The organism is Niveispirillum sp. SYP-B3756 (assembly GCF_009495745.1).
Classification (GTDB): Bacteria; Pseudomonadota; Alphaproteobacteria; order Azospirillales; family Azospirillaceae; genus Niveispirillum.
Genome location: NZ_WIDQ01000011.1, coordinates 1 through 57671, shown reverse-complemented (window position 1 = coordinate 57671; position 57671 = coordinate 1). Strand labels below are relative to the sequence as shown.

The window sequence follows — 57671 nt, the reverse complement described above, 5'->3', positions numbered from 1 at the left end:
GGCTGTCATCACCGGGATTGCTGACACTGGACAGTTTGGTGATGGAATGCACCTCGCAAGACCGTTCCCAGCGGCTGTCCGGCGTCAGCTTATATTCCACCTGGGTCTGGTCCAGCCGCACCGGCTCGCTGGTTTTCGGGAACAGGTTGATGATGGGGGTGCAATTGGTGCGCACCTGGATGCGGTCCAGCCGCTCGGCCCGGTCGGGCACCCGGTCCAGCAGGAACAGCAGTTCTGCCTCCTGCCCCGCCGGCCAGCCCGACAGGCCCGCCACATCGATGAACTGGAATTTCTGCGGAAAGCAGAAATATTCCCGAATCAGCCGATAGGCTTGATGGCTATGGCCGGGGAACGGCAACACGTCCTCATCCTCCGCGAACCCTACCGGCCGTATCGCATCGGCCGGCAGCAGGGTGATCGCGGCCCCCTCGCCCGGCGCCTTCAGCACCACGCTGTGGCAATTATTCAGCAGCAATTCATAGAGGATGCCGGCCAGCATCGGATCGGCATCCAGATAGAAGCGCAGCCTGTCCGGCCGTATATCAGCAAAGGTCAGCGTACCCAAGGCCCGCAGCCGCAGCCGCAGTACCCCCGCCGTCGCCCCCAACCGGGCCAGGGTGGGGAACCGTTCGGGCATCTGCAAATCCATCCCCGCCACCTCCACCGGCCAGAGCCGGAGCGGATAGCAGCTGCGGAAATGGCAGGTCAGGCCCTCCTGCGTGCTCTGCGCAAACAGGGCGATATTGTCGGGCAGCTGGAAGCCCAGGGCAGCACGGGCTTGCCCGGCATCCACCTCAAACCGGGCAATCGCCATGCTGGGCACTGGCGCCACCAGCTGGGGATATGTCGCCTCTAGCAGGGCCGCCGGGATCAGGGGAAAATCGGCATCCAGCGTGCGCTGGATGCGCGCGGTCAGAAAGGCGAAACTCTCCAGCAAGCGTTCGGTATGCGGATCGCGGCTTTCATGGCCGTTGAAATCCAGCCGGCCCGCCACCTTGGGATAGGCGGCCGCAAATTCCGCCCCTTCATTGCGCAGATAGAGCAGTTCGCGCTCATAGGCCTCAAACAGGGCATCGGCCTCCTCACGCGGCATCGCTTCCTCCCATGCCGTCACGGATGATGACGGGAAAATCCACCGGTTCGATGCGGCCGTCGAGCCGGATCTGTCCGCTGATTTCCACCAGCAGCGACTGGCGATCATGGCTTTCCGGCAGCACGCTGAACCAGCCGCCCAGCCGGCGCAGCTGCTGGTTGGGGGGCAACCGTGCCGCCCGTTCCGACCATTCGCGCATGAAGGCGGCACGGCGTGCGCCATCCAGCCGGTGCAACCGGACTTTAGGCGCGATCAGCCGTGGCTCAAACGCGGCAATTGCCACCGCCAGTTCCCCCACCAGCTCGGCTTCCCGTTCATTGTCAAAGGGCTGGAAGGCGGATAGGTCGGGCACACCATAATCCAGCACCGTGCGGGCACGGCCCCCCATGGCCGCGCGGGCACGCGGCAGGCGGGTGTTCAGCAGGGACGATATCTCCGCCGCGATGGACAGGATCAGCCCATCACGGTCCAGCGACGGCGCGCTGCCATCGCCATCGGTGACACCATCCACCAGCCGTTCGAACAGGGGTACCGGCGCGCCGGGAAGAAGTCTGGGTCCACTCATGCGGGGCCTTCAGGAAGGGGCCGGCAGCGGGCGGACATCGCCCGCCGCCGGCCTGCTTCGCGTTACGACACTTCCTGCTTGATCAGGTCATGCTTGACCGGCTGGGCCCCTTCACCCGTGCCGTCATCTTCCTTCTGCGGGATGTATTTATATTCGACGATGGCATAGCTGAGCGTGATGGTTTCAGTGGGGATATCACCCGTGCCGCCGCCGATGGAGATGTTGGAGACAATGATCCTCTCCATGGTGATTTCCAGATATTTCACCGGCTTGTTATCACCATTGGCGCGGTAGGCGCAGAACACACCCTTGGCGATGTGTTTGCCGCTCCAGCACATTTTCAAGAGATCGTCGCTGGAAGCGTCGATATATTTGGTGAAGCTGAAATCGGAATGGTTGGCCTGCTCCACCGTGCCGCCGCCGGCACTGCTGCGGGTCGGCGGGGTGGGCTGGTTGAAGGAATGGCTCCAGGACAGAACCTGGATTTCTTCCTTGTGCGTGCTGTCGGTCGTCTCACCCTTGATATCCGGGGTGGTGAGCTTCAGGAACATATTGCCGGCCATGGCAATTCTCCGTCTGGAAAGATCGTTCTGCGATCAGGAAAGCGAAGGCCCGGCCACCGGGATCGGCGGCCGGGGGATTGCCAGGATCAGGCCGCCGGGGCCGCCGGCAGTTCCGCCACCAGGCGGATGGAAGCGGTCAGTTCCTCCAGCTGGAAATGCGGGCGCAGGAACACGGTGGCGCGATAGCAGCCGGGCTTGCCCGGCACGTCGTAAACATCGACACGGGCTTCACGCAGCGGGTATTTCGCCTTCAGCTCATGCCCGGCATCATCCTTGCCCAGCACATAATCCATGATCCAGGTATTGAGGAAGCCCTGTACCTCCTCCTTGGTCATGAAGCTGCCGATCTTGTCGCGCATGATCACCTTGATATAGTGGGCAAAGCGCGAGGCGTTCAGCACATAGGGCAGCATCGCCGAGATGCGGCTGTTGGCATTGGCACTGTCGGTATTGTACTGGCGCGGCTTGTTGGCGGTCTGCCCGCCAAAGAAGGCCGCGTAATCCGTGCCCTTGCAATGGACCAGGGAGATGAAGCCCAGGTCATTCAGCTCCTTCTCCCGCCGGTCGGTGATGGCGATCTCCGTCGGGCATTTCAGCGCAACATCGCCTTCATCGGTGCGGAACGTGTGGGTCGGCAGGCCATCAACCTTGCCACCGCCTTCCACGCCGCGGATGGCCGCCGTCCAGCCATATTTGGCATAGGCATCGGTAATGCGCTGGGCCAGGGCGTAGGCGGCATTGCCCCACAGATATTTCTTGTGGTCGCGGCCGTCCGTATCCTCCACAAAATCAACCCCTTCCACCGGCACCGTATTGGGGCCATAGGGCAGGCGCAGCAGCATGTGCGGCAGCACCAGGGAGACATAGCGGCTGTCTTCGCTGTTGCGGAAGGACCGCCACTTCACCAGTTCCAGGCTCTCGAAAATCTTCGACAGGTCGCGCGGCACCCCCAGCTCGGTAAAGCTGTCCATATCGAACAGGCGCGGGCTGGCCCCGGCGATGAACGGCGCATGGGCCGCCGCCGCCACGTTGGAGATCAGCTCCAGCAGCTTGGTATCGGCCGGATGGCGGCCGAATTCATAATCACCCACCAGCATGGAATAGGGCTGGCCGCCAAACGTGCCATATTCTTCTTCATAGATCTTCTTGAACAGGGCGGACTGGTCGAACTCCACCGCCTTTTCCAGATCCTTCAGCAGGTCGGCCTTGCTGATATTCAGCAGGCGCAGCTTCAGCTTGGTACCGGTTTCGGTGTTGAACACCAGATAGCCCAGCCCGCGCCAGGCGGCTTCCAGCTTCTGGAATTCCTCATGATGCAGGATTTCGTTCAGCTGATCGGAGAGAAGATCGTCGATCTGGGCGATCTTGTCATTAATCATGGCAACGACATCATTGCCGACGCTGCCACCCTCGGCCAGCACGGAATTAACGAATTCCGCCACCAGATCGCGGGCAAAGCCGCGCTGGCTTTCATCGCGGGCCAGCTTGCCTTCCACGATGATCTTGTCGAGCAGGGTTACCGACGCGGTCTCGGCAACAGCCGCGTTTTCCTCAGTCTCAGCCATTTTTAAGCCTCACGGAGAATGGGTCGGGTGCCGGATCGGGCACCTTATGGCGTTTTTTTGGGGGGGACTGGGGAAGCCTTAACCGGCACTGCCCAGCTGCTTCTTCAAGGTGGATTGGTCCTCAGTGTTGCGGACCACTTGGTTCAGCAGGCTGTCCAGCTCATCATTACCATCCAGCTTGGTCAGCAGGTCGCGCAGACGCTTGCGGGCATCCAGCAGCGCCTTCAGTGCCGGCACCTGCCCCATCACCTCCACCGGGGAGAAATCATCCAGATGGGAGAAGGTCAGCTCCACCGCCAGCTGTTCGTCGCTGTCCTTCACCAGCTTGTTCGGCACGCGCAGCGCCAGACGCGGCGTCGCAGCCGACAGCACTTCGTTGAAGTTATCACGGTCGATTTCGACGAATTTACGATCCTTTACCGGCGGCAGCGGCGTGGCCGGCTTGCCCGACAGATCGGCCATAACGCCGACAATGAAGGGCAATTCCTTCTTCTCGATCGCACCGCCATTTTCAACATCGTAGGTAATCTGGACGCGCGGCGGGCGAACCCGGCTGAGCTTCTGCTGTGTACTATCGGCCATTTATTTGCTCCTTCCGTTGAGGGGCCGGGTTGACACCGCGCCCGCGACTTTCAGGGAGATGACTGAACCATAACAACCAAAAATTACATTATCATATGGCGTACGCAATCGTATGCCATTTCCGCCCGGCTTTACCCTTCTTCGGGTAGGCCGAGAAGCTCAAAAATGGCGGCGACATCGCGGCGGCCCCGGCTGAGTTCCAGAAGCAGAGCCGGCAGGGGCAGGTCGCGCCATTGCACGATGCGGTGCAGCAGATAGGGGGTGGGGCTGTGCGGCTCTGTCTTGGCCAGAAAATCCGCAATCTCCGATAATTGGCGATAGGCATCGCGCCGATTGGCAATGCCCCTGGCCGGTGACAAGGCGGCGGTGGCAGCCGCCGGCTCCGCCCGTTCCTCCCCATCCTCCATGGTCAGCGCCTCCGTGGGTATCGGATCGGGTTCCAGCACCTCCAGCATGGCCGGTTCCTCCCCCCGTTCACGCAGGGTGACCAGCACCCATTGCGCCATTTCATGCAGCCGTTGTGACAGGTCATGCAGGGAGGGCGCCTGATCGCCCAAGGCCCCATTCAAGGCGGTTTTCAGCTGATCCAATGCTGCCAGCGCCGCCATCAGCCCCTGATAAAGCTCCCGGTAAAAGCTGGCGGGCGTGGCGCGTGCTGTAGCGTTGAACAGCTGGAGCGTCACCGGCAGTTGTCCGCCACGCGGCGGCGGCCGGCTCTCCCGCCCTGCCAGGGTCTGCAGGCGCTGGCTGTTGAGGAAATCGCCGAAAGTCAGCCCCATCTCCCGGTCGGCCGGCGGATTGGTCACCTGCAGGGTCAGCAGCAGCACGACCAGCCGTTCATTCAGCCACTCAAAAATCAGGGCGCGGCGGGAAAGGTCGCCATCCTCATCCGGTCGGGGATGGCAATCTAGGCCAAAACCATTCAGCAGATGGGCCGGCAGCAGCAGGCCGGCGATCAGCCCCGGCACCCCATGGCGGGCCAGCAGCCCCTCACACAGCCAGGCCGCCACCTGCAGATCCTTGGAACGGTCGGCCAGCACGGCACTGGCAAGGCGGATCACCTCCGCCCAGTCGGCCCGCTTGCGGTCGGCCTTCCAAACACCCTGCGGCAGATCAATCTCCTCCCGCCGGGCTTCCTTGATCAGGTCATATTCACCGCCATAGCGGATATCCTCCCCGCTGGGGTCGCCACCGGGAATGGGGGCCAGCAGCGCATCCATATCCAGCAGGCTGTTGGCATCGCGGATGCTGACCATCACATATCCCCCCCTTGAATGCCGGCCGGCGTCGGCGCCTTGGCCGGAAAGGTTGGCAGCACCTGCCGGCGGCGCACCGCCGGTTTGCCAGGTTCCGCTGCCGGCGCATCGGAACTGAGTGCCACGCGGACGAATATCCGCGCCTCCCCCGTCGGCTGGCCGGGTCGCGGCCCGCCCGGCAGATCACGCACCACCATGGGTGCCGTCGGCACATCGAAGCGCAACGTATGCGGCTGGCGGTCGCCGCCCTGGCCAAAATCCTGGAAACTGGCCCGGTGGCTTTGCAGCAGACGCAGCAGCGCCCACCGCCCCTCATAGGCAAAGGTCGCCGTCAGCCCATCGACATAGGGCTGGTCGCCCGCCGGTTGCGGCAGCACCGATCCATCGCGGGCCCAGCGCAGGCGCAGGCTGACCGGATCGCCGGGACGCCAGCCGATGCTGCCGGCCTCGTCACCGGCTTGCAGCTCCTGCACGCCGATGCGCAGGGCCCATTCAATGATCTGGTTGGCCTCCACCTCCCGCGGGCGGTTGACGCGGAATTCCGCCGCCACCTTGTAGGTGCCCGCCCCCTCCAGCGTCGGCACCAGGGGGGCCAGGAAGGCTTGCACCTGATCCATCTGGGCCAGAAACTCCACCACCGGCGCCAATTGCCGGTCGCGCTGCGCCCGGTTGGCCATCGCCTTGCGCAGACGCTCCCCATTGGCGGCGTAATCGCGCAGGAAGCGCACAACATCGTCCGGATCGGCTTCCGGCAGATCATCATCCAGCCGCTCACTGCCGGTGACAAAGGGGTAATGGCCAGCCAGGGTGCGGTTGAACATCTCCGCCAGCCCGGCATAATCGGTGTTCACCGACTGCCCCTGCAAGGTGCGGCAGCGGTCCAGCAGCGCCGCGCGGATCGCGGAAGCCCGCTGCTGGAAGAAGTCACCCGGACCGCTGCTGCCACCGCTGGCCAGTTTCTCTTCACATTCGTCCAGCCGCAGCCTGGGCAAATCCACGCGCAGCAGGCTTTCCAGGTTTGTCAGGCTGTTGCCCGGCGCCTTGGCGGCATAACGCTGCAGCCCCTGGCCGACGGATTGCCAATAGAACAGGGTCGCCCCGTCCTGCCAGCCGCTGCCCAGCTCATTCCGGCTGATCATATCCACCAGCGGGGCCGCCAGATTGTTCCAGAGATGCTCCAGCCGGCCGCGCATATTGTCCAGATATTGGGCCATGGCCACATCGTCGGCGGCATAAAAACCAGCCTCCGCCGCGCTGCCATGCCCATCCCAGTTGGCGAACCCGTCCACCGGCTCGTAAAAGCTCTCCATGGTGGTCAGTTCGTCCAGTTCCGTCAGCAGGCCACCGGCATGGGCGCGCATGACCCGGCGCAGCTCGTCATGCAGATCATCCAGCCGGTTTTGTGACAGGACGGACAGGATGGCGATCAGCTGTTCAGAGACCTGGCGCAGATCGGTCACCTCCGCCGTCAGGGCGGATTCCCCGAAATCCTGGAACCGGTCGCTGCTGCGGTCGATCTTCTGGGCAGTCACCAGATGGTTGCGCAGACTGTCTTCCAGACGCTGCCGCCCCATCCGGTCCACCGCACTCTGGAAATCGGCGGGAATGCGCGGCAGGTCGACGGCGCGAAACTCCTCATAGCTGCGATAGGTCTTCAGCACCTCCGCCAGGGCCAGCGGATCCCAGCTCATCACCTGTCCCGACCCGGCCGCCGGCGGCATGGACAGCGATACACGCGGATGTTCCCGCATGAAGGGCCGGTTCAGGGCAGGCTGGAAATGATCCGACAGGGCATGGAGATGATCATTGAGGCGGAAGCCGGCCCCAGTGCCGGAGCGCACCAGGATGCGTTCGCCATCCCCATCGGAAAATTCCAGCAACTGTCTTACCAGGGCCTTATGGGCATCCCGGATGCTGGCGGCAAACTGGCTGCGCCCCTCCGCCCCCACGGAAGCCGTGGCCATCATGGCCATCAGATCGGCAATGGCGGGAGTTGTGGTGATATCGTCGCTGGCCAGCCAGAGCAGGCCCGGATCGTCCAGCATCCGCCGCACATCCACCAGGCTTGCGGCCAGATCCTGCATCCGTTGGCCGATATCCTGGCCTTTGCGCGGCTGCCTGATATCGGCCACCGCCTCGGCCAACCGGCGCACGCGCCCAACAATGTCACCTTCCGAACCGATGCGGCGGGTCACCCCCTCCGCCAACACGCCCAGGGTGGATTTCACCTGCCGGGCATGGTCGGGCGACAGCGGCGGGATACGCACCTGATGCAGGCCGCGCAGGTAAAGGCCGGCATTATGCGCGAAATTGCCATCCAGCCGGGTGCCGAACAGGCTGTTGGACAGGTCGGCCAGCTTTTCCAGCGACCCTTTGTTGGCGGTGGCATATTCCGCCGCCAGCCGGTCCAGCCCCTCTACCTTGCGCAGATAGGCCGCCATCGCTTCCACATCCGGCGCGCCCGCCAGATGGTGGTTATTATTCTCCGACAGGGAGGCGATGGGCGGCACATCACGCAGCAGGGTGTAGCGCCGCTCCAGCTCCGCCCGCAGCGCCTTCAGCACCAGATGGTCCAGCCCCTGGCCGAAGCTGCGGGAGACGGCGGCATCGGTGCGGCCATCCCAGGAAGATGGGATGAAGGGGAAGATCAGCCAGGAACGGCCGATGGCCTCAAAATCGGTCAACAGGCGGTGTGCGGCATCGCTGCGGAAGCCATTATCACCCCCATGTGCCTGACGGGCCAGTTCCTGGCGGATCAGGGCCAAAGGCGGCTCCACCTCTGCCACGGTGCGTTGCAGCCACTGGTCGGCGATGAACAGCCCCACCGCCAGAACCAGGGTTGTGCCGACCAAGGCCGACTGGGCGATCAGGCTGGTGCGGGTCCGGGCGACCAAACCGGTACGGGCCGGCTGGGCCAAGCCTTTCTCCGCAAATACCTTTTCAGCCAGCAGATCGGTGACGAACAGCAGGCGGGGGGCAGCACTGGCGATGGCAGCATGGCCACCACCCGTCGTGACCAGACCGGGCGTACCCGGCCGCAGCGCCGTCAAGGCGGTAGAAAGCGGGCTGGCCCCTGCCGCCGGCACCGCCAACAGGTCACCCGCTTCCAAAGGCTCAGACGCCCCGGTGAACCAGATGCCCCGCAGGAAATGGGTTTCCTGGAAAGCTGCCGCCCGCAGAGCCCGGGACAGAAAGGTCTTCAGCGGGGCGGCCAGAACCGGGAACTCTCCGGGGAACCGGAACATGCCATCGGGATCGGCGGGATTGTCCAGGCCGGCCGCCGCTTCGACATAATGGTTCCACAGGGCGGCCGAGACATCGACGATGGCCTGATCAACATCGGCGGCATCGAACATATGGTCGGTGGCACGCGGGGTGGCCCAGCCCAGCATGGTGCCGCTGCCGCCCGCCGGTGCCGCCTGCCAAAAGGCGGCGAAACCCGGAATATGGTCGCACTGGGTGACCACAACATAGACCGGCAGGCGCAGCCCCACCCGGCGCTGCAGATCCCATAGCTGGGCCTGGAAGGCGTCACCCTTGATGGCCAGCATTTCCGTGCCCAGAGCCTGCGCCCCCATCAGGTCGGTGGCGGAAATGGCCAGGATCACCCCGTCCAGCCCGCGCTGCGGCCGGTACCATTGCAGGGCGCGCATCAGCCGGCGCCATTGATCATTGACCGCCGGCCGGCCATCGGGGCTGAGGGCTGCGCGGCCGGCCGCATCAATCAGGATGCCATTTTCATAGCAATGCAGCGTGGCATCTTCCCCGGCCGGGGTATCGCTTTCCGGCAACAGTCGGGGCAAGGTGGCAGCACGAGCCAACGTCGTCTTCCCCGCCCCCCGGTCCCCCAGCAGCAGTACCCAGGGCAAGGTGTAGGGGGAGCGCACCCCCGCCTGATCCGCCAGACGCTTCAAGCTGGTGCGGAAGGCCAGCATGGTGGGCTGGGCCGATCCGCCATTGACCAGCGTCCCGTCAACCGCCCCCGGCTCCAGCAAAGGCTGCAGCTGGGCCAGCCGCCGGGCCTCGCGCAGGTTGCGTTGCAGGACCAGCAGCATCAGTGCCAGCACCAGCAAGGCCACCAGCAACAGGCCCGCCGCCACCCAGCCCGCATGTGCGATCAACCAGTCCGCCATCAGTGCGCCCCCGCTGTCGGGCTGGGGGAGACTGCCTGAGCGGGGGGGGCATTGACCGGTTGGGCCACGGGCTCCGGCACCGTCAGCGCATCCAGCCGGGCCGTCCGTTCCATCCACAGGCCATGCGCCAGCAACGTATAAAGTGCCAGCAGCACCGCGAAGCCGACAATATAGGGGCGCAGATGCGGCAGCTTCACCGCTACATCCCGCGCCACCGTGGCCGTATAGGCGGTGGCGCAGAGCCGGGGCAATGTGGCGGGTTCCTGCCGGCGCCCCTCCCCCCGCATATCTTCCAGCCTTTCAGACAGCACCGCCCGATAATGGCGCAGCTGCTGGTTATCTTGCGGGCGCCAATACCGCCCCCGGAAACCCAGCGACAGAACGCAGAGATAAAGCGCCAGCATCTCCTGATCAGGCATCGGGTCGGCCAGCAGGCGATCCAGATTCTGGAACACCCGTTCGCCCGCCACGCGGCTGCCGAACAGGGACAGTTCCAGCAGATTATCCATCCAATATTCCCGCCCCTGCCACTCTTTCTCCTGCAGCAGGATCTCATCGGCCAGGGCGGCCATCAGATATTGCGCCTCGCGGTAATGCATAGCGGCAAAACCGCCGCCACCGCGCTGGGCGGCCGCGGCCTGCCCATCCAGCACCCGATGCAGGCGGCGATTGATGCGCACCGCCAGATCGGCCGGCGGCGGCCCCGGCTGGCCTTCCCCGGCCAGCCGGTCACTCAGCGCCAGAGCGTCGCGCACACCAGACAATTCAGCATGGAAGATGCGGAACTGGTCCAACAGGGTGGGGCCGCCCGTCGGGGGTGGCCGCCTCTCCTCGGTCCGGTTCAGCATCATGCGGTTCATCGTGTCCCCGCCCCGTTGGGGATGAACAGCAGAATATCAGCCGGCCGCCGCAGCCCGGCGCGATCCAGCGGATTGACGATGAAAAGGGGCTCACCAGCGGCGACAAAATCATCGCAGGCGACGGCATAAAGCATGACATCGCGGCTGGCAGCGAAGGCGCTCGCCTCCTCCGCCGACAAGCCTCGACGGCTGGCCCCGCGCAGGCGATAGACGCCCAGCTCATCCAGCCGTTTTTCCGTGGCGATCAGTGCCGCCTCCATCCAGTCGGCGGCATCGTCAGCCTTCTGGCCCGGCTTCAGCCGCAGACCGACGATCAACTCGCCGGTCAGCCAACTTTCCTCAATCCGGTGACGGAAACCATGCTGCACCGGCTCGAACGTCATGGCGGCAAAGGCCTGGGCGACATGGTCCAGCACCAGATCGACCGCCGCCAGCAGCCGGCCGATGCAGCCGCGCGGGTCCAGATGGTCATAAGGTTCGGTCAGCGGCGGCACCAGGCTGGAACGCAAGATGGAGACATGGCCCATGACATTCAGCAGGGCCTTGTACAGCTCAAACGGGTGCAGGGCCGGCAGGCCCAACAACCCCTCCAGCAGGGGCAGACCCGCCACCAGACAGAGAACGGTCTGGCGGGCCTCTGCCCGATCCAGCTCCCCGCCCTGGGCTTCCGCCACATAGCTGGCCTTTTCCCGCAGCTTGCCGACCAGCGCCCGCCCCTCCCGGAACAGGGCGCTGGTCGGCAACAGCACGGCGCTGGGCGCCTCATAATCCGTCAGCTGGAAGGTCTGATTCTTAAACTCAATCTCCAGCAGGGGCAGCGACACCATGCCAGGGGGTAGGTCATCCTCCAGCCGCAGGCGTAGGGCCGGGCGCAGCCGCGGAATCGGTTCGGCATGGCCACCGGTATTTTCATCCACTGCGCTCTCCCCAGGGCGGGAGCGCCAGCGGGCCAGATCATCATCGGGCCGGGCCGAACCGGGCTGGTATTTCGGCAGCACCAGATGCACCCGCTGCGGGCTGGACAGCCGGTCCTTCAAGGGCGGCAAGTCCATTTCCAGCCGATCATCGCCACCATCATGCCGGATCAGCAGCCCATCGGGCAGCACTGCCTCCACCACCAGCAGGCGCAGACGCCCCGCCGATAAGGCCCCGCGATCCAGCTCCATCCTTACCACCCCATGGGCAAAAGGGGCGATTCGGGACAGATGGAACTGGAGCAAGGCATCCTGACGCAGCCAGGATTGCTGGAAATGGTGGGGCTGCAGCAGCATCCCCTCATGCCACTGCACCGGATCGGGAACAGGCGGAGCCACGATGATCTTGCCGTTCTCGCCAGCCATCTTCCTATTGTCCCGGCTCTATGGTGAAGGCATTGCGCCCCAGGCGTACATTGACGCTTTTCAAACGATCCACCCGGGCGCGATGGGTGCCGGGCGTGGGGTAATGGGCGAAGACCAGCGCCGCCACCCCCTCATCCGCCGAGGCCAGCGGGTAGGCCAGCGACCGGCGCGGCACCAGCTCAAAAGAGCGGACGCGCAGGCCGGTGGGATAGGCCAACAACAATTGTCCCTTGTCCTTGAACCACTGGCTGGCGGAAAGGTTGGCAACCCCTTGCAGGGCATCCGCATCCATGACAAAAACCAGATCAACCGCGACCGGTGAGTCCATATTGGCTTCCGGTGCGGCACTGACCTCAATCCGACGCGTCTCTATATGTGGTAGATCAGAACCACAGCCTGACAATAAACATGGAACCGCCAAAAATAGCGGGCGCAAAAATCCATGTCTTTTGTCAGTAAACAGATTCACACGCCCCCCAGCAATGACATTATCATTTATGCGTTAACCATTTTGCCACCATATAGACTACTACGTCCACATCCCTTTGCGCCACAGATTATGACTATGACCAAAAGTATGGGTTCACTGCGCAAGGGGGAAAAGCCAATAAGGCAAAGATGTTACAAACACTCAGGCACGGTCCTGCGGCTTGCGCACGCCTTTTATGGCGTCGGCAATCCGCTTTCCCAATGACTTTGCCTCCGCCTTCACAACATCAATCAATCGACTTTCAAGGCCGGCAATGGCGATGGCCTGGGCGCGTTGTTCAGCGGCAATGCTGTCCAGCCGCTCCAGCAGTTCCGCCGTCACCGGCGCGGGTGGGGCTGCTGGGATGGCAGGCGGGGGAATGTCAGGGTGGGGCTGGTTGGCCGCGGCCAGCCTGACAGTCAGGCTGGCATGGGTCATGCTGACCGGGACAGGGGGTGGCACCCCCTCCGTCTCCAGCCAATCCAGCACCTGCTGATAGCTGATGCTCAGGGCATCGGAAATCCGGCGGTAGCTCCAGCCTTGTTTGCGCAAGCGGAAGGCCAGCATCTGCTTGCTGGACAGGCTCATCCGTCGCGTATCGGGCACCGGGCCCGTCGCCTCGGGCAGACCGGCGACAATCGTGATATTGCCGTTCCGATGCTCCGCCATGACAAGCGTCTCCCCTGATCGAGACACTGACAATAGCAGACAATCACAGGTCGTTAGAACCGCATTTGCCAAATTCTGTGCGGAAGAGGCAGGGAGTGGAGAAAACCCCCTCGCGGATGAAGATAAAGAAAAAAGGGCGCCCCCAAACGTGGGGAGCGCCCTTTCTCCGTACAAACCCGGCGAACCGGGGCCAAACGCGATTAGCGCTTGGAGAACTGGAAGCTGCGGCGGGCCTTGGCCTTACCGTACTTCTTACGCTCGACAACGCGCGAATCGCGGGTCAGCAGACCAGCAGCCTTCAGCGGCGGACGCAGGCCCGGCTCGAAATAGGTCAGGGCCTTGGAGATGCCATGACGCAGCGCACCGGCCTGGCCCGACAGACCACCACCGGAGACGGTGGCAACGATGTCAAACTGCTCGACGCGGTTGGTGATCTGGAATGGCTGGTTGATCATCATGCGCAGCACGGGGCGGGCGAAATAAACCGCCAGCTCACGACCATTTACGGTGATCTTGCCGGTGCCCGGCTTCACCCACACGCGGGCAACGGCGTTCTTGCGCTTGCCGGTGGCATAGGCGCGACCGAACGCGTCCAGCTTCGGCTCGGCCGGAGCGGCCGGGGCAGCAACGTCGGAGGCGGCGGCAGCGCCGGCCTTCAGATCAGCGAGGCTGTTGATGGTGGCCATAATATTAGGCGCTCCGCTTGTTCTTGGCGTTCAGGCCAGCGATGTCCAGGACGACCGGCGACTGTGCCTCGTGCGGGTGGGCCGCACCGGCATAGACGCGCAGGTTGGTCATCTGGCGACGACCCAGCGGGCCGCGCGGGATCATGCGCTCAACAGCCTTCAGGATGACGCGCTCGGGGAAGCGGCCGTCCAGAATCTGGCCAGCGGAACGGCCCTTGATGCCGCCCGGGAAGCCAGTGTGCCAGTAGAACATGGCATCGTTGCGCTTGTTGCCGGTCAGGACGACCTTCTCGGCATTGATCACGATGACATTGTCACCGCAATCCAGGAACGGGGTATAGGTGGGCTTGGTCTTGCCGCGCAGGATCATGGCGATCTGGCTGGCGAGACGACCCAGGACTACGCCTTCCGCATCGATGAGAATCCACTTCTTCTCGATCTCGGACGGCTTCAGGTTAAAGGTCTTCATCAGAGCACTCGGGCTTATACGGATGAAGGCGCCACCCACCGGGGTGGCACCGAAGCGGAGGGTTGTTTACGGGCAATAGCCCCATGACGCAAGCAAAAAATGCTGTTCTGACAAGGCACTGTGAAGAGGTATTATAATACCTCATCCACAAACCCCTTGATTCAATAGATATTTTTCTTCGTCTTTACGCAGCGTCAGTTTGCTGGACCCATGTTGCCAATGCATGAATGCCCCGTGACACCACCCCCCCAGCTGCGGGAACCCGAAGGCACCGGCGCCGTTATGCAGGTGGGCGCGGTATTGAACAGAACTGGAGATCACCATGCGTAACCAGATGGCGCTTGGCGCTGCGGCGGTCATCACCGCTTCGCTGCTGCTGTCCGCCTGCGGCAATAATATGGAACAGCGCGCCGCCAGCGGGGCGCTGATTGGCGCTGGTGCGGGCGCCCTGCTGGGTGGCAGCGTCGGCAGCACTGTCGCCGGCGGCGTGGTCGGCGCCGGCGCTGGGGCCGTGGTGAATGAAATGAAGAAGAAGCCCTGATTGCGGGCGGGCGGCGCGTCTGGTGATCAGCTGATCAGCGGGCACGGGGGATATGAAATTCCCAATTCCCGGTGGTGAAGTCCAGCACCAGACGCATCTGCTGCAGCAGATCCAACCCGATTGAAACCTCATGCGGGGAGGAAAGTGTCGGATCACTGACAAGGGGGATGCGTGCCTGCATCCCGTTGTGGAAGGTCAAGATCCCCGTGGACTGATTCTGGAACTGATCTTGGCTGACAATGCGCCGCATCAGCGCCGGGCATAGCCGTGTGTTAGGGGAAGCCGTGCTGAGGACAGCCAGAACGTCAAAATCAGGCGCATTTCCCACCCGCAAACGAAGCTTCAACAGGGGCCCGAGCTTGCTCAGAGCTGCCGGATCTTCCTGAACCTGATTGCGAGTCCAACCTGCCATCGGCAGCAGGCAATCCCTGTCATCCATTGTGCCCTATCCCCTGAATTGGAATGGGCGGCATGGTGTGCAAGCAACCACCTTGGGTCAAGCCCAAGTTGCAGGCAAAATTACAGCAAGGCATAAAACACGAAAGGCGCTTTCCTGATTGGAAAGCGCCTTTTCGCATATCTTCACGGGCTTCTGGCATCCGTGAAGCGAGAGAATGGTCGGAGCGACAGGATTCGAACCTGCGACCCCTAGACCCCCAGTCTAGTGCGCTACCAGGCTGCGCCACGCTCCGACCTCTCGATCGAACACCGTCGGTTGGACCAGCCGGCGTTCGGGCGCGGACTATATCCATCGAGTTTCCAGGATGCAACGTTTCTATCACTGAAAAACGCATATTTTTTTAAGCCATTGATATTAAATCATTTATCTCGATTTTATCCGGTCAAACCACCCCCGGCGGCGCTTTTCGCCCATCAACGACGGCGAAATTCACCTCGCCTCGGGTAAAAATAGTTGCCCACCCCTCCCCTGCCGGAACCAGCCAATGACCGACGCGATCCTCATTTACGTCACCACCCCGGACCGGGAGACAGCGCGCCGGATCGGGCGTGCGCTGGTGGAGGAAGGTCTGGTCGCCTGCGTCAATATCCTCGGGGGCATGGAAAGCCTTTATCGCTGGCAGGGGGCTGTGGAGCAGGCGGAGGAATGCGTGCTGCTGATCAAGGCCCCAGCCGGGCGCACCGTCCAGGTCAGTGACCGCGTCCGCGCCCTGCACCCCTATGAACTGCCCTGTATCCTGGAACTGCCGATCAGCGGCGGCAGCCCCCCTTATATAGAGTGGCTGGTGCGGGCCGGTTACTGACCATCTGCCGGTCGCCAATGACGCAGGTACGGGATCAGGGCTTGACCCTGACTGCAAGCTGCCCCTATACCGGGCTCGCAATTGGGGAGTAGTCCGCCGCCCTGGCCCCCGCCGGGCGGTGTCCGCGTCAACAGACTCAGGTTCGGCACGATCATTCAGCCCGAACCTGTGGCGCGGACGATGGTTCCTTGGCCGGAACCGTTCGACGAGACCGATGGCGCATCCGCCCCTGACGTGGCCTGGGGGTGGCAATGCGCCTCGGCTTCACCCCAGGCCCCCGGATATTGATCGTGATCGCCTCCACCACCGTCGCGCTGGCCTTCAGCCTCGCCATGGATGCCTTTGCCGCCGCCCTTGGCAAGGGTGCCGCCCTGCGTCGCCCAAGTTGGGGGGCCGCCCTGACCGTGGGCGCCGTCTTCGGCGGCTTTCAGATGGTAATGCCGCTGATCGGCTTTGCCCTGGGGCTGGCCTTCGCCGACATCATTGAAGCAGTAGACCACTGGATCGCCTTCGGCCTGCTGCTGCTGATCGGCGGCCGCATGGTCTGGGAGGCGTTGAAGGCGGATGAGGGCGAGGAGACCGGCATGAAGCTGACCTTCTCCGCCCTGTTCGTCGCCGGTTTCGCCACCTCCGTCGATGCGCTGGCCGTCGGTGTGCCGTTGGCCCTGTTCGACAGCCCCGTCTTTGTCAGCGCCCTGGTGATTGGTGCTGTTACCTTCGGCCTGTCAACGGCCGGCGTGTTCCTGGGCCGCGCCGTCGGCCCCCTGTTCGGCCGCTGGGCGGTGGGAATCGGCGGGGTCGGGCTTGTCGCCCTGGGTGCCAAGATACTGATTGAACATACAATGGGGTAAGGGGGTGGGCGGGGCGCCAGACACGCCCCGCCATATTTTATTTTACCCGACCTGGGCCAAAGCCTGTTCCAGATCCGCGATAATGTCCTTCACACTCTCCAGTCCGATGGACAGGCGGATGACATCCGGCCCGGCCCCGGCGGCCACCTGCCCTTCCGGCGTCAATTGCCGGTGGGTGGTGCTGGACGGGTGGATGATCAGCGATTTGGCATCGCCGATATTGGCCAGATGGCTGAACAGCTTGACCGATTCCACCAGCTTCACCCCGGCCTCATAGCCGCCCTTCAGCCCGAAGGTGAAGATCGCCCCCGCCCCGTTGGGCAGATAGCGGTCCGCCAGCGCCTTATAGGGGCTGTCCGGCAGGCCGGCATAGTTCACCCAGGCCACCGCCGGATGGGCGGCCAGATATTCCGCCACCTTCAACGCATTGGCGCAGTGCCGTTCCATACGCAGGGCCAGCGTTTCCGTACCCAGAATGCCCAGGAAGGCGTTCAAGGGCGCCATGGACGGCCCCAGATCGCGCAGCCCGATCGCGTGGCCATAGACGGTGAAGGCCGCCGGCCCGAAGGTTTCCGCGAACCGCAGGCCGTGATAGCCGGGTTCCGGCTCCGTCAGTGCCGGGAAACGCCCACCCTGCGACCAGTCGAACTTGCCGCTATCAATCACCACACCACCGACCGAGGTGCCATTGCCGGTCAGGAATTTGGTGGTGGAATGCACCACCAGCGTGGCGCCATGTTCGATGGGCCGGCAGAGATAGGGGGTCGCCAGGGTGTTATCGACGATCAGCGGGATGCCCGCTTCATCCGCCACCTTGGCGATGGCGGCAATGTCGCTGACAATGCCGCCGGGATTGGCCAGGCTTTCGATGAAAATGGCCTTGGTGCGGGGGGTGATGGCGCGGCGGTAATCATCCGGGCTGTCACCACTGACGAAGCTGCATTTCCAGCCAAAGGCACGCGGGAAGCTGTTGGCGAACTGGTTCAGCGTGCCGCCATAGAGCTTGCGCGAGGCAACAAAATCATCGCCCGGCGTCAGCAGCGGGAACAAGGCCAGCATCTGCGCCGAATGGCCGGATGCGGTGCAGGTTGCCCCTGCCCCGCCTTCCAGATCGGCCAACCGGCCCTCCAGCACGGAAACCGTCGGGTTGGTCAGGCGGGAATAGATGAAACCGGCCTTTTGCAGATTGAACAGGGCGGCCGCGTCTTCCACATCGTCGAAGACGAAGGAACTGGTCTGATAGATCGGGGTGGCGCGGGCGCCGGTCGCCTCATCCGGGGCGGCCCCGGCATGGATGGCCCGCGTCTCGAAGCCCAGGGCGGGCGAAGATTGATCGCTCATAGGATGTTTCCTGTTGGTGTTCCCCGTGGATGGGTCCGGTTTTACCGGCTTCCCGCTTTGTCACTGGGAAAGATAGCTGCGCCAGGGCGCGGCGCACAGATGGAATCGATCAGGCCAAAGGTCGCGGCTGATCTGTTTGTCTCCCCCGCCTATCATTCTGGAAAAACAGGGAGGAAACGGAATGCACAAGCCACAGCCCGCCATCAGCCGGGAGGAATTCATCGCCCTGCTGGACGAGCATATGCCGCAGGTGCGCCAGGGCGGATTCGCCGTGCGCAGCCTGGGTTACGGCTGCTGCACCATGGATGTGGCCGCCGGGCCCGAGACCAGCCGCGCCGGTGGCACCATATCCGGCCCTACCATGTTCGCCCTGGCCGATGTGGCGCTGTATGGTGCGGTGCTGAGCCGGATCGGTGCGGTGCCGCTGGCCGTCACCAGCAATATGACGATCAATTTCCTGCGCAAACCGCCGCTGCGCGCCCTGCTGGGGGAGGCGCGGCTGTTGAAACTGGGGCGCAAGCTGGCCTATGGCGAGGTGCTGATCCATTCCGACGGCGATAGCGAGCCGGTGGCCCACGCCACCGGCACCTATGCCATTCCAGGATAAAGGACGGGCGAGGGTGGAAATTCCGCCAATCAACGGTTACACATCATAACAAACCCTTATCGCTGGATTCCCAAGGATAAAGCCCCATGCAGAAGCGCAGCATCGGCCCCTTCCAGATTGGCGAAATCGCCCTGGGCTGCATGAACCTGAACCATGCCTATGGCCCGCCCGTCAGCGATGCGGAGGCAGAACGGGTGCTGCTGGGCGCGCTCGATCTGGGCGTGGATCATTTCGACACGGCAGCACTTTATGGCGGCGGCCTGAATGAGGAGCTGGTGGGCCGCGTCCTCAGCCCCCATCGCCAGCGTTTCATGCTGGCCAGCAAATGCGGCATGACGGCGATCAACGGCAAGCGCGTGATCGACGGCCGGCCGGCCACCCTGCGCCAGACCTGCGACCAGGCGCTGCGCAGCCTGCGCACCGATGTGATCGACCTTTATTATCTGCATCGTTGGGACCGTGCGGTGCCGGTGGAAGAAAGCGTCGGTGCCATGGCCGACCTGATCCGTGAAGGCAAGATCCGGGGTATCGGCCTGTCGGAAGTGTCAGCCGCTACCCTGCGCCGCGCCCATGCCGAACACCCGATCATTGCGGTACAGACGGAATATTCGCTCTGGACCCGCAATGCGGAGGTGGCAGTGCTGGATGCCTGCCGCGAATTGGGCACCGCCTTTGTCGCCTTCTCCCCGCTGGGACGTGGCTTCCTGGCCGGCGGCGTGCCCGACCCCACGGCGCTGCGCCAGCAGGATATCCGCCGTACCATGCCCCGCTTTGTCGAGCCGAACTTCAGCGCCAATCAGGCCCTGCTGACCGATTTCGCCGCGCTGGCGCGCGACGCCGGGGCCAGCATGGCGCAATTGGCGCTGGCCTGGTTGCTGCACAAGGCCCCGCATATCATCGCCCTACCCGGCACCACCAGCCTGGACCATCTGGCGGACGATCTCGGCGCGTCGGGCCTGGACGTCTCGGCGGAGGTGCTTGCCCGCGCTGACGCCCTGTTCGCGCCGGCCAATATCCACGGCCCCCGCTATAATGATGCAGCACAAGCCGATGTGGATACGGAAGAACTGCCGGCCTGAATGGACAGGCGGGGGGCTGCGGGGCTAAGTTATTGATAGTGACAGGATAGCAGAAAGCCCCCCAATGCCCGCCATCATCAACCCCATGGATATGAGTGGCCGTCACCTGCTGGTGACGGGGGCGTCGGCGGGGATCGGGCGGGCGACGGCCATCATGCTGTCGCGCCTTGGCGCGCGGCTGACCCTGAATGGCCGGGATGAAGCCCGACTGGGGGAGGCGCTGGCGGCCCTGGCCGGCGACGGCCACCGGGCCGTCGCCTTCGATCTGTCGGACATCGACGCCATCCCCGGCTGGATGAAGGAACAGGCGAAACAGGCGGGGCCGTTCGATGGCATCGCCCATTGTGCCGGCATCCAGACCCTGCGCCCCATCCGCATCTTCCAGGCGGATTTCTTTGAAGAAGTGATGCGCACCAACCTGGGTGCCGCCCTGGCCCTGGCCAAGGGGCTGCGGCAGAAGGGGGTGAAGGCGGACAAGGCTAGCCTTGTCTATATCTCCTCCACCGCCGCCACGGCGGCATCACCGGCCAATGTCGTCTATGCCGCCGCCAAGGGGGGCATCATCGCAGCCACCAAGGGGCTGTCGGCGGAACTGCTGCCCGATGCCATCCGGGTCAATTGCGTGGTGCCCAGCATCGTGATGACGGAACTGATCGAACGCGGCTTTGAAAAGCTGAATGCGGAACAGATCCAGTATCTGGAAAAGTTACAGCCATTGGGCTTCGGCCAGCCGGACGATGTAGCGCATGCCATCAGTTTTCTGCTGTCTGACGCCGCCCGCTGGATCACCGGCACATCCATGGTGGTGGATGGGGGCCGCACGGCATGAGTGCCACGCCCGCCGCCCTTTCCTTCCGCCTGCCGGTTCAAGATGATGCGGCGACGTTGCTGGCCTGGCGGCGTCTGCCGGAGGTGACATCCAACAGCTTCACCGACATTGATGATGATCTGGACAAGCAGCGTGCCTGGATCGAGCGCTGCAATACCCGCAATGATTATCACCACCGCATCATCCAGGTGGATGGGGTGGATGTCGGCTATGCCAGCATCACCATCACCCAACCGCTTTGGGGGGTGGGCAGCATCGGCACCTACATGGGTGACCGGCGCGGACGTACCGGCATCGGCGCGCTGAATTTCGCGCCGGTGCTGAACCATTGTTTCTACACGCTGGGCCTGCGCAAGCTGGTAAACCAGATTTTTGCCGATAATGACCGGGTGCGCAAAGGCCAAACCATGCTCGGCTATCGCCATGTCGGCGTGCTGCACGCCCACGCGATGAAGAATGGCGTGCCGCGTGATGTGCATCTGTTCGAGATGCTGGCCGAAGACTGGGCCGCCATCCGTCACCGTTTCAGCTTGCTGGCGGATATGGATGGACGGGTCTGGTAACGGGGGGTGATCACTTGTCTTCCCCAATAACCCCACCCTTCGCATGTGCGGAATCGCTCCCCCATGTGTTCATCCGATAGGGATGAATGACGGAGAAGAATGATGCGGTCCAATCTGATGGGAACGCTGGCAACCTTGGCGGCACTGCTGCTGGGCTTTGGCTTGCTGCAATTGGGCAATAACCTGCAAGGCACATTGCTGGCGGTGCGCGGGGGGCTGGAGGCATTCAGCCCCACCCAAGTTGGCCTGATCGGGTCTGGCTTTTCCATCGGGTTGGTGCTGGGGTCGTTGACGGCGGGCACGTTGATCCAGTCGGTCGGCCATATCCGCACCTTCGCCGCCTTGGCGGCGCTGGCTTCGGCCTCGGCCCTGTTGCATGTGATGCTGGTCCACCCCGTTGCCTGGATCGGGTTCCGCATGGTGACGGGCCTGTGTTTTGCCGGGTTGCTGATGTCGGTGGAAAGTTGGCTGAACACAACCGCCACCCCAGCCGTGCGCGGGCAAATATTGGGCATCTATTCCATGACCGGGCTGATCGCCGCCGTCGGTGGCCAGATGCTGCTGCCGCTGGCCGATCCGGGCGGCTTCATGCTGTTTGCCTGCGTCTCCTTGATCATCTCTGTCGCGCTGGTGCCGGTGGCTCTGTCGAAATCACAGGCCCCGGCAGAAGTGGGGGTGCAGACGCGTGCCAATCTGTGGCGTCTTTATCACCAATCGCCCTTTGGGCTGGTCGCTGCGTTCCTTTGCGGCATCACCACCGGGGCCTTTTATGCGCTGGGGCCGCTTTATGCCCAGCAGGCAGGGTTTGATGACCAGGGTATCGCGCTGTTCATGGCCTGCGCCATCCTGGGGGCCTTTGCCACCACCTGGCCGCTGGGCTTTCTTTCTGACCGGATGGACCGGCGGCGGCTGGTCATCATCGTGGCGCTGACATCGGCCCTGTTGCTGGCGGCCATGATGCTGTTCCTACCCCAGGGCGTAGCACCGGGCTGGGTATTCTTCCTGGTTTTTGCCTTTGGCGGGGTGGTGCTGCCCACCTATGGCATTGTCGTGGCCCATGTGAATGACAGCGTGCATCCCACGGAATTCATTGCCGCTTCCGGTGGGTTATTGATCGTCCAGGGGTCCGGCATGGCGCTGGGACCGGTGCTGGGTGGCACCATGATGGAGGCAATCGGGCGCAATGGCCTGCCCTGGCTGGTGGTGGTGGCACAGGGGCTGGTGGCCGTCTGGGGTGCCTATCGCATCAGCCGCCGCGCCGCACCGCTGGAGAAGGAACAGTTCGTCAATATGACCATGTCCCCGGTCGGCACCACCCTGATTGAAGCGACGCAGGAAGCCAAGCCGTCTTAGCCCAAAGCTGCCAGCGCCAGCGGCCCAGTACGATCCAGCCCCTTATAGCGGGCCACATCATCCGGCACCGAGCGCAGGATAGCGGCGAAATGGGCCTGCTGTTCCGGTGTCAGCACCGCCAGGGCCCGCTGGTGGGTGCGGATGGTGAACAGCACGGCACCACTACGGGGCAGCTTCCGCAGCGTCTGTTTTTCCACCCGCAGAAACAGGCGCTGGGCGGCATTTTCTCCCGTCACCGGCCCGTCGGCTGGTGGCGGGCGGGGGCCGCCGGGCTGGAACAGGTCCGCATCATCCGACAGGCCCCAATTGGCCCGCCAGACGATGCGGCCAGGGTTCAGGTTATCAAAAAACCGGTCCACCGGCACGGCCAGCGTGGCATCATAACCCGGCACCGGGCGGTGAATGCCGGGCAGCGGCTTGCCCAGCTTGTGCGGCAACAGCCAGTGCGATGGAAAGCACACCACCCCACCCGTCAGCCGCCAGCCCCCGGCGGATGGCGTCAGCAGACAGAGATCATCGGGCAGCAGATGGCCCAGCAGATGCAGCGGATGGTCAAAATCCGCCGGCTGCATCACGGCCCCGCCGATGGCGGAAAACAGCCCTGCCCCCTGGCGCTGGAACCATGACGAATGCTGGGTCGCCAGTTGCTGGAACAGCAGTTCCAGCAACTCCTCTGCGGCTGCCTTCGCCTCTGGCATCAGGGCCAGCACATCCCATTTGCGTTGTCGCAACAAGCCGGCCCGGCGGGCCAGTTGCCCCAGCCAGCCAGCATCCGGCGACAGCCAGTCCGCCGGCGCCAGCGTACGCAAGCCCATCACCATGCGATAGGCGGGGCCGTCGAACGGCCAGGGAAAGGGTTCGGCGGGCAGTTGCACGGGGGGCAGCCCTCACCCCACCTCCATCACCGGATAATCAGCGGGCAGTTCGGCCAGGGTGGGGGCCGGGATGGGGCCGATATCGGCCAGCACCGTGCCCCAGGACCAGCCCACCCCAAACCCCGCCATCAACAGCTTTTTCCGCCCCGCCGCCAGTTCCCCGCCCAGCCGGGAACAGATGGCCAGCGGGATGGAGGCGCTGCTGGTATTGCCGAATTTCTCCATATCAATGATGTATTTCTCCGCCGCACAACCAACCTTCTTGCGGATATGTTCCAGCATCATCTTGTTGGCCTGATGCGGCACCAGGAAATCCAGATCATCGGTGGTGATGCCGCCATCGGCCAATGCGTCCTTCAGCAAACCGGGCACGGCACGCAGGGTGAAGGCGAACACCTCCGCCCCGTTCAGTTGCAGGCGGGCATCACGGTAAAGCCGCTGCATCTCCGCCTCTGACTTGGGCGGATCGCTGGGGATCAGGCAGTCACGCTTGCCGCCAGCCTTCACGAAAATATGCTTGGCCCCCGCCCCATCGGTGCCCAGCGCCACCCGGATCGGGCTTGCCCCTTCATCCAGTTCCAGCGCCGTGGCCGATCCGGCATCACCAAACAGCGGCAGGGTGGCCTTGTCCTCCGGGTGCAGATAGCGGGTGGAATTGTCGCCGCACAGCACCAGCGCCCGCTTCACCTGCCCGCCCAGCAGCCGCCCCGCCATCCAGAGGCCATAGACAAAGCCGGAACAGCCCAGCGTCACATCAAAACAGGCGGCACCCGACGACAGGCCCAGATGGTGCTGCAGCACCGCCGCCGTGACCGGCAGCACATAATCCCCGTCCTGGCTGACAAAGATCAGCACATCCACGCTGGCGGGATCCCAGCCCAGTTGGGCCAACAGCCCCTCCGCTGCCGCGCGGCACATGTCGGATGCGCACCAGGGCCGGGGCAGCACACGCCTTTCATAGACGCCGATGCTGGCGTGCAGTTTGCGCGCCTCCTCCGCCGTGAAGATGCCGGGCTCCTCGACATAGGAATGGCGTTCACGCGGCACCACGGCGCGGATGCCGACGATGCGCACCCCATTGATGACCGATTTCATCGCCCGTCCCCCTTCCCGCTGCCACCTTCCCAGGTGGCATAGATCACACTGTCGAACCAGGCCGCGCCATGGTGGCGCAGGCGGTAACGATAACCCGGCTGGATATCATCCACCAAAGCCGGCAGATCGGCCAGATCGCCGGCGCGGTGATAGGCGGACAAGGCCAGTTTCGGGCGATGGCGGCGGATGGTCGCCGCCGCCCCCTGCAAGGCCGCCGCTTCCGCCCCTTCCACATCCAGCTTGATGAGGCTGACCGGGCCGATATCCAGATCATCCAGCGCCCGCACCGGCACCAGCATGTCACCATCGTCGGCCAGCGCGCTGCCGGACTGGCCGGCCCCGTTAAAGCGCAGTTCCCCGCTCTGCCGCCACAGGCCGATCCGGTGCAATATCACGTCGGCCCGCCCGCCCCAGGCGGCGGCCAGCTTGTCGGCATTGGCGGGATCGGGTTCAAACGCATGGACGGAACGCCAGCGCCCACCGGTATGGCGGGCCAGATCGGCGATACTGTCGCCCGTATGCGCTCCCCCATCCACCATCACCTCATCCGGCCTTATATCCAGGGCATCGCTGCCAAAATATATCCCGCCCGGATCGCGCAAGCCTGCCAGCCAGCGATCATCCCAGGACAGGCGATAGAGCGCCAGCCCGGCCAGGGTGGCCCGGCTGGCCGCATCCTGGAACCAGCCCTTGACGGCGATGCGGTCCAGGGCCGTCACCAGCCGATCCGGATCGGCATGGTCGATCAGGGCCACATCGCCGGCAATATGGTGCAGGTCCAGCCGCCGCATCGCCTGGAACAGGCCCAACACCGGCAGCCCCAGCCGGTGGGCCAGCCCAGTGAAATGCGTCATGCCGCCTTCCCCGGCGGCACAGGTGACGGCGATCAGCCCCGGTGTCGCAGCAGCCAGGGCCGCCAGGGCGGCATCACCGGCCATGACATGGCCGCCCATGGTCTGGCCGATGCGGGCATTATCCACCAGCAGCCGCACATCCAGCCGCGCCAGGGCCGCCGCCACAAACGGTTGGGCCAGCACCGATCCAGCCCCCAACAGGGCCACTGGGCGACCCGTCAGGTCCAGGGCAGCGGCCGCCGGCTCCTCCAGCGCCCGCCAATCGCGGCCGGCCCGATAGGCGGCCAGTCGGCGGGCCAGTTCAGCCTCCAGGGCAGCGGCAGCGGCCTTCATCGCATCACCGCCCGGTTGATATAGGGGTCCAGTCCTGGCTGGCGGGGCAATATCGGCTGTTGCGGGGTGAAGGGGGTGCGCCAGATGCCATATTGCGCCGTCACCATCAGCCGGGATTGTGCGCGCGGCAGCCGCCCACGATGCACGCCGAACGTATCGGCCAGGAAAACCGCCCCCGCCGCACCGGCGATGGGGCGCCGGGGCAGGTCCGCCATGGTGCGGGCCACCTTTTCATCGTCCATCCGGTTGATCTCCACCAGCCGTTCATCGCGGTGGGAGGCTTCGACAAACTCAAACGCGCCATCCTCCGGCCCGGTATCGGTCAGATAGATGAACAGCTTGATGGCGCGGATATTGTCCCAGTCGCGGTGGAACCATTGCGTGCCCTTGGCCGCATCCCGCCCGGCGAAGGACCACCAGCCGCCGATATTATCGATGGTGGGCTTGCAGCCCAGATAAAGCTCTGCCACCCGCAAAACCAGCGGATGATTGAAAACCCCCAACAGGCCCGGCACGGCCAGCAACTGGTCAACCCGGTAATAGCCCATGTTGGTTTCCGGGCTGGGCACCGCATCGGGCGGGAAATCCCCCAGATGCGGGCGATAGGGATCGTGGCAGGGCTGGGCCTGCAGGGCCTGGCGCATCAACGCCGCCTGTTCGGGGCTGACCAGCCCCAAAGGCTCCGTCCAGCCGCGATCTTCCAACTGTTCCAGCAGGGCCAGGGCGCGCGGATCATCCGGGGCTTGCGGGCTGCGCGGGCAGGCCAGGGCCGCCAGCCGGGCCAGCCAGTAGCGCCGCGCCGGACCGCCGGACAAGGGCAGCAGGTCATAGGGCAGGTTGCGCCAATCCGCCAGCGCGCGGCGGGCGATCTGTTCCAGGGTGCGGTTGCGGATCGTGAAGGCCATGACCGGCACAGGATGCACCCGCGCCCACCCCCGATGCAAAGCCTTTCCAAGGGCTTGGGCGCTGGCCATACTGGGCCCATGTCCATGACCGCCACCCCGCCGCCCCCCGCCCTGGTGCTGATCCGCGCCGATGCCGCGCCCGACATCGGCACCGGCCATGTCATGCGCTGTCTGGCGCTGGCCGAAGCGTTGCGGGAGCTGGGGGCCGATGCGGCCTTTTGCGGCAGCCGCATCACCCCATCCCTGCGCGACCGGCTGGTCGCAGACGGTATCGCCCATCACCTGATCGACCCCGCCCAGGACGTGGCCACGATGCTGGCGCTGTATCATCGCATCGGGGCCCACGCCCTGGTGGTGGATAGTTACTGGCTGGATGCGGATTGGCGGGCGGCGATGCGGCAGGCGGGCGGGCCGGTACTGGCGCTGGATGATCTGGCCGACCGGCCCCTGTTCGCCGATCTGGTCTGGAATCCGTCGCCACAGGCGCACACCCTGCCCTATGACAGGCTGGCACCGGGGGCAAGGCTGCTGCTGGGGGATGCGCATGTATTGATCCGGCGGGAAATCCGCAACCGGATCAGCGCCCCCCGGCCGGCCCTGGCGGAACGAAACCGAATACTGGTCACCTTTGGCGGGTCCGATCCGGCGGGGCTGACCGTGCCGGTGATCAAGCGGCTGGCCCCGCTGCTGCCCCCAGGTGTGGGGCTGGATGTGGTGGTGGGGGGCAGTAATCCGGCGCTGGCCTGTTGCCAGGCCGCCGCCGCGCGCTTTCCCGCCGTGGCTTTGCATGTGGATACGCGGGAGATGGGCCGGCTGATCGCCGGCTGCGGGCTGGCGATTACCGCCGGGGGCGGCACGGTGGCGGAAATGGCCGCCCTGGCCACGCCCTGCCTGCTGGTCGCCGTGGTGGATAATCAGGCCGCCGCCGCCGCCGATGCCAGCGCGCGCGGCTGGGCCGCCGTGCTGGATGCGCGGGGGATGGACAAGGCCGATGCCGCCGCCGCCGTGACGGAAAGCAGCTTGCGGCTCTGGGCTGATCTGCCGGCGCGGGCGGACCTGTCCCGCCGCATCGCCGGCATTGACGGCCAGGGCGCCCCCCGCGTGGCGCGCGCCCTGCTGGACCGGATCGCCGCTTATATCAATCTCCCTTGATCGTGACCGATCCAGGGAGATTTCAGGTTCCCTCAGTCGCCGGGCGCTGCCTCCGGCAGCTTGGCTTGCGCCGCATGTGCGGCGGGCCGGCAGTCGCCGGCCTCCAATCCACCTAAAGATCAACCTTTAGGTGGATTGGTATAAAGCCCGCAACATATAGGCCGCACCAGGACCGTAGGAGGCCAGCTTGGCCCGCAGCGCCGGCACATCCGTTTCCACAAAGCCGAAGCGCCCCCAATAGGGGGCCAGCCCATCCAGCGCCGTCAGTGCCAGTTGGCCAATCCCCTCCGCCTTTGCCACGGCGATCAGCCGGTCCAGCAGCCTTTCCCCCAACCCCAGGCCGCGCGCGGCGGGGTCGGTGGCGACATCGTGGATATACAGCACATCGCGCGCCAGCGGACCGGTCAGCACCATATCCAGCGGCACACTGGCATTCAGCGCCAGCGGGTGGGAAACGGCATAGCCCAGCAAGCGCCCATCCTCCCGTTCCGCCAGCCAAAGCCCCTGCGGGAACAGGGTGAAGCGGCTGTGAAACACGTCCGGATGTTCCTGATGATCCTGATGAATCTGGTTGCCAAGTTGCACCACCCGGTCCACATCGCCCGGATGGGCGGCGGGGCGCAGGGTGATGGTCTGCTGCTGCGGGGGGGTGAAGGTTACGGGCGTCATCATGGGCAAAGCGCTATCGTCTCAGGGTGGTAACGGCTATCGGCTGGCCTGTGCCCGCAGCCGGGCAGCCAGCAGGGAAACGGGATAGGACCAGTCCCCCGCCACGCGCTGGCGGAACTGGCGCAGGCCGGGATACCAGCCGCAATCCGGCCTGTCCTTCAGCCAGCGCCAGCAGCCATCAAAGCGGTTCAGCAACCAGACCGGCCGGCCCAGCCCGCCCGCCAGATGGGCCACGGCGGTATCGACACTGATCACCAGATCCAGATTGGCCACCAGCGCCGCCGTGGCGGCAAAATCCGGCAGGTCGGCCTGAACCATCCCGCCCGGCCAGTCCGCCGCCTGGGCCGCCGCCGGTCCCTGTTGCAGGCAGACAAAGCGCACCCCCGGCACCGCCGCCAGTGGATGCAGCGCCGCCAGGGCCAGCGACCGGCGCGCATCCACCGGGTTGGCGGGCTGGCCCGCCCAGCACAGGCCGACCCGCAGACCCGGCCCTTCCAGCCTTTCAGCCCAGGCGGCCTGTTCCGCCGGGTCCGCTGACAACCAGATGTCGGGGCCCGGCACCTTGTCCGCCTCCACCCCCAGCGGGCCACACAGGCTCATCATCACGCATTGCACATCATAGGCGGGCACGGGCGTGCCGCGCGGCACCACCTGGGCCACGCCGGGCACCCGCGCCATCAGGCGGGCCAGTTCCGGCTGGCATTCCACCACCAGCCGCGCGCCCCAGGCCGCCACCACCGGCAGCAGCCGGGCCAGTTGCAGCACATCACCCCGCCCCTGTTCGGCATGGACCAGCAGGGTACGCCCTGTCAGGGGCTGGCCAGTCCAGGCGGGGCCAGCATGGCTGGCAAGGGCGTAATCCGGGTGGTGGCGGCGCGCTTCCACCAACGGCCACGCCTCCCGCCAGCGGCCGGCGGTCAGCAGGGCGACGGCCAGATTCCACCGCGCCGTGGCATCGCCCGGCGCCAGCGTCACCGCCCTTTGCAGATGGTGGATCGCCGTTGACAGGTCGCCCAGATCCTTGGCCACCGTGCCCAGACTGACCAGCAGGGCCGGATCGTCGGGCCGCAGGGCCAGCGATTGTTCCAGAAAGGCGCGGGCCTGGGCGAAACGGCCCTGGCCATGCAGGGCCGCCCCCAGCGTCGCCGCCGCTGCCGGATGACCGGGATGCTTTTCCAGCAGTTGGCGCAACAACTGTTCGGCGTCGGCCAGCCGGCCCAGCTTCACCAGGGCACCCGCCAGATTGGCGCTGTGGTTGGGCTGGTCTGGGGCCAGCCGCAGGGCCTGGGCGAAGCGGTCAGCCGCCAGCCGATACCGGCCCAACCCTGCCGCCACCACCCCGCCCAACCCCCAGAGGGGGGCCGGCGCCCCCTCCCCCAGCAGGCCGGCCAAAGCCGCCTCCGCCTGGTCGGGTCGGCCGGCATCAAGATGGTCCAGAACGGATTGGATATTGGCGGGGGATGCAGCGTTCATGAGCTGCAGAGTGCGCAAACGCGGCCGCCCGATGCAAGGGTTGCTTGCACCCCACATCCGGGCAGGATATCCCGGCGGGACAGGCCCGGCAGTTGCCGTTGGGCCGCCTTTCGGGGGCCACCCGCGCATGATCGCCAAACCCGCCCTGCTCCACCCCGCCGATTACCTGGACCCGGGCCTTCATGCCGCCGAACAGGCCGGTATCTTTGCCCGTCACTGGCAGTTTGTCGGCTTTGCGGAGGAACTGGCGGAGCCCGGCCGTTTTCTGACCCGGCAGATCGCCGGGGAACCGGTGCTGGTGATCAATATGGATGGCGATCTGCGCGCCTTCCGCAATGTCTGCACCCATCGATTCGCCCGGCTGAAGGTGGCAGAGGCTGGGCAGGATAGCGGGCTGCGCTGCCCCTATCATGGCTGGGCCTATGATCGGGAAGGCGTGCCGCTGGGCATTCCCGGCAACGCGGATTGTTTCGGCCTGGACCGCGCCGCCAAGCAGGGGCTGGCCCTGAAACGTTTCGCGCTGGACCGGATCGGCCGTCTCATCTTTGTCCGCATCGCCGCCGAGGGGCCATCGCTGGCCGATGCGGTGGCCCCGCATGGGGAATTGCTGCAACGCCTGTCCGACGGGTTCGGCCCCGCCTTCAGCCAGGTGGCCCAGCCCTGGGCCGCCGACTGGAAGATCGGTATCGAAAATGTGCTGGAGGTCTATCACGTCGATGCGGTCCACCCGGAAAGCTTCCGCAGTGTGGTCGATGGCAGCTGGCGGGTGGAGTATCAGCGCCCGCATTCCATCGGCCATGCCGGGATGCGGGCAGAGGCGCTGCGCTGGTGGGAAGGAGTGGGCAAGCGGCTGGGGCTGCTGGCCGTGCCGGGGCTGGACCATTATGTCCATCTGCACCTGTTCCCCAATCTGGCCATCGGCATCACTGCCGGCCGCCTGATCTCCGTCCAGACTTATGAGCCGACCGGCCCCGGCCGTTTCACTCTGCGCTACCGCCTCTGTCTGGCGCTGGGCGGCAAACAAGGGGCCGCCCGCACGGCGGTGGAAAACCACCTGACCGCGCTGAACGAAACCCTGCTGGGGGAAGATCGCGCCATCGCGGCGGAGGTGCAGATCGGCACCGCCAGTGCCGACCGCCCAGCCCTGCTGGGCGCCAATGAGGATCGGTTGATGCAGTTCCACCAGACCCTGCTGGCGCTGAAAAATACGCACAGACTTGCATCCGGCACGCCGCCATCGCACCCTGCGGATGAAGAGCGGCAGGAGAACCGGATATGAAGGAAATGCGCACCCTGGGTTTTACCGAGCGGGAATCCATCCAGGCCATCATCGACCTGATGCGCAAACAGCGGCTGCCCATTCCGGTCGGTCAGGTGGTGGCGCTGGAACTGGTTGAAGAGCCAGTCTCTGCCACTCTGGTGATTGAAGATAATGACGGCAAGCGCACCCCCATCCAACGGTCTGCCGCCGAACTGGCGGCATCGCTGGTGAATTTCTGCATCGAACGCAAGGTGCGGCTGCCCAGCACGGGCGACAAGTTCGTGGAGGTGATTGCCGGCAGCCTCAATCTGGTGATTTTCATGGCGGAGGTGCCGGGCGGCCGCGGTAAAATGGTTCGCCGCAAAAGCAACCCCACCGCCTCCCTGTAAAACAGCTGAGCCTATTTTTCGCCGGTCGCGCAGAAAAATGGTAAGGCGCAATAATTGGCAAAAATCAAACTTTTCCATACTTCCATCGATTGATAATTGTATATTTGCATCTGTACATTTACGGTTGGTTGTCTAAAATTTATTATAAATTCTTTGTTTGACCCCACATTCTTCCATCCGCTACGTTGAATTCTCTTTAAGGAAATGGGGTAGCCAAGGAATGCGAGGGTGGATCGGCGCCATGTTGCTGGGCATGGCGGTGGTATGCGGATCGCCCGCCTGCGCCCGCCAGGGCAATCTGATCATGGCCTATGGCGATTTCAATGAACCTCCCTATGCCTGGATAAATGACGGCGATCTTGCTGGCGGCTTCCTGCATGAACTGGGGCTGGCGCTGGCAGAGATACTGGACCGCGACCCCCAGTTCCGACACTTGCCCCGCAACCGGCTGGGCCCGGAACTGGTAAGCGGCAATATCGATCTTTATTGCCTGGCCAGCAGCGGTCAGGAACCCGGCTTTGCCGGGAGTGCGTTCAGTACCCCGCTTTTCATTGAACAGGACATTATTGTCTTCTCCCGTCATTTCAACGGCCCCCCGACATTGGCCGGGCTGGTGGGAATGCGGGTCGGCTCTGTCTTGGGCGCTGTCTATCCGCCGATGCTGGAAAGCCTGTTCAACAACAGCAGCCTGATCCGGGAAGATGCCCGCAGTGACACGGCCAATCTCCGCAAACTGGCCGGCGGCCGGCTTGATGCCGTGGTTCTGTCTGCCACGGCCTGGCGGCAGGCAACGCGGGCAAACCCGGCCCTGGCCGAAACGGCACAGCCGGAAACGCTGGGCCTTCCGCCCATATCGCGCGCCTGTCTGGTGTCCCCAGCCGGCTCCATCCCGGTGGCAGCGGTGAACAGCGCCCTCCAGACCTTGCGGAACGATGGTGCCCTGGCCGCCATGGTGCAGCGGCTGGGCCCCGATGCCACAGCCGCACAGGCCGATCAGGCCGCAGAAGGGCCGGGGATCAATCCAGCAAACCGCCAATATCGGTGATCAGCCGACGGCGGCGCCCCGCCACCTCCGGCACGGCAGAAGCTGCCGTCGGCAGGGCGGTGGGTGCAGGTTCCGGCGGCGGCTCCACCAAAATCGGTTCCGGCGCAGTCGGTCCCTGGGCCAGCAGTTCCCCCACCAGCGCGCGCACCTGATCCCGCCTGTCCGCCGGCACCCAGAATTCCAGACGCACAAGCCCGGCCGCCTTGCGGCGTGCCCTTGCCCTGACCTGCCTGATCGCGTCAGTCATCAGTTCCTATGCTCCCTCTCAGACCGCCCTCTCCAGATGAATACGACTTTATGGGTAAAGCGGAAACCCCAAGCGATAGGCAGGGCGTCTGGTCGCGGGATTGATTCCAACTCTGTATAGGATTTCAGGAGGCCCCGAGCATAGAAGGCAAGGCATGACCGAAAGCGCCGCTCCCCCGGATTTTTCCATCTGTGACCGGGAGCCGATCCATATACCGGGCGCTATCCAGCCTTTCGGTTTTCTGCTGGCCCTGGACCCGGAGACGCTGGTCATCCGCTATGCCAGCGCCAATGCCGGCACCTATCTGGGGCCGGATTGCGAATCACCCTTGGGGGTGCGGCTGGATGTCGCCATGCCGGACCTGCCCGATCCGGCACTGTCCGCCATCCGCATGGCAGAGCCAGGGCCGCCCCACCATCTCTGCACCCTGGCACCACACCAGGGCGGCAGCAGCCCTTTGCATGTGCTGGCCCATCGCAGCGATGATCTGGTGATCCTGGAGATGGAGGAGGAGGCTGGCAGCGGCGCTTCTTCCTTCCAGGATGTCTATCCGCTGGTCCGCGCCTTTGTGGAGACCGTGCATGAGGCTGAAACCGAACAGGCCCTGTGTGCGCTGGCAGCCCGCGAAATGCGCCGCATCACCGGTGTCGACCGGGTGCTGATCTACCGCTTTGATGCGCAATGGCACGGCCAGGTGATTGCCGAGAATGGCAATGGCACCCTGCCTTCCTATCTGGGCCTGCGGTTTCCGGCCTCCGACATTCCGGCCCAGGCGCGCATCCTTTATCAGCGCAACCGGCTGCGCATGATCCCCAATGTCGATTATCAGCCGGTGGCGCTGCTGGGGCTGGCGCCCGACGGTGGCAACGCAGGCTCGGCCAGCCTGGACCTCTCTATGTCGGCCCTGCGCAGTGTCTCGCCCGTACATCTGGAATATATGCGCAATATGGGCACGCTGGCCTCGATGTCGGTCTCCATCCTCTGCGATGGGCGGCTATGGGGGCTGATCTCCTGCCATCATGCCCAACCGTTCCGCATCCCCTTCCACGCCCGCACAGCCTGTGACCATCTGGGCCAGATCCTGTCCCTGCAGGTGGCGGCCCGGGGCCGGGTAGCGCAATCGGAACGCCGGAACGAGCTGCGCGCGCTGCAGGTGATGCTGCTGGCACGCATGGCGGAATCGGACAATTTCCTGGATGCGCTGAGCCGCAGTGAAAGCGACATGCGGCAACTGGTGGATGCGACCGGTGTCGCCATCCTGTTCGGGGATCATATCATCCGCATGGGCGACACCCCCGCCGCAGAACAGGTGGAGGCGTTGGCCGCCTGGCTGGTGGCACGCGGGGAGCGGGAGGTTTTCGCCACGGATAACCTGCCCGGCCTCTGGCCCCCATCCGCCGCCTTCAAGCATCAGGCCGCCGGTATGCTGGCTATCGGCATCTCACAAATCCATCCGGCCTATGTGATCTGGTTCCGGCCAGAGGTCATTCAAACCGTGAAATGGGGCGGCAATCCCGGCGAGAAGCATGTGTCTGTCGAGGATGGCCGCCTGCACCCGCGCCGGTCATTCGACATCTGGCGTGAGACGGTGAGCGACACGTCCGCCGCCTGGGACGACGCGGCCCTGTCGGCCGCGACGGAACTGCGCTCCGCCATTGTCGGGGTGGTGCTGCGCAAGGCGGAGGAACTGGCCGCCCTGACGGCAGAGCTGAAACGCTCCAACAAGGAGCTGGAAGCCTTTTCCTACTCCGTCTCCCACGATCTGCGGGCCCCCTTCCGCCATATTGTCGGTTTCGCCGAACTGCTGCGGGAACGGGAGGGCGACCGGTTCAGCCCGCGCGGCCGGCATTATATTGACAGCATCATTGAGGCCGCCTTTGCCGCCGGCACGCTGGTGGATAATCTGCTCTCTTTCTCCCAGATGGGGCGCGCCACGCTGAACCTGCGACGCACCGATATGAATGAGGTGCTGCGCGAAGCCCGCCATCGGCTGATCACCGATCAGCAGGGGCGCGACATCCGCTGGCAGGTGGATGATCTGGGGGTGGTGCGCGCCGACCCGATGATGGTGCGGCTGGTCATGCAGAACCTGCTGGACAATGCGCTGAAATTCACCAGGGAGCGAAATCCAGCCGAAATCGTTATCACAGCACGACCAGGACCGGATGAGGTGACGTTCGCGGTCCGGGACAATGGTGTCGGCTTTGACATGGCCTATGTCGGCAAGCTGTTTGGGGTCTTCCAACGCCTGCACCATGTGGAGGAGTTCGAAGGCACCGGCATCGGGCTGGCCAATGTGCGCCGCATTGTCGAACGGCATGGCGGGCGCAGCTGGGCGGAGGGCAAGGAGGGTGAAGGGGCTGCCTTCTTCTTTACCTTGCCCGTCTGGAAAGGAGCGGATTGAGATGGCGGAGTTGAAACCGATCCTGCTGGTGGAAGACAGTCCCAAGGATATCGAGCTGACCTTGGCGGCGCTGGAACGCTGCGGCCTTGCCAATGATGTGGTGGTCATGCGCGACGGGGCGGAGGCTTTGGATTATCTACTGCGCCGGGGCCGCTATGCTGCGCGCAACAGCACAGACCCTGCGGTGGTTCTGCTGGACCTGAAACTACCCAAGGTAGACGGCTTGCAGGTGCTGGAAGTGCTGAAAGGGACGGCCGAACTGCGCACCATGCCGGTGGTGATGCTGACCTCCTCGCGGGAGGAACGCGACCTGCTGGCCTCCTATCGGCTGGGCGTCAATGCCTTCGTCGTCAAGCCCGTGGATTTCCAGGCCTTCTTCATGGCTATCCGTGATCTTGGCATGTTCTGGGCCGTGCTGAACGAGCCGCCCCCGCGTGAGGCCGCCCGCCTATGAGCCTGTCCCATCCTGCCTTGCGGCCCGGTGCCGCCGAAACCGTGCGCATCCTGCATGTAGAGGATAGTCCTGCCGATGCGGAACTGGTGCGCGAACGTATCGCCGAAACCGGCCTGACGGTAGAGATCACGCGGGTGATGACCCGTGTCGCCTTCATCCAGGCGCTGGAGGAAGGCGGTTTCGACCTGATCCTTTCCGACTATGCCCTGCCCAGCTTTGACGGGAACGCGGCCCTGGCGCTGGCCCGGCAGTCGGTACCGGATGTGCCCTTCATCTTCGTTTCCGGCGTGCTGGGCGAAGAGGTGGCGGTGGAATCGCTGCAAAGCGGGGCGGTTGATTTTGTCGGCAAGCAACGGCTGCAGCGGCTGCCCGCCGCCATTTTGCGAGCGCTGACAGAGGCCCGCCGCCGCCAGCAGCACCGGGAAACGGAAGAAGCACTGAAGGCCAGCGAGGCGCGGCTGCGCTTCGTGCTGAATGCCAGCAACCTGGGAAGCTGGGAACTGGATGTGGAAAGCAGTCGGGTGGTGATTTCCGACGTCTGCGCCCGGCATCTGGGCCTGGGCGATGGGGAGCAGGTGCCGGAGACGGTCAGCAGGGCGGCAGTGCGTGCCACCATCCATCCCGATGACCTGCCCCATGTGGTGCAAAGCGTCACCGCGGCACTGGAAAATGGCACTGAACTGGCCGTGGAATGCCGGGTGCCGCGCGCGGATGGCAGCATTTGCTGGCTGCAACTGCGCGGGCGCGGCACCTATGATGCGCTGGGCCGGCCCCTGCGGATGGCCGGCATCACACTGGATACCACGGAACGGCGCGCGGCAGAGGAACGCCAGGCCATGCTGATGCAGGAGGTGGATCACCGGGCCAAGAATATGCTGGCGGTGGTGCTGGCCATGGTGCGGCTGACGCCCATGACATCGCGCGACAGTTTCGTGCAGACCATCGAAGGCCGCATTGCCGCGCTGGCCCGCGCCCATACGCTGCTGGCCCGCTCACGCTGGGAGGGGGCGGAGCTGGGCCAGCTGGTGCGGGAGGAAATGGCCCCCTATGCCAGCCATGTCCAGATCAGCGGTCCGCCGCTGCTGCTGGTGCCGGAGGCAGCACAAGCCTTTGCCATGGTGCTGCATGAGCTGGCCACCAATGCTGCCAAGCATGGGGCGCTGTCACTGCCCGAGGGTCGGCTCTCCATCGACTGGGGCTTTACCGATCAGGGACGACACTTGAGCCTGGAGTGGCAGGAGAGCGACGGGCCGCCGGTGACGCCGCCGGAGCGCCGGGGCTTTGGCACGCTGGTGATCCGCCAGAACATGGAGCATCAACTGGCCGGCAAGGCAGAGATCGACTGGCAACCCGATGGATTGCAGGTGCGGATGCGCGTGCCAACCGCCGCCGTGGTAAGGCGGCGGGGTCAGGGTGATGGGGCATGAGCCTGCTGCTGGAGCGGTTGCGGCAGGAGACAAGACCGCAGCATGAGGCGTTGGAGAAGACGCTGGACCTGCTCTCCCCCACCCTGGACATGGCGCGCTATCACGCCATTTTACGCCGCTTCCACGCCTTCTGGCGCGGCTGGCAGCCGCCGACGCACGGGTTGCTGGTAGGAGAGCCTGACCTGCTGGCCGGGCGCGACCGCACGCCGTTGCTGGCTGCCGATCTGGCCCATTTCGGGCTGACCCCCTTGCCGGCCGCCGCCCCCTTGCCGCTGAGCGATGCCGGCGCGGCCCTGGGGTCGCTCTATGTGCTGGAAGGCTCTACCCTAGGCGGACAGCTGATTTCCCGGCATCTGGAAACGCGGCTGGGCCTGCGGAACGGGGCGGGCTATGCCTATTTCCAGGGCTATGGCCGGCAGAACGGGCCGATGTGGGCGGCGATGCGGGAGCGGCTGGCCCGACATCCGGCGGAAGGGTCAGCTGCCGACCGGTTGCTGAGCGGCGCCAAGCAAACCTTCTCCATTCTTGAACAAAGGTTTGCGATCTGATCTTCATAAGTCTTTCCAAGAAAAAAGGGCGGCCCCGTGGGACCGCCCTTTCCGTTTCCGGGATCGCCCGGATCACTCCCCATCCACCACATGCGGACGCAGCGGCAGTTCCGGCTCCTTCGGCGTGACCAGCCGGCTGAACAGCGGGCTCATCTTGCGCTGAAGATCATCCATCAGGGTGAAGAAGGTCGGCACGAACACCAGCGACAGCAGAGTGGAGGTCACCAGACCGCCAATCACCGCCACCGCCATCGGCTGGCGGAACTCCGTATCCGCCCCCCAGCCGGCGGCAATCGGCACCATGCCGGCGATCATGGCGATCGTGGTCATGATGATGGGGCGTGCGCGCTTGGCACCGGCATCCGTCAACGCTTCCAGCCGGCTCATCCCATGGTCGCGCATGGCGACGATGGCATATTCCACCAGCAGGATGGAGTTCTTGGTGACGATCCCCATCAGCATCAGGATACCGATCAGCGCCGGCATGGAGATGGACATGCCGAAGATCAGCAGGAAGATCACCGCCCCGCCCAGCGACAAGGGCAGCGCCATCATGATGGTGACCGGCTGGAAGAAATTATGGAACAGCAGCACCAGCACCGCGATGATCAGCAGGAAGGCGGTGCCCAGCGCCACCAGGAAGCCCATGAACAGGATCTGCATCTGCTCCGACCCGCCATAGGCCGGCTTGGAGACACCTGTCGGCATGTGCGACATGGAGGGCAGCGCATTGATCGCCTTCATCGCATCACCCAGCTCCGCCCCGTTCAGGTCAGCCTGGATGGAGACGCGGCGGGCGCGGTCAAAGCGGTCGATCTGTACCGCACCCGACCCCATGGTGATATCTGCAACGGCATTGAGCGGCACCGTGGCGCCGGTATTGGTGCGGACCCGCAGATTGGCCAGCACATCCAGATCGCCGCGCATATCCCGATCCAGCTGCACCCGGATCGGCACCAGCCGGTCGCCCAGGTTGAACTTGGCGGAATTGGTGTCGATCTCACCCAGCGTCGCCACCTTGGCCACCTGACCGATGGCGAAAACGGAGACCCCCTGTTCGGCCGCACGGTCGAACATCGGCTTGATCTGAATCTCCGGCCGCTGCAAGGGCGCGGTGGTGGAGACATTCTTCAACATCGGCAGCTGGCGCATTTCCGCCAGCACCTTGGCGGCATGTTCATCCAGCAGCGGGCCATTCTCGCTGGTCAGCATGATGGAAACATCGCGGTTGCCGAAGCCGCCGGTGGAATTGAAGCTGAAGCGGATACCCGGCAGCTTCTGCAATTCCGGCAGCACGCGGGTTTCGAAATCCTTCTGATGCACACGTCCCGACCGATCCTTCAGCATCACGATGATGGAGCCCTTGCGCACCTGCCCGCCACGACCGGCCCGCGCCCAGGTGGCATCCACCTCCGGCTGAGCATTCAGGATCAGGGCGGCGCGCTGCACCATCTCATCCATCTGCTGCAAATTCGTGCCGGGCGGCATTTCCATCTGCAGGTTGGAGAAGCCGATATCCTGGCTGGGCAGGAAGCCGGTGGGCAGGGTGGTCATTAACCCGATGGAAGCGACGAAGAACAGAAAGCCGGCGGCGATGGTCGATTTGCGATGACGCAGGCACCAGTTCAGCGCCGCCAGATAACGATGGGTCCAGCGGCCGGCTTCCGGTTCCGGATGGGCCACCGGCTTCAGCAGATAGGCTGCCATCAGCGGGGTCAGCAGACGTGCCACCAGCAGGGAGAACAGCACCGCCACCGCCACCGTGATCCCGAAGGAGCGGAAATACTGGCCGGCCACACCGGGCATGAAGGAGACTGGCACGAACACGACCACGATGGTCATGGTGGTGGCCACCACCGCCAACCCGATCTCATCCGCCGCCTCCAGGGCCGCCTTGTATGGCCGTTTACCCTGGTTCATATGGCGGACGATATTTTCAATCTCCACGATGGCATCATCCACCAGAATACCCACCACCAGGGCCAAAGCCAGCATGGTGATGCCATTCAGCGTGAAGCCCAGCATATCCATCGCCAGGAAGGTGGGGATGGTGGACAAAGGCATGGCCAGGGCGGAAATCAGCGTCGCACGGCTGTCCCGCAGGAACCACCAGACGACACCCACCGCCAGCACCGCCCCGACCAGCAGCGCCTCGATGGAGGCGTGATAGCTGGACACCGTGAATTTCACGTTGGAGATGATCAGCTTGAAGGTCAGGTCGGGATATTGTGCCTTCAACTCGTCCAGCGCCTTCACCACCCCATTATAGATGGTGACCTCGCTGGAATTGGGCGACCGGTTGATGGCGAAACCCACGGCCGGCACGCCGTTCAGGCGGGACACATTGCGTAGTTCCGAGGTGCCGTCCACCACCTCCGCAATGTCCGACACACGCACCTTGCGCCCGCCGGGGATGGCGATTTCCAGGTTGCGCAGATCATCCACCGACTGGGCACGGCCCAGGGTGCGGATGGATTGTTCCGTCGCACCCACGCTGCCCCGGCCGCCCGGCATATCGACATTCAGCTGCTGCAGCTGCTGGTTCACCTCACCGGCGGTGACGCCCAGCGCCATCATCCGCGTCGGGTCCAGATTGACGCGGATTTCGCGCTGCAGGCCGCCGATGCGCTCCACCTCGCCCACGCCATCGACACGCTTCAGGGTGCGGCCGATGTCGCTGTCGATCAGCCAGGAAAGCTGTTCGACCGACCGGTGGGTGGAAGAGACCGTGTAATAAAGGATGCTATCCCCGGTGACATCCAGCCGCTGCACCTGGGGTTCATAGATATCCTGCGGCAGATCGGACCGGATGCGGCTGACCGCATCGCGCACGTCATTGACGGCGCGGTCGGTGTCATAGCCGATCTTGAATTCAATGGTGGTGTTGGAATTACCGTCCGTCACCGTCGACTGCACATGGTCGATGCCGGTGATGTTCGAGACCGCATCCTCAATCTTCTTCGTCACCTCCTGTTCCAGTTCCGACGGAGCGGCACCGGGGCGGCTGACATTGACATTGACGACTGGGAAGTCGATATCCGGGTTACCGGTAATATCCATCCGCCAGAAGGAGATCATGCCCGCCAGCGTCAGGATGATGAACAGAACGATGGTGGGCACCGGGTTGCGGATGGCGACCGCTGAGATATTGCCACGGCTCATGACCGGGTTCCTTCGCGTGGGAATAGCGTGCGTGCGGACGGCGTGGTTATTCTTGCACCGGCAGCGGCTTGATATCACCGCCAGTCGGGGTGGCGGTGACATTCACCTCCTCCCCATCCTTGAGATAGGCGGCACCGGTCAGCACCACCTCTTCCCCGGCTTTCAGACCCTTGGTGATGGCGGCGCGCCCATCAGCCCGGCTGGCCACCTCCAGCTCGCGTGCTTCCACCTTGCGGTGCCCATTGGCAGCGGTCTCTGCGGAAGCGACGACGGCATAGGTGCGGGCGTCGCGGTAAACCAGTGCCGCTTCCGGCACCACCGGGGCCTGCTGGCTGCCGGTAGTAACGCGGGCAGAAACGAACATGCCGGGGCGCAGCTGCGGATCATGCGGCACGGCGATCTTCACCGTTCCGATGCGCGTCTTCACATCCACCACGGGGGAGATCAAGCGCACCGTGCCGACAAAGGGCTTGCCCTGGACATCGGTCATGGACAGTTCGGCCGGCTGGCCCACCTGCATGGAACGCAGGTCGATTTCCGGTACATCGGCCACCAGTTCCACCCGATCATCACGGATGATGCGGAACAGTTCCGTACCACCCGCCGACATCACCGCGCCCAGACGGGCATTGCGGCGGGAGACCGTGCCATCGGTGGGGCTGCGCACCTCCGTCTGTTTCAGGCGCACGGCCGCCTGATCGCGCGCCGCCTCTGCCACGCGCACGCGGGCCTTGGTGGTCAGCGCGGTGGAGCGGCGGGAATCCAGATCGCGGGTGGAGATGGCGCCGGTACGAGCAAGGTCTTCCGCGCGGCGGATATTGGCATCAGCCTCCGCCGCCAGCGCCTCGGCCTCCCGCAGCGATGCCTCGCGTGAGGCGAGATCGGCACGCAGCACACTATCATCAAAACGGGCCAGCAGCTGGCCAGCCTTTACGCTGTCGCCTTCATCCACCAGCACCTCGACAATGGCCAGACCGGATGTCTGGGTGCCGATGGGCAGTTCATCCCAGGCGGCCAGCGAGCCGGTGACCAGCATGGAGCGGGCAACCGTCTGTTCCGTCACCTTGGTGGTGGTGACGGTCAGCACGCTGCCGCCCTTATGGTCACCGGCGGCGGTCGCGGGGCCGGTCTTGCCCTGCGGCTTCAGTGCCAGCCAGGTGCCAGCCCCGATCAAGGCCACCAGGACCAAGCCCCCGATGATCCATTTCAACTTGCCACGGGCAGGCCGGGCCGGCGGCTGACGCAGGGCGAAAGGTGGCTGGCTCTGCTCGGCGCGGGAGGGCAACGGCTGAATGCTCATGGGTGTCACCATATTATCGTCCCCGGCTGCGGGCGGGGTTTCCGAATAAGGGGAACCCTTCGCCGGAAACAGCTTTCACAGCGCTCCGTCGTCCCCCAACCAATCGGGACAATACAACCGGCATATGCCCAGGGAAAGCGGCGGATGGTTTCCGGCATGTAACGTTATTTTACAGACCACCCCTTCGGTTAAAGACCGTCCTGTTGCTATGCATCAACAGCATTGCCCGGGGTGGCTAGCTGGACAGGTCAGCGCCCGATAATCCCGTGGAATATCGCCACCACAGGTGATAGGGGCAGCGGCACAGGGGATTGTAACACCTTGAAACAATGACGCTCTCTGTTCAGGCATGGCGGCGCATGGACAGGGCCAGCAACAGCGCCAGCGCCAACAGCCCCCCCACCAGCACCACCACCCCTGCCCAGCCCGCCCGTTCCCAGGCAAGACCGGCACCGCTGCCGACAAAGCTGGAGCCCATGTAATAAAAGAACAGGTAAAGCGAGGATGCCTGCGCCTTGCCGGTTGTCGCCCGCGCGCTGACCCAACTGCTGGCCACCGAATGGGCGGCGAAGAAGCTGAAGGTCATCAGCGCGATGCCGGCAATGATGGCCGGCAGTGGGGTCAGCGCCGTCAAACCCATGCCGACCGCCATCAGACTGATACCCACCGGCAACACCCGGTGCCGTCCCACCCGCAGGGCCAGCGCCCCGATCCAGGCCGACCCGCCCATGCCCAGCAGATAGGCACTGAAGATCAGGCCGATGGCGCTTTGCGACAGGTTGTAAGGCGGCTGTAACAGATGGAAACCGATGAAGTTATAGATGGCGACAAAGCTGCCCATCAGCAGAAAGGCCAGGGCGAACAGGATGCACAGGCCCGGATCGCGGAACTGGGCCAGCAGGCTGCCGATCAGAATCCGGGGATCGGGCGACTGGCGCCGGAACTGGCGCGAAGGCGGCAGCAGGTGCCAGAGCGTCGCGCCGGAGATCAACCCCAGCGTCCCGATCCCGGCGACAATCCAGTGCCAGTCCAGATGATCGGCGGCAATGCCCGTCACCAGCCGGCCGACCATGCCGCCCAGGGCAGAGGCGGCAATATACAGCCCCATGGCCAGCCCCAGGGCCTTGGGCTGCATTTCCTCCCCCAGATAGGCCATGGCGATGGCCGGCAAGCCGGCCAGCGCAACGCCGGTCAACATGCGCGCCAGCAACAGCGCGGGCCAGGAAGGGGTGAGCGCCACCGCGATGGTGAGCAGGGAGGAGAGCAGCAGGGAGCCGACCATCACCGGCTTGCGCCCCACCACCTCCGACAGGCTGCCCGCCAGCAGCAGGCAGATGGACAGCGCCCCGGTGGAGAGTGAGAGGGACAAGGCACTTTCCGCCGCCCCCACCTTGAACGTGTCGGCCAGCAGAGGCAACAACGGCTGCACATGGTACAGCAGGGCGAAGGTGGTCAGGCCCGCCCCGGCCATGGCCAGGCTGGTGCGCCGGAAAGCGGGGGTGCCGACGGCGATCCGCCCGTCGGCGGCCACCCCCTGCCCCGGTTCGCCCTGTGTCACGGGCGCCCCCTTAGCGGTACTCGATCTTCACCTTGCCGGCAGCCTCCGCCGCGGTGGCGCGCGCCTCATCCGTGTCGCTACCCAGCGCCAGGGCCACGCCCATGCGACGATAGGGGCGGGTGACGGGCTTGCCAAACAGGCGCAGATCGACATTCTGGTCCGGCCGGCCGGTGGCCAATGCCGCCACCACGCCGGTGAAACCGAAATCATCGGCATTACGATCGGCCAGAATCACCGCGCTGGCCCCCGCCCCCCGCAGCGAAACGCCCAGGATCGGCAGGCCCAGAATGGCGCGGGCGTGCAGGTCAAATTCAGACAGGTTCTGCGTCGCCAGCGTCACCATGCCCGTATCATGCGGACGGGGGCTGAGTTCGGAGAAGATCACCTCATCCTGGGTGACGAAGAACTCCACCCCGAAAATGCCGTGACCGCCCAGGTCATTCACCACCTTGGCCGCCATTTCCTGCGCCGCTTCCAACAGGTCGGCGCGCATGGCTATCGGCTGCCAGCTTTCCTGATAATCACCGCGTTCCTGGCGGTGGCCGATGGGCGGGCAGAAGACGATGCCATCCTTGGTGCGCACCGTCAGCAGGGTGATTTCATACTCGAACGGAATGAACTCCTCGACGATCACCTTGGCGCGGTCGCCGCGCATATTGGCAACCGCGTAATTCCAGGCGGCTTCCAGCGCTGCCGCTTCCTTCACCGTGCTCTGCCCCTTGCCGGAGGAGGACATCACCGGCTTGATGACGCAGGGCAGGCCGGTATGGGCGATGGCGGCCTGCACCTCATCAAAGCTTTCGGCATAGCGGTAACGGCTGGTGCGCAAGCCCAGATCGACGGCGGCCAGTTCACGGATACGGTCGCGGTTCATGGTCATCTGCGTGGCGCGCGCGGTGGGCACCACACGGAACCCCTCCACCTCCAGCTCCGCCAGCATTTCGGTGCGGATGGCCTCCACCTCCGGCACGATGAAATCGGGCCGGTGCTTTTCCACGGCGGCGCGCAGCTTCTCCCCGTCCAGCATGGGGAACACTTCCCGCCCATCGGCCACCTGCATGGCCGGCGCATTGTCATAGGCATCGCAGGCGATCACCTGCGCCCCCAGGCGCTTGGCTGAAATGACGAATTCGCGGCCCAGCTCGCCGGAGCCCAGAAGCAGGATTTTTGCCGTGAAGGACATGGCAGGTCGTTCCGTCCGATGGAAATTGGCTGGCATCGGCATACAGCCAACCGCCGCCGGCAACAGCCAGAGAAATCACACAGGGCCCCAGCCCAGGGGGCATGGCTGCGTAATACCAACGGTCATGAATTATGACCGTTGGTACGGCGGCGACTGCCGCCGCGCCGCTCGTGTGGCGTAGCCAAGCCAGCGGATGCTGGCGCCGGCGATTGAGGGGCATGAAGTCTTGACCATCGGTCAGGATTTCATGCCGCTGGTACAAGTGGGGTAGCAATTCCCGGAATAGGCATAATTCAAGATTATATTCGCCACAATCGGCCGCCATTCTCTTGCCATGGGCAAAGCCCAGACTGCCAAAGGCAGCGGCGATCATCATTGGGAGAGCAGTAAATGACCAGCCGTAATCCATATTGGACCGCAACTGACGCTTACAAAACCACGACACTGGAGTCATGGCGCTTCCCGGATGGGTCATTGACCCTTAATACCCAGACGGATGGCAGTATTTCTGACACCCTTGGTGGAACTTTGACGACGTCAGAGATTTCTGATTTCATCAATGTATATCTGACAGCGGGGGAGACTTATCTTTTCATTTCCGTATCCAGTGATTATACTACCACGCTGTCTATCTACGACAATCAGGGATACCTGATGGGTTACAAGGATGGTGGCGATTACGGCATCACCGAATCCCCCCGTTCCGACACGATCATCGACTTCAAACCGACCAGCAGTGGCATCTACAAACTGTCCGTTGGCTTTGAATATGTGCCTGGCAGCTTTGGCTATTATGGTCTGGGTGTGACGCAGATGCCGTCCACGACCACCAACACCATCAATGGTACAGCACTGGCGGACAAGTTGCGCGGCAGCAGCGGCGATGATGTGATCAACGGGTTGGGCGGTGATGATATCCTTTATGGTGGGCAGGGGAATGACAAGTTCGATGGCGGCAGCGGCATTGATGCCGTGGTGATCTCTACCACGGGTACCGCCACCATCTTCACCGACAAGGGCAGCACCCGTGTCACCACGACGTCGGAAGGCACCGACACGCTGACCAATGTGGAATTCCTGGTCGTCAACGGCCGGGTCAATGTGCTGGACGCCCCGCATGTGAAGCGGGTGGAAGGCGGCTTGTTCGATGAGAATTTCTACCGCCAGCAGAATCCCGATGTGGATGCGGCCATCAAAGCCGGCTTCCTGGCCAGCGGCGAAGAGCATTTCGTCAAATATGGCCGGTTTGAAGGCCGTGACCCGCATCTGCTGTTCGACAAGGACTATTATCTGTCCACCAACAAGGATGTGGCCGACGCTGTTGCCAAGGGTCAGATCACGGCCTGGCAGCATTACCAGGATTATGGCTGGCGGGAGGGGCGTGACCCGTCCGCCTTCTTCGATACCTCCGACTATCTCACCCGCCATGGCGATGTGAAGGCGGCCGGGGTGAATCCGCTGGACCATTACCTGATCTTTGGTGAGGCGGAAGGACGCATCGTTACGGTTTCTTCCGTGTCCGATCTGATCTGATCACCCGATCCGGTTGACGACGCCGGGGTGGCGGACGTACATGCTGGTCTCATGACCGACGATACGATCCAAGCCGCCGCCCCGGCGCTCGAAACCCTGTTCGCCACCCGCATCTATCGCGCCCTGCTGGCCGAGATGCTGCCGTTGAATGACGAGCTGGCCGCCTGCTGCCGCAGTGCGTCGGAGGATGACGCCGCCGGTCAGAAATGGTCGGCCAAGAACGGCTATCCCGGCTATACTTCCTATTCCTCCCTGGACGATCTGCCCTGGCGCTTCCCGGCGGTGAAGACGCTGAAAAGCCAGCTGGACCGGCATGTGAAGGCCTATGCCAAGTTGCAGGAATGGAGCCTGGGCGACCGCAAGCTGGAGCTGGACAGCCTGTGGATCAATGTGCTGGACCCCGGCGGGTTCCACGGGTCGCACATCCATCCCAACAGCGTGATCAGCGGCACCTATTATGTGGAAATCCCGGAAGGGGCCAGCGCGCTGCGCTTTGAAGATCCCCGTCTGGCGTTGATGATGGCCGCCCCGCCGCGCAAGCCCAAGGCCGCGCGCGACATGCAGCCCTTCGTACCCATGCAGCCCACCCCCGGCACGCTGCTGCTGTGGGAAAGCTGGCTGCGACACGAGGTGGTGCTGAACCAGGCGGAAAGCGAACGCATTTCCATCAGCTTCAATTACGCCTGGCGCTGAGCCCCCGGCGACAGGCGGCGCAGCAAGCTGGCGGCGGCGGTCACGGCGCGCGCTGGCTGTGGATGCAGCAGGCGCATGGCGTTGAACCAGGGGCGCACGCCGGTGCCCAGGCTGGTCCAGTCCGGCCCGATCAGCCGCCAGACCGGCGTGCCGACCGCCCCCGCCATCTCCCCCACCGCCGTGGGGGCGGTGATGACAAGGTCCAGACCGGCGATCAGGGCGGCCTGCCCTTCCAGATCATCCTTTAAATCCAGATCGGCAAAACAACGCGGGCGCACGCCGGCACGATCCCCGGCCGCCCGCTCTACCGCCTCCAGCCCCATCTGCAGATTGACCAGGATGATACCAGGCACGGCGGCCAGCGGGGCCATTTGCGCCATGCTGAGATAGGAACTGCTGCGCGCCGCCGTCAGCCGGCTGGACCGCCAGCAGAGGCCAACCGTCAGGCCCGGCCCCAGCCCCGCCAGCCGCTCCCGCCACGTCGAAACCCGCGCAGCTTCGGGCCGCAGGTAAGGCAGCAACGGCTGATCCCCCAGATGCTGCCAGAACAACCCGGCCAGATCACCGGCCGCAATCTGGCAATCGGCCTGCATTGGCCCCGCTTGTACCGCCCGCACCAGCGCCCAGGGGAAGGATCGGCTGAACAGCCCCACCAGACGGGCGTCACATTCCAATATCACCTGCCCGTCCAGGGCCGCCAAAGCCGGATAAAGCGCGGCGAACAGCAGATGGTCGCCCAGCCCCTGTTCCCCCCAGACCAGCAGCCGCCGGCCGGCCAGCGGCTCCCCCTGCCAGGCCGGGATATCGCAGGCCCGGCCCTGCACGACGGCGTTGGCACGGTAGCGCGCGGCGTAACCGTCCCACCCCTTGGCCAGATCGCCCTGGCGCAAAGCCAGCATCCCGCGATTATGCCGGGCGCTGTCCAGGCCCGCATCAAGGGCCAACGCCCGGTCGTAATGCTGCATGGAGGCCGGCCGGTCATCCATCGCCTGTGCCAACTGACCCAACTGGTTCCACAGTTCCGAATCCCCCGGAACCCGAAGGGTGGCCTGACGCAGCGCGGCGGCTGCTTCGGGCAGATTACCCACCTGCCGTCGCACATCGGCCAGCCCGGCGAAATTCAACGCCGTATCCCCGCCCAACGCCAGCGCCCGCTGAAAATCGCGGGCGGCATCGCCCAGCCGTTCCATTTCCTTGAAGGCGGTGGCGCGGTTGGCGTAACCGACAGGCCAGTCCGGCCGCAGCGCCACCGCCCGATCATGGGCGGTCACGGCCTCTGCCAACCGATGCTGCTGGCGCAGGGCATTGCCCAGATTGGTCCAGCTTTCCGCTGAATCTGGCCGCAGTGCCAGGGCCTGACGCAAAGCCCCCTCGGCCGCGGCCGGGTCATTGAGCGCCTGATGCAAGTTGCCGAGATTACCCCAGGCGGCCGCATAATCCGGGGCCAGGGCCACAGCCCGTTCGATCAACGGCCTGCCCTGTTCACCCTGCCCTTGCTGGTGATGGGCCAGCCCCAGCAGGTGCAGGGCAACCGGATGGTCCGGCTGCTGGGCCAGCACGGCGCGGTAATGCGCCATGGAACCGGCCGGGTCGCCCCCGCTCTGCCGGGCAATGCCGGCGCGCAGGGACTGTTCCGGATCGGGGGCCGCACCTGCCAGCAAGGCGGCCAGCCGCGCCACCACCGCCGGCACCTGCGCCGCCACCGCCGTTCGCGGCGGTACGGTGGCTATATTCATCGCGGCAAACCAGGGCCGCACACCCGTTCCCAGCCGTGACCAGTCGCTCCGTTCCGACAGGCGCCAGACCGGCACACCCAGCGCCCCCGCCATTTCCCCCACCGCCGTGGGGGCCGTGATCACAAGATCCAGCCCGGCGATCAGGGCGGCCACCCCCTCCTGGTCATTCTTCATGTCCAGATCGTCCCAGCCATGCGGGCGCACCCCATGATGGCGGGCCAGCTGGTCGATCTCCTGACTGGCATCATCATATTGCAGGTTCACCACCTGCACGCCGGGCAGCCGGAACAAGGGCAACCAGTCGGTCAGCATTGTGTAACCGCCCGCCCGGTCACCGGTATGAAGCTGGCTGCGCCAGCACAGGCCGACACGCAGGCCCGGTGGCAGGGCCGCCAACCGGTCCCGCCAGCGGGAAGCCAGATCGGGGCGCGGCGCCAGAAAGGCCGCCCCGTCCCAACCGGCGGGATCGGGGGCCAGCAGGCCAGCCAAGCTGCCCGCCGCCACGCGCAAATCCTGATCCTCGGCCCGCCCCGCGATGACAAAGCGCAGGCCCGGCCAACGGCGCGACAGAAGGGGCAGCAGGCGGGGATCAGCCTCCACCGTCACCGGCCCCTCCAGCCTTGTGAGATGCCCGAACAGGCTGGCGAACATGATCTCGTCCCCCAGCCCCTGTTCGCGCTGCACCAGCAGGCGGCGCCCAGCCAGCGGCTCCCCCTGCCACAGCGGCAGGGGCAGGTCAGGCGTGCCCCGCACCTCCCCACAGGCAAAGCGCTCCGCATAACCAGTCCAGCCGGCGGCCGGATCGCCGGCGGCCAGTTGCAGCAGGCCCAGACTGTAGCGGGCGCGCGGGTCGCCGGGGCGGATGGCCAGCGCGCGCTGCGCCGCCACCCTTGCTGCCACCGGCTGCCCGATGCTGGCGTACAGGGTGGCGAGATTGATCGCCGCTTCGGCATGGCTGGGATCGGCCGCCAGTGCCCGTTCCTGACAGGCCAGCCCCTCCGCTGGTTCGCCCAGTGCCGCCAGCCCCAACCCCAGATCGCTCCAGGCATCGGCCAGGGTCGGGTCCAGGGCCAGCGCCCGCCGGCTGGCCGCCACCGCAGCCGCCGGTTCGCCCATGGCCCGCCAGGCAGTGGCCAGGGAGGCCAGAGCCCGCGGATAGTCCGCCCGCAGGGCCAAGGCCCGGCGCAGTGCCGCGATGGCATCGGCCGGGCGGCGCAGTTGCGTCAGGGTCGCCCCCAGATTGGCCCAGGCCTCCGCCTGATCCGGGCGCAGCGCCAGGGACTGACGGAAAGCGGCAGCGGCCTCCCCCAACCGCCCCAGGGTCTTCAGGATGCTGCCGCGTGAATTATGGGCATTGGCAAAATCAGGATCGCCGGCCAGGGCCTGATCAACAAAGACCAGGGCTTCCGCCGCCCGCCCGGCCTGCAACAGCACCAAAGCCAGCAGATGGGCGGCATCAACCTCCCCCGGTTCCACCGCCAGCAGGGCGCGGTAACCCGCCTCCGCCCGGCCCAGATCACCCGCCCGGTGGGCGGCAACGCTTTCTTCCAGCGAGGGGGCAGCAGCAGGCGGGGCCTGCGCTTTCTCCACACCGTTCCGCAGACCCGCCAGCGCCTGCACCAGGGCCGGGATGGCGGCAGAGGCCGGGGCGCCCGGCGGGCTGGGGAACAGGCGCATGGTGCCATACCAGGGGCGCACGCCGGTGCCCAGCCGGGTCCAGTCGTCCGCACTGCCGAAACGCCAGACGGGAACGCCCAGGGCACCCGCCAGTTCCGCCACCGCCGTGCCGGCGCTGATCACCAGATCCAGCGCCCCCATCAGGGCCGCCACCCCATCCTGATCCTGCCGCAGGTCCAGCGACGCGCCCAGCGCCTCGGGCGTGGCGAAGCGCTGGCCGGCCCTGGCCAGTTCTGCCGCCGTGGCCGGTTCCGCCAGATCATATTGCAGCGGCACCCAACAGATGCCGGGCAGTGTGAATAACGGGGCCCAATCCTGCAGCCGGCTATACATGTCCAGCCGGCCGGCGCTCAACAGCCCGCTGCGCCAGCAGAAACCAATCCGCAACTGGCCGGGGGCAAAGGCTGCCAGCCGCTGGCACCAGACGGCCACCGCACCCGCATCGGTTTTCAACCAGGGCTGACCGGTGAAGCCGCCCAGATCGCGCGACAGCAGCCCGGCCAGATCGCCCGCCGCCACCTGACAATCCGCCGCCACCGCCTGCCCTGCGGGTACCACCTGGATATCCGGCCGGGCACGGGCGGCCAACGGCACCAGCCGTGCACCCAGTTCCAGGATGAGGACGCCGCCCAGCCGGGCCGGATCAGGCACGGCGCTGGCAAACATGATCTCATCCCCCAACCCCTGTTCGGGGCGGATCAACAGCCGGCGGCCAGCCAGCGGCTCCCCCTGCCATACCGGCAGCGGCAAGACGGCGGCAGGCGGGCGATGGCCGGCACGGAACCGGTCGGCATAGAAATCCCAGCCGACCCCCAACCGGCCATGGGCCAGATGGTCCAGCCCCAGATTCAACCGTGCCACGGGCTGGCCGGGATCAAGCCTTGTTGCGGCATCAAAACAATCCACCGCCGCCTGAACCTGACCATTCAGCCGCAGCAAGGTGCCCAGATTGGCATGGGCAACGGCCAGAGTGGGGGCCAGGGCGATGGCGCGACGCTGGCACTGCTCCGCCTCCCCCACCCGGCCGCATTCCAGCAGTGCCACACCCAGATTGGCCCAGCCCCCCGCCGCCATCGGGGCCAGCGCGATGGCGCGCCGCCCGGCGGCCACGGCATCGGCCGGGCGGCCCAGATCGATCAGCACAGCCGCCAGATTGCTCCAGGCATCGGCAAAATCCGCCTTGGCCGCCAGCGCCCGGCGAAAGGCGCGTTCCGCCTCCCGGTATCGGCCCAAGGCCTTCAACAGGCCGCCATAATTATTCTGGATACTGGGCGCGCCGGGCGCCTTGTCCGCTGCCGCCGCCACCAGCGCCAGCCCTTCTGCCTGTTCCCCCCCCTGCCACAAGGCCAGCCCCAGCAAGTGGCTGGCCTGCAGGTCACCCGGCCGTTGCACCAGATAGGACCGGTAATGCCGGATAGCCCCGGCCGCATCGCCCCCCTGATGCAGGGTGATCGCCCGGTCCAGCAGGGCAGCCGGCGAGTCGGCTTTCACATTGTTCTTCGGGTCCATTCCGGGTCCGGTTCAGTGTCGGCCGTGGCGGGATCGGCAGTCTAGCCCAGCCTTCAGCGCCATACCAACCCCGCATTGGCCGGAAATGCTTAACCCGGCTGGATAAACTGGTTAGACTCCATTCCAAGACCAAACCGCCCGCCACGCCCATGGAAGCGCCCGGCATGATCGCCACAGCCAGCAGCCCCGCCGCCCTGTTCAAGGGTGCCGCCATCATGATCACCGGGGGAACCGGCTCCTTCGGCCGGCGCTTCGCCCGCTATCTGCTGACCCAGGCGCAGCCGCGCAGGCTGGTGATTTTCTCGCGGGATGAGTTCAAGCAATATGAGATGCAGCAGCAATTCGCCGATCTGGATAACCGGGATGTGCTGCGCTTTTTTATCGGCGATGTGCGCGACCAGCAGCGGCTGGACATGGCGATGCGGGAAATCGACTATGTTATCCACGCTGCCGCGCTGAAGCATGTGCCGACGGCGGAATATAATCCGCTGGAATGTATCCGCACCAATATCAACGGCGCGGAGAATGTTGTTCACGCCGCCATTTATAATAAGGTGAAGCGGGTGGTGGCGCTGTCCACCGACAAGGCGGCCAGCCCGATCAATCTGTATGGTGCTTCCAAACTGGCGTCGGACAAGATTTTCGTGGCGTCGAACAACCTCTCCGGTTCTGTCGGCACCCGCTTCTGCGCCGTGCGCTATGGCAATGTGGTGGGCTCACGCGGCAGTGTGGTGCCCTTCTTCCGCAAGCTGGTGGAGGAAGGGGCGACGCATCTGCCCATCACGGATGAGCGGATGACCCGCTTCTGGATCACCCTGGACAAGGGGGTGGCGTTCGTCGCCTCCTGCTTTGGCATGATGCAGGGCGGGGAAATTTTCGTGCCCAAGATCCCCTCCATGCGGATTGTCGATCTGGCACGCACCATGGCCCCCACCCTGCCCCACAAGGTTGTGGGCATCCGGCCGGGCGAAAAACTGCACGAGATCATGATCACCGAGGATGATGCCCGTCAGACCGTGGAACTGCTGGATCGTTACGTGATCGAACCATCTTTCAACTGGTGGGATCGCGCGCCCTACACCAAACAGGGGGCTGTGCCGGTGCCGGATGGTTTCTCCTACCGATCCGATACGAACCCGGAATGGTTGACGCCAGAGACGTTGCGCCCGCTGCTGGAGCGACCGGCGTGAGTGGCGGCTTCATTCCGTATGGAAAACAATATCTGGATGAGGCGGATATCGAGGCCGTCACCCAGGTGCTGCGGGGCGACTGGCTGACCCAGGGGCCGCAGGTCGGCTGGTTTGAACTGGCCTTTGCCGCAAAGGTCGGGGCCAAACATGCTATTGCCTGCGCCAATGGAACGGCGGCGCTGCATCTGGCCCTGTTGGCCCTGGGCATTGGGCCGGGGGATGCGGTGGTCGTGCCCAGCATCACCTTTCTTGCCAGTGCCAATGCCGCCCGCTATGTCGGGGCGGAGGTGGCCTTTGCCGATGTGGACCCGCAAACCGGCCTGATGCGCCGCGCCCATGCGGAAGCCGCCATCGCACGGGCGGAGGCACAGGGCTGGCGGGTGCGCGCCATCATCCCGGTGCATCTTGCCGGCCAGCCCGCCGATATGGCGGGGCTGGCCGATCTGGCCGCCGAACGCGGGCTGGCATTGGTGGAAGATGCCTGCCACGCCATCGGTACCCGGCTGCCCGGCAGGGACGGGGCCATGGTGGAAGTGGGGGCCTGTGACCGCGCAGCCATGGCCTGTTTTTCCTTCCACCCGGTGAAGACCCTGGCCACCGGCGAAGGCGGCATGGTGACCACCAATGACGATGCGCTTGCCGCAAGGCTGCGCCGGCTGGTCAGCCATGGCATGGTGCGCGATGCCAGCGCCTTTCAGGATGGGGCGGCCGCCACCGGGGCGGATGGCAAGCCCAACCCCTGGTATTATGAAATGCCGGAGATCGGTTTCAATTACCGGATGACCGATATCCAGGCCGCCCTTGGCCGCTCGCAACTGGATAAGCTGGCGCATTTCCTGGCCGCACGGCGCAAGCTGGTGGCCCTGTACGATGCCGCCTTCGCCCCCCTGGCCCCTCGCCTGCTGCCGGTGGCGCGGGTGGCAGGGGCGGAACCGGGCTGGCATCTCTATCCCGTGCGGCTGGATTTCGCCGCCCTGGGGCTGGATCGCAGCGCCTTCATGGCACGGCTGCGGTCCATGGGCATCGGATCACAGGTGCATTACATCCCCGTGCATCGCCAGCCCTATTATCAGCAGCGCTATGGGGCCCTGGAACTGGTGGGTGCGGAGGGCTGGTATCAACACTGCCTCTCGCTGCCGCTCTATGCCGGCATGTCGATGGCCGATCTGGATCGGGTGGTGGCAGCCATCAGCGGCATTGTTGCCGCATAATTCCCACAGTAGGGGAGTGTTATTGGGATATTGCGGTGCCGTGCTGTTCCTGCTATCGCGGCGTCAGTGGCATCCAATCCGGGTGCTGCTGTCTCTCAGGGCGGGGTGAAAGTCCCCACCGGCGGTACAGCCCGCGAGCGCCCGGCCACCCGGCCGGGGTCCAGCAGATCCGGTGAGATTCCGGAGCCGACGGTTATAGTCCGGATGAAAGAGGACAGGCAATGCCAGGGGGCGGCCCAGACGGGTCGGGCCCTGACGCTGCCGCCATGCCCTGATTCTGGTCCAGAAAGGAAGACCATGAATCAGTTTCATTTCTCTCCCGATACCCGCATCGCCTTCATCCAATCCTGCTGGCACCGCGATATTGTCGATAATGCGCGCGACAGTTTCCTGGCCAGCATCGGCGATCTGGGCATTCCCGCCGGCAATGTCGATCTGTTCGAGGTGCCGGGCGCTTTTGAAATTCCCCTGCACGCGCTGAAACTAGCCCGCAGCGGGCGCTATGCCGGCATCGTCGCCGCCGGTTTCGTGGTCGATGGCGGCATCTATCGGCATGATTTCGTGGCTTCGGCCGTGATCGACGGCTTGATGCGGGTACAGCTGGATACCGGCGTGCCGGTATTTTCCGCCGTGCTGACGCCGCATCATTTCCATGAACATGATGTGCATACTGGCTTCTTCCGCGACCATTTCGTGAAGAAGGGCCAGGAAGCGGCCATGGCCTGCGCCAGCACCGTGGCGGCGCTGGCAAAGCTGCCATAAGCCATTAATCAGAACCCGGCCATCGCTATCCCGGTGGCCGGGTTTCTGTCATGCCGGCGGCAGCTTTTCGTCGACCAGCTGAAAGCTGCTGCCCGGCTGGCCGGAAACGGCCACCGCGCAATCCCCCCAACTGGCGGGAATAGTCCAGCTGACGCCCGCCTCGGCCCTGGCCTCATAGGTTTTGCCCTGACAACGGGCTGTCACCTTGTCCAGGTTGCCCTGGATATTCGCCAGAGAAATGGTGCGGTTGGATGGATGGTAGACCCATTCCACCCGGCCACCAGTACAAAGGTCAGCGGGGCATTGCTGAGGTAGACGCCCCTGTACGCCAAAGGCGGCATTGCCGGCCACCGTCTTTTCCAGCGCCGCCAGCCGGTCCTGCAGCGGTTTGTCGCCATTCTGACGGCCCAGATCAGCAATCAGGGCCGCTGTGCGCGCGGCATCCACAGGCAGCCCCAGGTCCAGTTCAAGCTGCAGGCGCAGGCGTTGCAGGGCCTGACGCTCTTCCGCGGTCATATAATCGGCATTGGGTTCGACCTGCCGCAGATACATCAGCGCCAACACCGGCTGCCCCTGACGCACGGCCAGGGCAGCCCGCCGGCTCAATACCTGTGAAATCTCGTAGAGATTGCTGCTCTGCCCCTCAATCCGGTCAAGCGTGTCGGCGGCCTTCTCAAACGCGCCCTTTTCCAGATAATCGCGTACATCCTTAAAGCGCTTGACCAGCTCGTAATCCGTAGCCTTGTCCGGCGGGTCCATCTGGAAAAAGACCCGCTGGGTCTGGTTCAGCGTATCCGCAGGGGCACCTTTCAGGGTGCCGGGCGTGAACCGGCAACGGCTGGCAACGGAAAGAGCGGCCGTCAGCCTTTCCCCTGCCGCAGCATGGGTACCGGCCACCACAGCATCGGCAATTGATCCATCCGCCTTCACGGTAAAGCGGACATCCACCCAGCCTTCCTGATGATCACGGATATCCACGCGCGGGCCCGGCAAGCCGGCACAATCCTTTAACACCGGCTCAGTGCGCATATTATTGGTAGGCGTAGACGCCAGTGCCGCCGGGACCAAAACTACCAGCGCCAGCACCGATAGGCTGGCCCTGAGATGTTTTTCCACAAAGCCCATTTTCGCCCCCCTCTTCGGCCCGACTTATCCACCATTTACGCCATTGAACCACACCGGGACTATCGGGCGCTGCTCTCATTCGAGCCGGGTACGCCGAACAGTCAATCTGCGATGCCACAGATCAATGTGCACATAAATTTGTGGAGTGGGAAGCGTTTACGCACCTCCCACTCCACTGTTCAGATCGTCAGTTATCATTGAGGCCTGCCGACCGGCAGCGTGAGCCGGTCGGCAGGTCCAAATCAGGCGAACAATGCATTCACCTGATCGGTAGTCATCGCCCCAACCTGAGCAGAAGTGAAGGCCCGAACCTGGGTATCCGTCATCGCTGCAATATCCGTCGTCTCCAACCCGCCGATCTGGTCTGTGGTGAAGGCGGCAATCTGCACCGTTGTCAGCGCCCGTGCCTGGGCCGTCGTCAAGCCCGCAACCTGCGTCGTGTCCAGCGAGGTGAGCTGAGTCGTGCTAAGCGAAACAACTTGCGAGGTTGTCAAGCCGAGCAACTGATCCGTGGACAAGCCGCTAATTACCGTCGAGTTGAGCGAGCGGACCTGCGTGGTCGTCAAAGCGGCGATCTGGGTCGTCGAGAGGCCGGCAACGTGCGTCGTCGTCAGAACGCCGAGGTCTGCGGTCTCAAGCCCCCTGATCTGAGTGGTCGTGAGGCCACCGATCTGAGTGCTCGTCAACGCATCAACCTGAGTGGTGGTCAACGCGCTCACCAAGGTTGAAGTCAAACCGACCAATTGGGTCGTATCCAACGCAACCACGGCTGTCGTCGTCAGTGCCTGCAACTGGGCGGTCGTCAGGGCACCGAGAGCACTGGAAGCCAGACCAGTGATCTGAGTCGTCGTCAGGAGCTCGATATCAGTCGTCTGAAAACCACGCAACTGCGTCGTCGTCAGGCCACCAATCTGCGTTTCCGTCAGACTGGGGACCTGGGTCGTTGTCAGACCGGCGATCTGCGAGGAGGTGAGACCACGCAGCTGCGTCGTCGTCAGAGCCACAAGATCCGTCGTCTCAATCGACCCAAGCTGCGTCGTCGTCAGCGCCGTCAGCTGGCCGGACGTCAGACCCAGAACCTGGTCGGACGACAATGCCTCAATGTCCGTCGTCTCAAGACCACGCACCTGCGTCGTCGTCAGCGCCCCGATCTGCGTCGTCGTCAGACCACCGATCTGCGTCGTCGTCAGTGCCGCGATCTGCGAAGAGGTCAGCGCCCGCATCT

49 protein-coding genes, 1 tRNA gene, 1 pseudogene and 1 riboswitch (1 of these 52 running past the window's edge) are annotated in these 57671 nt (G+C 64.7%); of the genes and pseudogenes, 21 read left to right on the top strand and 30 right to left on the bottom strand.

The window, feature by feature from the left end:
• From tssF to rplM, 13 genes are all read right to left on the bottom strand, one after another.
• A protein-coding gene (tssF, locus tag GE253_RS18670; RefSeq protein WP_173012724.1) for a type VI secretion system baseplate subunit TssF crosses the window boundary here: on the bottom strand, positions 1-1093 show its 5' portion. The gene continues 737 nt to the left of window position 1, outside the view; the window shows 1093 of its 1830 coding nt (coding positions 1-1093); it begins with the start codon at positions 1091-1093; the stop codon falls past the left edge of the window.
• Positions 1083-1658: a type VI secretion system baseplate subunit TssE gene (gene tssE / locus GE253_RS18665; RefSeq protein WP_153205664.1), complete on the bottom strand. Its 576-nt coding sequence runs from the start codon at positions 1656-1658 to the stop codon at positions 1083-1085. The genes tssF and tssE overlap by 11 nt, the downstream gene beginning before the upstream one ends.
• 62 nt (positions 1659-1720) lie before the next feature.
• Positions 1721-2221, bottom strand: coding sequence for a type VI secretion system tube protein Hcp (locus tag GE253_RS18660; protein ID WP_153205663.1), 501 nt, complete (start codon positions 2219-2221; stop codon positions 1721-1723).
• Positions 2222-2307: 86 nt separating this feature from the next.
• On the bottom strand, positions 2308-3786 hold the full coding sequence (tssC, locus tag GE253_RS18655) for a type VI secretion system contractile sheath large subunit (RefSeq protein ID WP_089287013.1): 1479 nt from the start codon (positions 3784-3786) through the stop codon (positions 2308-2310).
• A 78-nt stretch (positions 3787-3864) separates the two neighbouring features.
• Positions 3865-4368, bottom strand: a complete 504-nt coding sequence (tssB, locus tag GE253_RS18650; RefSeq protein WP_153205662.1) for a type VI secretion system contractile sheath small subunit — start codon at positions 4366-4368, stop codon at positions 3865-3867.
• A gap of 131 nt (positions 4369-4499) precedes the next feature.
• Positions 4500-5624, bottom strand: coding sequence for a type VI secretion system protein TssA (tssA, locus tag GE253_RS18645; RefSeq protein WP_153205661.1), 1125 nt, complete (start codon positions 5622-5624; stop codon positions 4500-4502).
• Entirely contained in the window at positions 5624-9757 is a 4134-nt protein-coding gene (locus GE253_RS18640) for a type VI secretion system protein (RefSeq protein ID WP_153205660.1), read from the bottom strand. The genes tssA and GE253_RS18640 overlap by 1 nt, the downstream gene beginning before the upstream one ends.
• Positions 9757-10617 (bottom strand): DotU family type IV/VI secretion system protein, encoded by an 861-nt coding sequence (locus GE253_RS18635; protein ID WP_153205659.1) that lies wholly within the window; start codon positions 10615-10617, stop codon positions 9757-9759. The genes GE253_RS18640 and GE253_RS18635 overlap by 1 nt, the downstream gene beginning before the upstream one ends.
• A complete protein-coding gene (gene tssK / locus GE253_RS18630; protein ID WP_153205658.1) occupies positions 10614-11957 on the bottom strand; it encodes a type VI secretion system baseplate subunit TssK in 1344 nt (447 codons plus the stop codon). Before tssK ends, GE253_RS18635 begins: the two co-directional genes overlap by 4 nt.
• Positions 11958-11961: 4 nt before the next feature.
• Positions 11962-12285, bottom strand: coding sequence for a hypothetical protein (locus GE253_RS18625; protein ID WP_153205657.1), 324 nt, complete (start codon positions 12283-12285; stop codon positions 11962-11964).
• A gap of 303 nt (positions 12286-12588) precedes the next feature.
• On the bottom strand, positions 12589-13095 hold the full coding sequence (locus tag GE253_RS18620; protein ID WP_153205656.1) for a helix-turn-helix domain-containing protein: 507 nt from the start codon (positions 13093-13095) through the stop codon (positions 12589-12591).
• A 200-nt stretch (positions 13096-13295) separates the two neighbouring features.
• Positions 13296-13781 (bottom strand): 30S ribosomal protein S9, encoded by a 486-nt coding sequence (gene rpsI, locus GE253_RS18615; protein WP_153205655.1) that lies wholly within the window; start codon positions 13779-13781, stop codon positions 13296-13298.
• A gap of 4 nt (positions 13782-13785) precedes the next feature.
• The gene (gene rplM / locus GE253_RS18610) at positions 13786-14250 is read right to left on the bottom strand and encodes a 50S ribosomal protein L13 (protein ID WP_089287004.1); all 465 of its coding nucleotides are present in this window, start codon (positions 14248-14250) and stop codon (positions 13786-13788) included.
• Between the two features lie 322 nt (positions 14251-14572).
• Here rplM and GE253_RS18605 point away from each other — a divergent pair, with 322 nt between their 5' ends.
• Positions 14573-14791: a glycine zipper family protein gene (locus GE253_RS18605; RefSeq protein WP_153205654.1), complete on the top strand. Its 219-nt coding sequence runs from the start codon at positions 14573-14575 to the stop codon at positions 14789-14791.
• Between the two features lie 34 nt (positions 14792-14825).
• Here GE253_RS18605 and GE253_RS18600 read toward each other — a convergent pair whose 3' ends face one another.
• Together GE253_RS18600 and GE253_RS18595 are read right to left on the bottom strand one after the other, a co-directional pair.
• A complete protein-coding gene (locus GE253_RS18600; protein WP_153205653.1) occupies positions 14826-15230 on the bottom strand; it encodes a hypothetical protein in 405 nt (134 codons plus the stop codon).
• 176 nt (positions 15231-15406) lie between these two features.
• A tRNA-Pro gene (locus GE253_RS18595) sits at positions 15407-15483 on the bottom strand.
• 252 nt (positions 15484-15735) lie between these two features.
• Here GE253_RS18595 and cutA point away from each other — a divergent pair.
• Positions 15736-16053 (top strand): divalent-cation tolerance protein CutA, encoded by a 318-nt coding sequence (gene cutA / locus GE253_RS18590; protein ID WP_153205652.1) that lies wholly within the window; start codon positions 15736-15738, stop codon positions 16051-16053.
• Positions 16054-16385: 332 nt separating this feature from the next.
• A complete protein-coding gene (locus GE253_RS18585) occupies positions 16386-16904 on the top strand; it encodes a manganese efflux pump MntP family protein (RefSeq protein WP_348770899.1) in 519 nt (172 codons plus the stop codon).
• 42 nt (positions 16905-16946) lie between these two features.
• Here the strand turns inward: GE253_RS18585 and GE253_RS18580 are convergent, their stop codons facing one another.
• Positions 16947-18245 (bottom strand): O-acetylhomoserine aminocarboxypropyltransferase, encoded by a 1299-nt coding sequence (locus GE253_RS18580; RefSeq protein WP_153205650.1) that lies wholly within the window; start codon positions 18243-18245, stop codon positions 16947-16949.
• 181 nt (positions 18246-18426) lie between these two features.
• On the opposite strand from GE253_RS18580, the gene GE253_RS18575 reads away from it, so the two are divergent.
• The 5 genes from GE253_RS18575 to GE253_RS18555 all read left to right on the top strand — a co-directional run bounded on the left by GE253_RS18575 (position 18427) and on the right by GE253_RS18555 (position 22676).
• Complete coding sequence (locus tag GE253_RS18575) at positions 18427-18852, top strand: PaaI family thioesterase (RefSeq protein WP_153205649.1); 426 nt, start codon at positions 18427-18429, stop codon at positions 18850-18852.
• An 86-nt stretch (positions 18853-18938) separates the two neighbouring features.
• Positions 18939-19931 (top strand): aldo/keto reductase, encoded by a 993-nt coding sequence (locus GE253_RS18570; RefSeq protein WP_153205648.1) that lies wholly within the window; start codon positions 18939-18941, stop codon positions 19929-19931.
• A 64-nt stretch (positions 19932-19995) separates the two neighbouring features.
• Entirely contained in the window at positions 19996-20760 is a 765-nt protein-coding gene (locus GE253_RS18565; RefSeq protein ID WP_153205647.1) for an SDR family oxidoreductase, read from the top strand.
• Positions 20757-21323 carry a GNAT family protein gene (locus GE253_RS18560; protein WP_153205646.1) on the top strand — a complete coding sequence of 189 codons (567 nt, stop codon included), beginning with the start codon at positions 20757-20759 and terminating at the stop codon, positions 21321-21323. Before GE253_RS18565 ends, GE253_RS18560 begins: the two co-directional genes overlap by 4 nt.
• A 99-nt stretch (positions 21324-21422) precedes the next feature.
• Positions 21423-22676, top strand: a complete 1254-nt coding sequence (locus GE253_RS18555; protein WP_211101514.1) for an MFS transporter — start codon at positions 21423-21425, stop codon at positions 22674-22676.
• Here the strand turns inward: GE253_RS18555 and GE253_RS18550 are convergent.
• From GE253_RS18550 to GE253_RS25925, 4 genes are read right to left on the bottom strand one after another with little or no spacing between them, the layout of a single operon-like run.
• On the bottom strand, positions 22673-23551 hold the full coding sequence (locus GE253_RS18550) for a DUF3445 domain-containing protein (protein WP_153205645.1): 879 nt from the start codon (positions 23549-23551) through the stop codon (positions 22673-22675). The two genes, GE253_RS18555 and GE253_RS18550, sit on opposite strands and share 4 nt — an antisense overlap.
• A gap of 12 nt (positions 23552-23563) precedes the next feature.
• Positions 23564-24646 (bottom strand): ketoacyl-ACP synthase III, encoded by a 1083-nt coding sequence (locus GE253_RS18545; RefSeq protein WP_153205644.1) that lies wholly within the window; start codon positions 24644-24646, stop codon positions 23564-23566.
• The gene (locus GE253_RS18540; RefSeq protein WP_153205643.1) at positions 24643-25833 is read right to left on the bottom strand and encodes an FkbM family methyltransferase; all 1191 of its coding nucleotides are present in this window, start codon (positions 25831-25833) and stop codon (positions 24643-24645) included. The genes GE253_RS18545 and GE253_RS18540 overlap by 4 nt, the downstream gene beginning before the upstream one ends.
• Entirely contained in the window at positions 25830-26738 is a 909-nt protein-coding gene (locus GE253_RS25925) for a hypothetical protein (RefSeq protein ID WP_173012723.1), read from the bottom strand. The genes GE253_RS18540 and GE253_RS25925 overlap by 4 nt, the downstream gene beginning before the upstream one ends.
• An 84-nt stretch (positions 26739-26822) precedes the next feature.
• Here GE253_RS25925 and pseG point away from each other — a divergent pair, with 84 nt between their 5' ends.
• Entirely contained in the window at positions 26823-27890 is a 1068-nt protein-coding gene (pseG, locus tag GE253_RS25920) for a UDP-2,4-diacetamido-2,4,6-trideoxy-beta-L-altropyranose hydrolase (protein WP_173012722.1), read from the top strand.
• 126 nt (positions 27891-28016) lie between these two features.
• Here pseG and GE253_RS18525 read toward each other — a convergent pair whose 3' ends face one another.
• Entirely contained in the window at positions 28017-28562 is a 546-nt protein-coding gene (locus GE253_RS18525; RefSeq protein WP_153205640.1) for a GNAT family N-acetyltransferase, read from the bottom strand.
• Between the two features lie 33 nt (positions 28563-28595).
• Positions 28596-30032 (bottom strand): tetratricopeptide repeat protein, encoded by a 1437-nt coding sequence (locus GE253_RS18520; RefSeq protein ID WP_173012721.1) that lies wholly within the window; start codon positions 30030-30032, stop codon positions 28596-28598.
• Positions 30033-30159: 127 nt separating this feature from the next.
• Here GE253_RS18520 and GE253_RS18515 point away from each other — a divergent pair, with 127 nt between their 5' ends.
• From GE253_RS18515 to GE253_RS18505, 3 genes are all read left to right on the top strand, one after another.
• Positions 30160-31311 (top strand): aromatic ring-hydroxylating dioxygenase subunit alpha, encoded by a 1152-nt coding sequence (locus GE253_RS18515; RefSeq protein WP_153205638.1) that lies wholly within the window; start codon positions 30160-30162, stop codon positions 31309-31311.
• Positions 31308-31682: a hypothetical protein gene (locus tag GE253_RS18510; protein WP_153205637.1), complete on the top strand. Its 375-nt coding sequence runs from the start codon at positions 31308-31310 to the stop codon at positions 31680-31682. Before GE253_RS18515 ends, GE253_RS18510 begins: the two co-directional genes overlap by 4 nt.
• Before the next feature lie 220 nt (positions 31683-31902).
• Positions 31903-32727, top strand: a complete 825-nt coding sequence (locus tag GE253_RS18505) for a transporter substrate-binding domain-containing protein (protein WP_153205636.1) — start codon at positions 31903-31905, stop codon at positions 32725-32727.
• Here the strand turns inward: GE253_RS18505 and GE253_RS18500 are convergent.
• A complete protein-coding gene (locus tag GE253_RS18500; protein ID WP_153205635.1) occupies positions 32699-32974 on the bottom strand; it encodes a hypothetical protein in 276 nt (91 codons plus the stop codon). The two genes, GE253_RS18505 and GE253_RS18500, sit on opposite strands and share 29 nt — an antisense overlap.
• 154 nt (positions 32975-33128) lie before the next feature.
• Here GE253_RS18500 and GE253_RS18495 point away from each other — a divergent pair, with 154 nt between their 5' ends.
• From GE253_RS18495 to GE253_RS18480, 4 genes are read left to right on the top strand one after another with little or no spacing between them, the layout of a single operon-like run.
• Entirely contained in the window at positions 33129-35378 is a 2250-nt protein-coding gene (locus GE253_RS18495) for an ATP-binding protein (protein ID WP_153205634.1), read from the top strand.
• Position 35379: 1 nt separating this feature from the next.
• The gene (locus GE253_RS18490) at positions 35380-35832 is read left to right on the top strand and encodes a response regulator (RefSeq protein WP_153205633.1); all 453 of its coding nucleotides are present in this window, start codon (positions 35380-35382) and stop codon (positions 35830-35832) included.
• Positions 35829-37259 carry an HWE histidine kinase domain-containing protein gene (locus GE253_RS18485; protein ID WP_153205632.1) on the top strand — a complete coding sequence of 477 codons (1431 nt, stop codon included), beginning with the start codon at positions 35829-35831 and terminating at the stop codon, positions 37257-37259. Before GE253_RS18490 ends, GE253_RS18485 begins: the two co-directional genes overlap by 4 nt.
• Positions 37256-37807 carry a biliverdin-producing heme oxygenase gene (locus tag GE253_RS18480; RefSeq protein WP_153205631.1) on the top strand — a complete coding sequence of 184 codons (552 nt, stop codon included), beginning with the start codon at positions 37256-37258 and terminating at the stop codon, positions 37805-37807. Before GE253_RS18485 ends, GE253_RS18480 begins: the two co-directional genes overlap by 4 nt.
• A 72-nt stretch (positions 37808-37879) precedes the next feature.
• On the opposite strand, the gene GE253_RS18475 is transcribed toward GE253_RS18480, so the two are convergent.
• The 4 genes from GE253_RS18475 to purT all read right to left on the bottom strand — a co-directional run bounded on the left by GE253_RS18475 (position 37880) and on the right by purT (position 45046).
• The gene (locus tag GE253_RS18475; RefSeq protein ID WP_153205630.1) at positions 37880-40969 is read right to left on the bottom strand and encodes an efflux RND transporter permease subunit; all 3090 of its coding nucleotides are present in this window, start codon (positions 40967-40969) and stop codon (positions 37880-37882) included.
• A 46-nt stretch (positions 40970-41015) separates the two neighbouring features.
• Positions 41016-42269, bottom strand: a complete 1254-nt coding sequence (locus GE253_RS18470; protein WP_173012720.1) for an efflux RND transporter periplasmic adaptor subunit — start codon at positions 42267-42269, stop codon at positions 41016-41018.
• A gap of 343 nt (positions 42270-42612) precedes the next feature.
• Positions 42613-43827 carry an MFS transporter gene (locus tag GE253_RS18465; RefSeq protein WP_348770897.1) on the bottom strand — a complete coding sequence of 405 codons (1215 nt, stop codon included), beginning with the start codon at positions 43825-43827 and terminating at the stop codon, positions 42613-42615.
• Between the two features lie 10 nt (positions 43828-43837).
• Entirely contained in the window at positions 43838-45046 is a 1209-nt protein-coding gene (gene purT / locus GE253_RS18460) for a formate-dependent phosphoribosylglycinamide formyltransferase (protein ID WP_282183243.1), read from the bottom strand.
• A gap of 618 nt (positions 45047-45664) precedes the next feature.
• Between purT and GE253_RS18455 the strand changes: the two genes are divergently transcribed.
• Both GE253_RS18455 and GE253_RS18450 read left to right on the top strand, forming a co-directional pair.
• Positions 45665-46543, top strand: coding sequence for a hypothetical protein (locus GE253_RS18455; RefSeq protein WP_153205627.1), 879 nt, complete (start codon positions 45665-45667; stop codon positions 46541-46543).
• A gap of 51 nt (positions 46544-46594) precedes the next feature.
• Entirely contained in the window at positions 46595-47236 is a 642-nt protein-coding gene (locus GE253_RS18450) for a TIGR02466 family protein (RefSeq protein WP_153205626.1), read from the top strand.
• On the opposite strand, the gene GE253_RS18445 is transcribed toward GE253_RS18450, so the two are convergent.
• Positions 47221-52158 carry a tetratricopeptide repeat protein gene (locus tag GE253_RS18445; RefSeq protein ID WP_153205625.1) on the bottom strand — a complete coding sequence of 1646 codons (4938 nt, stop codon included), beginning with the start codon at positions 52156-52158 and terminating at the stop codon, positions 47221-47223. The two genes, GE253_RS18450 and GE253_RS18445, sit on opposite strands and share 16 nt — an antisense overlap.
• Before the next feature lie 164 nt (positions 52159-52322).
• Here GE253_RS18445 and pseB point away from each other — a divergent pair, with 164 nt between their 5' ends.
• The 3 genes from pseB to GE253_RS18430 all read left to right on the top strand — a co-directional run bounded on the left by pseB (position 52323) and on the right by GE253_RS18430 (position 55321).
• Entirely contained in the window at positions 52323-53348 is a 1026-nt protein-coding gene (pseB, locus tag GE253_RS18440) for a UDP-N-acetylglucosamine 4,6-dehydratase (inverting) (RefSeq protein WP_173012718.1), read from the top strand.
• Complete coding sequence (gene pseC, locus GE253_RS18435) at positions 53345-54559, top strand: UDP-4-amino-4,6-dideoxy-N-acetyl-beta-L-altrosamine transaminase (protein ID WP_348770896.1); 1215 nt, start codon at positions 53345-53347, stop codon at positions 54557-54559. The genes pseB and pseC overlap by 4 nt, the downstream gene beginning before the upstream one ends.
• 86 nt (positions 54560-54645) lie before the next feature.
• Positions 54646-54779, top strand: a riboswitch (FMN riboswitch).
• Between the two features lie 77 nt (positions 54780-54856).
• A complete protein-coding gene (locus tag GE253_RS18430) occupies positions 54857-55321 on the top strand; it encodes a 6,7-dimethyl-8-ribityllumazine synthase (RefSeq protein ID WP_153205622.1) in 465 nt (154 codons plus the stop codon).
• Between the two features lie 48 nt (positions 55322-55369).
• Here the strand turns inward: GE253_RS18430 and GE253_RS18425 are convergent, their stop codons facing one another.
• The gene (locus GE253_RS18425; RefSeq protein WP_153205621.1) at positions 55370-56314 is read right to left on the bottom strand and encodes a hypothetical protein; all 945 of its coding nucleotides are present in this window, start codon (positions 56312-56314) and stop codon (positions 55370-55372) included.
• Positions 56315-56688: 374 nt separating this feature from the next.
• Positions 56689-57671 (bottom strand): annotated as a pseudogene (locus GE253_RS25915) (heme utilization protein); the annotation flags it as partial.

Excerpts from the sequence above, each read along its gene's own strand:
- cutA (WP_153205652.1), top strand. The coding sequence starts at position 15,736 with ATGACCGACGCGATCCTCATTTACGTCACCACCCCGGACCGGGAGACA.
- GE253_RS18485 (WP_153205632.1), top strand. The coding sequence starts at position 35,829 with ATGAGCCTGTCCCATCCTGCCTTGCGGCCCGGTGCCGCCGAAACCGTG.
- GE253_RS18635 (WP_153205659.1), bottom strand. The coding sequence starts at position 10,617 with ATGAACCGCATGATGCTGAACCGGACCGAGGAGAGGCGGCCACCCCCG.
- GE253_RS18430 (WP_153205622.1), top strand. The coding sequence starts at position 54,857 with ATGAATCAGTTTCATTTCTCTCCCGATACCCGCATCGCCTTCATCCAA.
- GE253_RS18575 (WP_153205649.1), top strand. The coding sequence starts at position 18,427 with ATGCACAAGCCACAGCCCGCCATCAGCCGGGAGGAATTCATCGCCCTG.
- GE253_RS18620 (WP_153205656.1), bottom strand. The coding sequence starts at position 13,095 with ATGGCGGAGCATCGGAACGGCAATATCACGATTGTCGCCGGTCTGCCC.
- GE253_RS18585 (WP_348770899.1), top strand. The coding sequence starts at position 16,386 with ATGGATGCCTTTGCCGCCGCCCTTGGCAAGGGTGCCGCCCTGCGTCGC.
- GE253_RS18475 (WP_153205630.1), bottom strand. The coding sequence starts at position 40,969 with ATGAGCCGTGGCAATATCTCAGCGGTCGCCATCCGCAACCCGGTGCCC.
- GE253_RS18445 (WP_153205625.1), bottom strand. The coding sequence starts at position 52,158 with ATGGACCCGAAGAACAATGTGAAAGCCGACTCGCCGGCTGCCCTGCTG.
- GE253_RS18600 (WP_153205653.1), bottom strand. The coding sequence starts at position 15,230 with ATGGATGACAGGGATTGCCTGCTGCCGATGGCAGGTTGGACTCGCAAT.
- purT (WP_282183243.1), bottom strand. The coding sequence starts at position 45,046 with ATGCCAGCCAATTTCCATCGGACGGAACGACCTGCCATGTCCTTCACG.
- tssA (WP_153205661.1), bottom strand. The coding sequence starts at position 5,624 with ATGGTCAGCATCCGCGATGCCAACAGCCTGCTGGATATGGATGCGCTG.
- GE253_RS18500 (WP_153205635.1), bottom strand. The coding sequence starts at position 32,974 with ATGACTGACGCGATCAGGCAGGTCAGGGCAAGGGCACGCCGCAAGGCG.
- GE253_RS18570 (WP_153205648.1), top strand. The coding sequence starts at position 18,939 with ATGCAGAAGCGCAGCATCGGCCCCTTCCAGATTGGCGAAATCGCCCTG.
- rplM (WP_089287004.1), bottom strand. The coding sequence starts at position 14,250 with ATGAAGACCTTTAACCTGAAGCCGTCCGAGATCGAGAAGAAGTGGATT.
- GE253_RS18565 (WP_153205647.1), top strand. The coding sequence starts at position 19,996 with ATGCCCGCCATCATCAACCCCATGGATATGAGTGGCCGTCACCTGCTG.
- pseB (WP_173012718.1), top strand. The coding sequence starts at position 52,323 with ATGATCGCCACAGCCAGCAGCCCCGCCGCCCTGTTCAAGGGTGCCGCC.
- GE253_RS18515 (WP_153205638.1), top strand. The coding sequence starts at position 30,160 with ATGATCGCCAAACCCGCCCTGCTCCACCCCGCCGATTACCTGGACCCG.
- GE253_RS18540 (WP_153205643.1), bottom strand. The coding sequence starts at position 25,833 with ATGAAGGCCGCTGCCGCTGCCCTGGAGGCTGAACTGGCCCGCCGACTG.
- GE253_RS18495 (WP_153205634.1), top strand. The coding sequence starts at position 33,129 with ATGACCGAAAGCGCCGCTCCCCCGGATTTTTCCATCTGTGACCGGGAG.
- GE253_RS18580 (WP_153205650.1), bottom strand. The coding sequence starts at position 18,245 with ATGAGCGATCAATCTTCGCCCGCCCTGGGCTTCGAGACGCGGGCCATC.
- GE253_RS18450 (WP_153205626.1), top strand. The coding sequence starts at position 46,595 with ATGACCGACGATACGATCCAAGCCGCCGCCCCGGCGCTCGAAACCCTG.
- tssK (WP_153205658.1), bottom strand. The coding sequence starts at position 11,957 with ATGGCTGGCGAGAACGGCAAGATCATCGTGGCTCCGCCTGTTCCCGAT.
- GE253_RS18525 (WP_153205640.1), bottom strand. The coding sequence starts at position 28,562 with ATGATGACGCCCGTAACCTTCACCCCCCCGCAGCAGCAGACCATCACC.
- GE253_RS18555 (WP_211101514.1), top strand. The coding sequence starts at position 21,423 with ATGATGCGGTCCAATCTGATGGGAACGCTGGCAACCTTGGCGGCACTG.
- GE253_RS18605 (WP_153205654.1), top strand. The coding sequence starts at position 14,573 with ATGCGTAACCAGATGGCGCTTGGCGCTGCGGCGGTCATCACCGCTTCG.
- GE253_RS18625 (WP_153205657.1), bottom strand. The coding sequence starts at position 12,285 with ATGGACTCACCGGTCGCGGTTGATCTGGTTTTTGTCATGGATGCGGAT.
- rpsI (WP_153205655.1), bottom strand. The coding sequence starts at position 13,781 with ATGGCCACCATCAACAGCCTCGCTGATCTGAAGGCCGGCGCTGCCGCC.
- GE253_RS18510 (WP_153205637.1), top strand. The coding sequence starts at position 31,308 with ATGAAGGAAATGCGCACCCTGGGTTTTACCGAGCGGGAATCCATCCAG.
- tssC (WP_089287013.1), bottom strand. The coding sequence starts at position 3,786 with ATGGCTGAGACTGAGGAAAACGCGGCTGTTGCCGAGACCGCGTCGGTA.
- GE253_RS18505 (WP_153205636.1), top strand. The coding sequence starts at position 31,903 with ATGCGAGGGTGGATCGGCGCCATGTTGCTGGGCATGGCGGTGGTATGC.
- GE253_RS25925 (WP_173012723.1), bottom strand. The coding sequence starts at position 26,738 with ATGGCCTTCACGATCCGCAACCGCACCCTGGAACAGATCGCCCGCCGC.
- GE253_RS18470 (WP_173012720.1), bottom strand. The coding sequence starts at position 42,269 with ATGAGCATTCAGCCGTTGCCCTCCCGCGCCGAGCAGAGCCAGCCACCT.
- GE253_RS18560 (WP_153205646.1), top strand. The coding sequence starts at position 20,757 with ATGAGTGCCACGCCCGCCGCCCTTTCCTTCCGCCTGCCGGTTCAAGAT.
- GE253_RS18490 (WP_153205633.1), top strand. The coding sequence starts at position 35,380 with ATGGCGGAGTTGAAACCGATCCTGCTGGTGGAAGACAGTCCCAAGGAT.
- GE253_RS18545 (WP_153205644.1), bottom strand. The coding sequence starts at position 24,646 with ATGAAATCGGTCATCAATGGGGTGCGCATCGTCGGCATCCGCGCCGTG.
- GE253_RS18660 (WP_153205663.1), bottom strand. The coding sequence starts at position 2,221 with ATGGCCGGCAATATGTTCCTGAAGCTCACCACCCCGGATATCAAGGGT.
- tssB (WP_153205662.1), bottom strand. The coding sequence starts at position 4,368 with ATGGCCGATAGTACACAGCAGAAGCTCAGCCGGGTTCGCCCGCCGCGC.
- pseG (WP_173012722.1), top strand. The coding sequence starts at position 26,823 with ATGACCGCCACCCCGCCGCCCCCCGCCCTGGTGCTGATCCGCGCCGAT.
- GE253_RS18640 (WP_153205660.1), bottom strand. The coding sequence starts at position 9,757 with ATGGCGGACTGGTTGATCGCACATGCGGGCTGGGTGGCGGCGGGCCTG.
- GE253_RS18480 (WP_153205631.1), top strand. The coding sequence starts at position 37,256 with ATGAGCCTGCTGCTGGAGCGGTTGCGGCAGGAGACAAGACCGCAGCAT.
- tssE (WP_153205664.1), bottom strand. The coding sequence starts at position 1,658 with ATGAGTGGACCCAGACTTCTTCCCGGCGCGCCGGTACCCCTGTTCGAA.
- GE253_RS18520 (WP_173012721.1), bottom strand. The coding sequence starts at position 30,032 with ATGAACGCTGCATCCCCCGCCAATATCCAATCCGTTCTGGACCATCTT.
- GE253_RS18455 (WP_153205627.1), top strand. The coding sequence starts at position 45,665 with ATGGGTTACAAGGATGGTGGCGATTACGGCATCACCGAATCCCCCCGT.